Genomic DNA, 56,181 nt, shown 5'->3' with positions numbered 1-56,181 from the left:
CATCCGCACGGTCCCCCCAACGGTTCGAACACGATTGGTCCAGCTCGCGAACGATGCTTCGCCGGGGCATCGGGCCAAATCAATTCCGTTGGGAGTGACCGATCAGGCAGCCCGACCGTCGATCGCCGTCGGGGGTGCCCGTCCGGGGTGGTCGTTCACGCTGCCCGGCGGGGATTCCCGGCGTCCGGACCGCGGCGCGAGCATTCGGGGGAAAAGCGGGGAGGTGACTGATGAACGTACGACCGGATCGCCTGCTCGTCGTCGCCGGCAGCCATCTGGAGACGTGGCGGCCGTACACCAGCTGCTACGTGGGCCTGGTCGGACTGGCCGGCGCCGGGCTGGCCGGCGGCCGGCACGACGCCGGGCGGCTGCTGGCGGCCTGGGCCATCCCGACCCTCGGCTGGCTCGCCGGCCTCTACGGCGGCGACTACTTCGACCGCGAGCTGGATGCCGTGGCCAAGCCGCAGCGGCCGATTCCCTCCGGGCGGATGCGACCGGCCACCGCGCTGACCATGATGGTGCTCCTCGTCGCGGCGGGTGCCGGGTGGACGCTCGCGGTGCGCTGGCAGGCCGTCGCGATCGTCGGCGTCGCCACCGTGGTCGGTCTGTCGTACAACACCTTCTTCAAGAGCCGGGGCGTGCTGGGCAACCTGGTGCGCGGCACGCTCACCTCCTGTGCGTTCCTGTTCGGAGCGGTGCTCGGCGCCGGCCGGATCTCCCTGCCGCTGGTGGCCGCCGCTGCGGTGTTCTGCCTGCACGACGCCGCCTCGAACCTGGTCGGGGCGTTGCGGGACGTCGAGGGCGACGCCGCCGGCGGTTACCGGACCCTTCCGGTACGGCGCGGCCTGGTGCACAGCGAGCGCGTGGTCGCGGCGCTGTTCCTGGGCTGGGCCGCGCTGCTCGCCGCCGTGCCGGCGATCCTCGGGGTCGCGGTGCCCGCCGCGGCGGCGCTGCTCGGCTCCGTCGCCGTGCTGACCGTGGCGGTCGTCTGTGCCCGGCTGCTGATCTCGGGCGACGGCCTGACCCGGCGCGCGGCGCTGGGCGCGCACGAGTGGCTCTGCCTCGAGCGGATCGTCGCCGCCGGTTCGCTGGTGGCGCTCGGCGGGGGCGGCCGGCTCGGGCTCGCCGCAACCACCGCGGCGCTGCTGGTCACCTGGGTCGCGCAGCGCCGGCTGCGGCTGCGGCACGAGTTCGATCCGGGCGACGGCGCGCCCACCCCAGTGCTGGTACCTGCGAACGAGGAGCATCCGTGAGCGACCCCATGCCCCACGCCTTCATCGTGTCCACCGGACGCTGCGGCTCCACCCTGCTGTCCGACATGATCAATCGGAATCCGGACGTGCTGAGCCTGTCGGAGTTCTTCGGCCTGCTGTTCTCCGGCCCGTTCCCGGCCGGTGAGCTGACCGCCGAGCAGTACTGGAGCCTGCTGAGCACCCCGCACTCGTTCGTCACGCAGGCGTACCGGATCGGCGCCCCGATCGAGGAGTTCCGGTACCCGGCCGATCCGCGCCGCCGGTTCAACGCCGGCACCGGCATTCCGCCGATCATGGTGACCGCGCTTCCGCACCTGACCGACGAACCGGAGGAGCTCTACGACGACGTGGAGAAGTTCGTGTCCACGCTGCCCACCGCGGACGTCGCCACCCAGCATCGCCGGCTGTTCGAGTGGCTGGCGGTCCGGTTCGGCGCCCGGATGTGGGTGGAGCGCTCCGGGTTCTCGCTGCGCCACGTACCCGAGCTGGTCCGGCTGTTCCCGCAGGCGCGGTTCGTGCACCTGTACCGGGACGGGCGCGACTGCGCGTACTCGATGAGCCGCAGCGGCGCGTTCCGCCTGGGCATGGTGTCGATGCGCCTGCAGCAGGCACTGGGTGTCAACCCGTACGTGGAGGACGTGCCCGAATCCGTGACGGTCCCGGCGGATCTGGTGCCGCTGATGCCGGACACCTTCTCCCGGGCCGCGTTCGAGGAGATCCAGCTGCCGGTGGCGGACTTCGGCGCCGCCTGGTCGGAGCAGATCACCACGGGCTTGACGGCGCTGGCCGCCGTGCCCGCCGACCGGGTGCTGCAGTTCGGCTACGACCGGCTGGTCGGCGACACCGCGGGCGTGCTCACCGAGCTGGCCCGGTTCCTCGGCCCGGTCGACCCGTCGCCGCGGTGGCTGAGCGAGGCCGCCGGTCTGGTGGCGCACCGGCCCTCGGGCTGGCGCTCGCTGCCGGAGCAGGAGCAGCAGAAGCTCACCGAGATCTGCCGCGAGGCCATGGCGATGCTGCCGGGGTAGGCTGCAGCACATCATGATCATGGATCCGCTGATGCGTGCCCGCGCCGAAGCCGCGCCGGGCTTCATGCCGCCGGACGAGGGACTGGCCCTGTACCGGGCCGCACGATCCGCGGCCGGGTCGTCGCCGGTCCTGCTGGAGATCGGCAGCTACTGCGGCAAGTCCACGCTGTACCTTGCCGCGGCGGCCCGTGAGACGGGCGGGACCGTCGTCGCCGTCGACCACCACCGTGGGTCGGAGGAGCACCAGCCGGGATGGGAGTACCACGACCCGGGCCTGGTGGACCCGGCGACCGGCCGGCTCGACACGCTGCCGCGGTTCCGGCGCACGCTGGCCGAGGCCGGCGTCGAGGACATCGTCGTCGCCGTGGTCGCCACCTCGGCCGCGGCGGCGGCGCTGTGGACGACCCCGCTGGCGCTGCTGTTCATCGACGGCGGGCACACCGAGGAGGCGGCGCAGCGGGACTACCGCGGCTGGGCGCCGCACGTCGCGCCCGGCGGGCTGCTGGTCATCCACGACGTCTTCCCGGACCCGGCGGACGGTGGCCAGGCGCCGTACCACATCTACCGCGAGGCCATCGACCACGGCGGCTTCACCGAGATCTCGGCGACCGGGTCGCTCCGGGTGCTGCACCGCGCAGAGCGGCGCCCGCAGCGCCTGTGACGGCCGCTGCGCCCCGACGCAGCCGTGCCCGGAGACGTCGAGTCGCTCCGGGTGCTGCACCCCGCAGAGCGGCGCCCGCAGCGCTTGTGACGGCCGCTGCGCCCCGACGCAGCCGCGGCCGGAGACGTCGAGTCGCTACGGGTGCTGCACCCCGCAGAGCGGCCCGACGCAGCCTGGGTCGGCGGCGCCCGCGCCGCCGAAGAGCTCCTCGACGACCGGGTCGCCGTCGAGCATGGCGGCGGCCAGTAGCACCGCCCCGGCGGTCCACGTGGTCCTCTCCACCGGCCAGCGGGCGTCGTCCGGATAGACGTATCCGGTCCAGTACGACCCGTCGGCCGCGCGCAGGTGCCCGATCGCGTCGAAGAGGCCGGCGCCGCGTTCCCGGTCACCGATCGCGCACAGCGACAGCACCGCCTCGCAGGTCTCGGCGACGGTGACCCAGGGACGGTCGCTCACGCAGCGCACGCCGAGCCCGGGCACGACGAACGTGTCCCAGCCGCCGTCCATCAGGGCGGCCGCCGCCGGCCCGCGCACCGCGCCGCCGAGGACCGGGTAGTACCAGTCCATCGCGAAGCGGTCGCGAGGATCGAAGCGGTCGGGGTGGCGCAGCAGCGCGTGGCCGAGGGTGGTGGCGGCCAGATCCCAGTCCGGCTGCTCCTCGCCGAGCGCTTCGGCGATGCGTTGTGCGCAGCCGAGGCTGTGGTAGATGCTGGCGCACCCGGTGAGCAGCGCCTCGCCCGCCGCCTTTCCGTCGCGGCCCCGGGCCCACCGGACCTCGCCGCCGGGCGCCTGCAGGCCGAGCACGAAGCCGAGGGCCCGGCACAGCGCCGGCCACATGCCGCGCAGGAAGGTCTCGTCGCCGGTGCGGCGGTAGTGATACCACAGACCCACGGCGACGTACGCGGTGAAGTTGGCCTCCCGGGTGTCATCGGTGACCGCCGCGCCCTGGTATTCCCGGAACCAGGAGCCGTCGGCATTCTGGGTACGCCGCAGCCAGTCGTAGGCCGCGGCCGCCTCGGCGTGCCGTCCCTGGGTGTCCAGGCCCAGCGCGGCCTCCACGTGGTCCCACGGGTCGAGCTGTCCACCGGGGAACCAGGGAATCGCGCCGTCGGCTCGCTGCACGCCGGCGATCCAGTCCGCGGTGCGGGCGAGCCCGGCCCGGCCCGGCCGCGGGGCGCTCACCCGCCACTCGCGGCGGGCTTGGTGAAGTTTCGGGACGCGGCGGGCTTGGTGAAGTTTCGGGGCGCGGCGGACTTGGTGAAGTACAGCACCAGGCTCTTGCCCAGCACGGGATCGAGCATCCGCTCCACCGTCCTGGTCCACCGGGGGCGGCGCATGATGTCGTAGACCAGGAACCGGTGGTAGTGCCGGGGAATCGCGGCCCGCTCGTTGTCGACGCCGAAAAGGCATTTGAGCCACCAGTACGGCGAGTGCAGGGCGTGCGCGTGGTGCCGGGCCGACGGACGCAACCCAGCGGTACGGATCATCCCGGCCAGCGCACCGCGACGGTAGATCCGCACGTGACCGCCCTCGACGGTGTGGTAGCGCTCGGAGAGCGCCCAGCAGATGCGCTCCGGCCACCACCGGGGCACCGTCACCACCAGCGTGCCGTCGGGCCGCAGCACCCGGACCAGCTCGCGCACCACCGCGGCGTCGGCGACGATGTGCTCGAGCACCTCGGCGGCGATGACCACGTCGAAGGTTTCGTCGGGGAACGGGACGGCGAGGGCGTCGGCGAGCACCGCCGCGGCCGCGCCGCCCTCGGCGGCCTCGCCGGCCGCTCGCATCGCCGCGAACGTCGCCGACGCCTGTGTCAGATCGGCGAGGCCGAGATCCAGGGCGACGACCCGGGCGCCACGCCGGTAGCACTCGGCGGCATGCCGGCCGGGCCCGGCGCCGAGGTCGAGCACCCGGTCGCCCGGGCGGATGCCCAGCCGGCCGAAGTCGACGGTCAGCACGGCGCGACCGCGGGCTCGGCCGGCCGCGGCGAGGACCCGAGGTCGATCGCCTTCCGGTACGCCGCCTCGGTGCGGCGCGCCGCCACCGCCCAGGTGAAGTCGTCGAGAACCCGGCGCCGGCCGGCCGTGCCGAGCCGATCGCGCAGGCCCGGGTTGTCCAGCAGCGTCTCGATCGCGGTCGCCAGCGCCTCGGCGTCGTCCGGCGGGACCAGCAACGCGGCCTCGCCGTGCGGCCCGACCGTCTCGGGCAGGCCCCCGGCCGTGGTCGCCACCACCGGGAGGCCGCACGCCATCGCCTCCAGCGCCGGCAGCGAGAAACCCTCGAACAACGACGGTACGACGGCGACCTCCGCCGCGCGCAGTTCGTCGACCAGGTCGGCGTCGCTGATCCGGCCGGTGCTGCGGACGACGCCGCCGGGACCGCCCAGCCCGTGCCGGGCGATGAGTGCCGCCGCCAGCGAGGCGGGACGGATCTCACCGACCACCACGAGCTCCAGCGGCCGGCCCGGCCGCCGTCCCCGCAGGACGGCGACCGCTTCCAGGAGCCGGTGCAGCCCTTTGAGCGGAACATCGGCGCTCGCGGTGGTGATGAGGCGGCCCGGTCGGCGTGCATCGCGCGGACCGGGCGAGAAACGCTGGGCGTCGGTGCCGATCGGGACGGTCTCGATCCGGTGCGGCGCCACCCCGAGGTGCGCGACGATCTCCGCAGCCGACGAGTCGGAGACGGTGAGGATGCGCGGCAACCGCCGGGCGACGCGTCGCTGCATGCCGACGAAGCCGTACCAGCGGCGCAGCGACAGCCGCCGCCAGCCGGTCGCCGCGTCCAGCTCCAGCCGCCGATCGATCTGGATCGGGTGGTGCACGGTGGTGACCAGGGGCAGGCCAAGCCGGTCCAGGCCGAGCAGCCCGTAACCGAGGGTCTGGTTGTCGTGCACGACGTCGTAGCGGTCCCGCCGCCCGCGCAGCAGCCGCCGGACGCGCAGCGAGAAGGTGAACGGCTCGGGGAACCCGGCGGTGAGCATCCCGCCGACCTCCAGCACGTCGATCCAGTCCCGGTACTCGCGCAGGGCCGGCAGGCGGAACGGATCGGGCTCCCGGTAGAGGTCGAGGCTGGGCACCTCGGTCCCGGTCACGCCGTCGTCGAGCTGCGGATACGGCGGGCCGGACAGCACCTCGACCCGGTGCCCGAGTGCGGCCAGCTCGCGGCTCAGGTGCCGGACGTACACGCCCTGACCGCCGCAGAAAGGATTCCCGCGGTAGGTCAGCAGCGCAATTCTCAATGGACTTGAATGAGGCACCTCGGCACGCGGCATTCATCCCCCGGTCGGTCGCATGATTGCGCCTGAAAATACCCGGCGGCGATCATCCAAGCAAGAGGGATGGACTGACCGTGATGAATGCCCTTGATCGGTACTCGGTTCGAAACTCGTAGAAACAGGATCCGCTCCGTCGACAATGGGGGCCGGTGAGCCGCGGCCGATACGAGGGAAGCCGGCGCGACCGGTATTCTTTTTGATATTCGATCATGGCGTCCGGCGGACCGCATCAACCCCAGGGTTGACGACCGGCCGAGGCTGGGGGCCCGGCTTCGCCGGTCGTCAACCGCCCGCGGCACGCCGCGAGCCGTCAGGTCGTCGCACGTCGGCCCGCGAGCCGTGCCGCATGGATGTCGCCAGGCAGCGGCGCCGCGGACCGTCAGCCGAGCAAGCCTTCGTGCAAGGCGAGGGAAACGGCCTGGGTGCGGTTGGCGCAGTTGAGCTTGGCCAGGATGTTCGCCACGTTGCGCTTCACCCCGTGATGCGTGATGCCGACGCGGGGGGCGATCTGCTTGTTGCTGTACCCCTCCGCGAGCAGGGCCAGGATGCTGCTCTCGCGCGGCGTCAGCACCGGCTGCCGCCGGACCGGTTCCCGCCTGCGCTCGGCGCTCTCCTGGAGGATCCGCCCGGCCACGTCGCCGGGCAGCATGACCTCCCCGCGCCGGTCGAGCCAGTCGAGCGCGTGCCGTAGCCGCTCGATCGTGATGTCCTCCAGCATGACCACGCCGTGCGCGAACCGCTGCGAGAACTCCACGTACGCCAGGTCGTCGAGCGAGTGCAGGAGCATCAGCATCCGCATGCCGGCCTCGTCGACCTGCGTCCGCAGCTCGTCGAGCTCGGCCAGCCCGACACGCGACGAGACCGCGAGAATCTCCGAGCCGTCCGCGCCGACGAAACGGGATTCCTCTGCGTCGCCACAACAGACGACATTGTCGACGCTGTCGATTGCCAGCAGCATCGCGACCAATCCGAGGCGCACGACCTCTTCTGGCTCCACCAGCACAACAGTGTTGCCATTGCGTTTTTCGGAGGCGTGTTCCCTTGGTTGAAGACTCAACATGGATCTCCCCGCTGGTTGCACGCGCCGGCTCCCCCGCCAAGTTGCGATTCTTGCATCGAGCCCTATAGGGGTCAAGCGTTCATCGATGTGACAGAAATACGCCCCACCACCGTTTGCCGCCGCCCCAATAAGGTCCACAACAGCGACAATAAAGACCGCGACGCCGCGCAAAGTGTGACAATCAAGAAGGATCGCACCGCGGGTCACGGCTTGAACCCGAGCGCGCCGTACGTGCCGATCTTCACCTCCGGATTCACGTCCTCGGGCGTACGGCGTCAGGCCGGTCTTCGCCGCCGCGAGGATGCTCTGCTCGACGCCGGCCGGAGTCCGGCAGGAGGGTGACGCACCTCAGCAGATGAAATCGGCCTTAAGTTTCGATCCGCTCGTGGGAGCGCTCCCGTATGGGTTCCCGTAGGCAAACTCGGGAGAGGCGCGGGTTCCAATGTACAGATCCAAGTTCGGTCTCGGCCGGTTGAAGGAACGCCGGTGGCAAGCGTACGGGGTCGCCGGCGTCGCCGTTGTCGTCGTCGGCGCCGGATTGGGCATCGCCTCGGCGGGCGAGACGGTGCCCACGGTCAACTGTCCCCAGGTTGCGGTCAACGTCGCCGTCCCCGCCCAGCAGCGGGCCGATGTGCAGAAGAACCTCGAGCTGCTCAACACCCAGATCGACGAGGCCAACCAGCGGCTGCGCAGCACCGTCGGCCAGGGCGGGCCCGACTTCGTCAACAACGCGATCCTCGGTCCGCTGAAGGACAAGCGGTTCGCCACCATCAACCGGATCGAGACGGCCATCGGCCGCAACGCCCCGAAGCCCGACCTGAACGCCGAGGCCCGGTCGCCCTGCACGCTGAACAAGAACGGCGGCACCCCGCAGAAGCAGCGGACCACGGTGGCGACAACCGCCGCCACGGCCAAGGCGTCCACCCCGGCCGCACCGAAGAGCCCGGCCGCGACAACTTCCGCGGCGCCGGCGCCGACCACCCAGGCTCCCGCGCCGGCCCAGCCGGGCGCGAAGTCCCCCGCCGGCTCGCCGGTGGCGGTCAACGGCCGGCTGAGCGTCTGCGGCGTACACCTGTGCAACCAGTCCGGCACCGCGATCCAGCTGCGCGGCATGAGCAGCCACGGCCTGCAGTTCTTCCCGAACTGCGTGAACGCCAACTCCCTCGCGGCGCTGCGCAACGACTGGAAGGCCGACTTCGTCCGGCTGTCGATGTACGTGCAGGAGGGCGGTCTCGCGAGCGACCCGACCGGCTTCACCGCCAAGGTGAACGGCCTGGTCGACGACGCGACGGCGCTCGGCCTCTACGTCGTCGTCGACTTCCACATCCTCACGCCGGGTGACCCCAACTTCAACCTCGGTCTGGCCAAGACCTTCTTCGCGAACGTGACGGCCAAGCACGCCGGCAACACCAACGTGCTCTACGAGATCGCCAACGAGCCGAACGGCGTCCGCTGGACCGCGATCAAGTCGTACGCCGACCAGGTGATCCCGGTGATCCGGAAGAGCGCGCCGGAGAGCGTCGTGCTGGTGGGCACCCGCGGTTTCTCCTCGCTGGGCCTCACCGACGGCAGCGACGAGAAGGAGATCCTGGCCGACCCGATCGACTTCAAGAACGTCATGTACACGTTCCACTTCTACGCCGCCTCGCACGGTGCCGATCGCCGCGCCGTGGTGGCCCGGGCGGCCACCGAGCTCCCGCTCTTCGTCACCGAGTTCGGCAGCCAGACCTTCACCGGCGACGGCACCAACGACTTCGCCAGCACCACCGCCTGGCTGGACCTTCTCAAGGCCAACAAGATTTCGTACGGGATGTGGAGCTTCTCCGACGGCCACGAGAGCAACTCGGTCTTCAAGCAGGGCACCTGCGCCGGAACCACGTTCGCCGGCCCGGGCGTCCTGACCCCGGCGGGCCGCTACCTGCGCAGCCGCATCCTCACCGGAGTCGGCAACCCCAACTGATCCGGGTACGAGCCACGGCCGCAACCCAACCCCGGGGTTGCGGCCGTGCCGTCTCCGGCCCGGTCGATTGTTCTGCCGCCGAGGGTCAGATGACGAAGCGGCGGACCACCCGGTCGAGGTCGTCGGCCAGTTGAGCCAGCTCGGCGACGGTGGCGTCCGCCTCGTCGAGGGTCGCCGTGGTGGTGCGGGCGGCGCCGGCCACCGCGCCGATCGTCCCGGCGATGTGGGTGGTGCCGGTGGAGGCGTCGCCGACGCTGCGGCTCATCTCGACCGTGGTCGCGGTCTGCTGCTCGACGGCGCTGGCGATGGTGAGCTGGTAGTCGTTGATCCGGGCGATGATCTCGGCGATCCGGCTGATCGCCTCGACCGCGCTGGTCGTGTCGGCCTGGATCGTCTCGACCCGGCGGGAGATGTCCTCGGTGGCGCGGGCCGTCTCCTGGGCCAGGTCCTTGACCTCGCTGGCCACCACCGCGAAGCCCTTGCCCATCTCGCCGGCGCGGGCCGCCTCGATGGTGGCGTTCAGGGCCAGCAGGTTGGTCTGCTCGGCGATCGCGGTGATCGCCTTGACCACGTTGCCGATCTCGGCGGAGCTGTCGCCGAGCTTGGCGACGGTGTGGTTGGTGGTGGCGGCCACCTCGACCGCCTCGGCGGCCACCTGGGCGGCGTCGTTGGCGTTGCGCGAGATCTCCCGGATCGACGCGCCCATCTGCTCGGAACCGGCCGCGACCGTGGTGACGTTCGTGGAAACCTCGCTCGCCGTGGCGGCGACCGCGTCGGCCTGGGTCGCCGCCTCCCCGGCGCTGCGGCCGATGCGGGAGGTGACCTCGGTGAGGCGGTGGGCGTTCTCGCCGAGCGTGCGGGACCCGGCGCCCAGGTCCTCGACGGTCTCCCGCAGGCCGGCGCGGGCCCGGTTCACCGCCGCGGCCATCACGCCGATCTCGTCCCGGCTGCGGACCTCCGCCGGGCGGGTGAGATCCCCGGCCGCGACCGCGTCGAGCGCGTCCCCCGCCGTACGCAATTGGCGTCTGATGCTCCGGGAAAGGGGCAGGACCACGGCGAGGGCGGCCAGCACGCCCACGACAAGCGCGATGGCCGCATTCCTGAGGGACCTGTGGTACTGGTCGCGGGCCTGGGCGGCCAACTGCGCCGACTCCGCGCGCTCGATCGCCTGCAGGTTGGCGAGGGACTTGGCCATCTGACCCTCGTACTTCTGGAAGGTCGGCACGAGCTGCTCGGCCGACGGCATGGTGAAGCCCGCCGGTGGGTCCTCGCCGAACGTGACGACGTCGCGCAAGGCCCGGAAGTCCTTGGCGGCCGCCTCGAAGTCGTTCACGGCGGCCAAGCGGGCGGGAGAGCTCGCGGCGGCCGACCGGTAGGAGGCGATCGCGGCATCCACGGCGCCGTCGGCGGTCTTCTTGGCGTCCGGCGCCTCGGGGTCCTTGAGGTCCTTCAGCATCATCGACCGCCAGTTGAGCGCGATTCCGTCGCTGATCTTGCCGAGGTAGAGGGCGCTCTCCACGTGCGTCGCCCGCATCTCGTCGAGCGAGTCGCTCAGCTGGGTCATCCGGATTGCCGCGAGCACCGTGATGCTCAAGGCGACCACGCCCATGGTGGCCACCGAGGCGAACAGCTTCGTGGTGACCGATCGGTCGGTGCACCAGCCGACCAGCTTGTTGCGGTGGATCGTCACTTCAACGGTGCGTGCCGCCATCGCTGTGGCCCTTCGGTCCGGGGATGCTCCCCACCTCTGATCGGCCCGAAGCGCCGTGTGTTTAGGAACACATGTCAACGACCGTGCAGAGATCGTCATCCGGCGTGATCGGCGCCGGCCGGCGGCTTGCTCGACTCGCGCGTGATCACGACGGTGTGCAGAACCTGGTGCGGGTGCTGGTCCTCGCCGCGGATCGCGGAGATGAGGAAATCGCCGGCGATGCGGCCCTTGGCCGCGATGGGCTGGCGCACGGTGGTCAGCCGGGGTCGCGTCCACTGCGCCTCCGGCAGGTCGTCGAACCCGGTGACCGAGACGTCGCCGGGCACCTCCAGGCCGAGGTCGTGCAGGGCGTCGAGCGCGCCGAAGGCCATCAGGTCGGCCAGCACGACGAGTGCGGTCGGCCGCGGCTGGGCGGCCATGATGGCCTGGGTCGCGCGGTAGCCGTCCATCCGGGTGCAGGGGACCTCGGTGACCGTGATGTCGCGCCGGCTCAGGCCGACGGTGGCCAGCGCGTCCTCGACGCCGGCGATCCGGCGCACCAGCGGGTCGCGGTACGTCGGCGTCGGCCGGTCGGACCGGGGCTCGACGCTCAGCACGGCGATCCGGCGGTGGCCCAGGTCCAGCAGGTGCTGCGTCACGTCGCGGGCGCCGTCCCGGTCGTCGATGTCGACGCTGGGGGCGCCGGCGGGGGCGTCGCTGTCGACCAGCACGTAGGGGATCCCCCGGCGGGTCAGCTCGGCGATCTCGCCGCGGTCGGTGTCGAGCCCGCACACGACGAAGCCGTCGACGGCGGCGTGCCGGACGGCCTTGACCAGCGAGTCGCCCACGGGCGGGGTGAGCTGCAACGACATCCCCTCGCGGGTGCACACCTGCCCCAGGCCCATGAGGAACTGGGCGTAGTACGGGTTCTCCATCACCTTGGGAATGTCGTGCGGGAGCAGGACGCCGAGGCTCTGGGTGCGGCCGTCGCGCAGCGTCCGGCCGGACGGCGGCGGGGTGTAGGCCAGTTCCCGGGCGGCGGCGAGGATCCGCTCGCGGGTCGCCGCGGACACCCGGGTCGGGTCGTTGAACGCGAAGGAGACGGCCGAGCGGGACACGCCGGCGGCCGCCGCGACGTCCCTCGAGGTGGGGCGGCGCCGGGCGGCGGGTGCGTCATTCGCTGTCATCGCGTCCTCTTGGCGGAATTGCGGTCATGTTATCAGCTGGCGTTTAGTAAACGCTCAGCTCGATTTGCCCCGCTTTAGGCCACGTACGGGCCGATCGATCCGTTTGGGCGACCCCCAGGGAAGATCTTGTTTCTAAACGGTTACCTAACACGTTTTACTGTCGTGTTAGCGTGGCGCCGGCCACAGCCGCTAACCCCTTCCGGCGAACCGGAGTGCACTCCCTCGCCCGGCAGCACGGCGGCGATCCCACCCCTAGGTCATGGCACCGGCAGCGGCCCATGACGCGAGAACGACAGGAGATCCGATGCGCATTCGTAGCGTCGGTATGATCGCCACCGCCCTGGCCGTGGCACTCACTGCCGCGGCGTGCGGCGGCAACGACAGCAGCGGCAGCGGCGACAAGAAGACCGCGACCGACCCCGCGTCGCTCAGCGCGACGCTGACCTGGTGGGACACCTCGGACCCGAAGAACGAAGGCCCGGCGTTCCAGGAGCTGATCAAGAAGTTCAACGCGACCTACCCGAACGTCAAGATCGACTACCAGTCGGTGCCGTTCGGCGACGCGCAGAACAAGTTCAAGACCGCCGCGGCCGCCAAGTCGGGCGCCCCGGACATCCTGCGCGCCGAGGTCGCCTGGGTGCCCGAGCTCGCCTCCCTGGGCTACCTGTACAACCTCGACGGCTCGGACCTGCTCAAGGACGAGAGCGACTTCCTGCCGACCCCGATGTCGGCGGACAAGTACGAGGGCAAGACCTACGGCGTCCCGCAGGTCACCGACTCGCTCGCGCTGCTCTACAACAAGAAGATGTTCGAGGCCGCGGGCATCACCGCCGCCCCGAAGACCTGGGCCGAGGTCAAGACCGCGGCCGCCGCGATCAAGTCGAAGACCGGCAAGCAGGGCCTGTTCATCAACTCGGGCGGCTACTTCCTGCTGCCGTTCATCTACGGCGAGGGCGGCGACATGGTCGACGCGTCCGCCAAGAAGATCACCGTGAACAGCCCGCAGTCCGTCGCCGGCGTCAAGATCGCCCAGGACCTGGTCAAGGACGGCACCGCCGTCAAGCCCCCGGCGAACGACGCCTACGGCAACATGATGACCCTGTTCAAGGAGCAGAAGGTCGCCATGATCATCAACGGCCCGTGGGAGGTCAACAACATCAAGGACGCCCCGACCTTCGGCGGCCTCGACAACCTCGGCATCGCGCCGGTGCCCGCCGGCAGCGCCAAGTCCGGCGCCCCGGTCGGCGGCCACAACTACACGATCTGGTCCGGCATGTCGCAGGACAAGGTCGCGGCCGCGGTCGCGTTCGTCAAGTTCATGTCCTCGGCGGAGTCGCAGGCGTTCATCGCCTCGAAGCTCGGCCTGCTGCCCACCCGCAAGTCCGCCTACGACCTGCCGGGCGTGAAGGACAACGCCACCATCGCCGCGTTCAAGCCGGTGCTGGACAGCGCGGTCGCCCGTCCCTGGATCCCCGAGGGCGGCCAGTTCTTCGGCCCGATGGACAAGATGGCCGTCGAGGTGCTGGTGCAGAACAAGGACCCGAAGGCCTCGCTGGACACGGTCGCCAAGACCTACAAGTCCGAGGTCGTCAAGGACTACAGCAACTGATCGTTCTCTTCGTCCGGCCGCCGGCCCTCGGGTCGGCGGCCGGCCGCGTTGGAACCTTCCCCCGGAAGTGGAGCAGCGATGAGCACCGCAACGGTCGGACGCCCTACGTCGACCCCCGAGCCGGTCCGCGAACCGGCCCCGCCGGGCCGGCTGCGGCGCAGCTGGGAGAAGCATTGGTACGCCTGGGCGATGGTCGCGCCTGTGGTGATCTTGCTCGGCGCCCTGGTCTTCTACCCCCTCGGCCGGGGGATTTATCTGTCCTTCACCGACCTCACCGAGGCCAACCAGCAGCGTGAGCTGTGCACTCCGTCGATCACCGGCGAGCTGAGCTGCCAGCCGAACCCGCGCGCCTGGAAGTTCGTCGGCCTCGACAACTACATCCAGGTGCTCAACGGGCAGATCGGCCACTTCTGGCCGCAGTTCTGGACCACCATGATCTGGACCGTTTCCTGCGTCGTCTTCACCTACGGCATCGGTCTGGGGTTGGCGGTGCTGCTCAACCGCCCGATGCGCGGGCGCAGCATCTACCGGGTCCTGCTGATCCTGCCCTGGGCGGTGCCGGCCTTCGTCAGCGCGTTCTCCTGGCGGTTCCTGTTCAACCAGGACTTCGGGGTGATCAACGGCTTGCTCAAGGCCGTCGGCATGGCGCCGGTGGCCTGGTTCGACAACAAGTGGACCGCGTTGTTCACCGCGATCGTCACGAACGTCTGGCTGGGCGTCCCGTTCATGATCGTGTCGCTGCTCGGCGGTCTGACCGCCATCCCCACCGAGCTGTACGAGGCGGCCACCATCGACGGCGCCTCACCCTGGCAGCGCTTCAAGAACGTCACGCTGCCCGGGCTGCGGCCGGTCAGCATGACCGTGCTGCTGCTCGGCACGATCTGGACGTTCAACATGTTCCCGGTGATCTTCCTGGTCACCCGCGGCCAGCCGGCGGGCGAGACGGAGATCCTGGTGACCGGTGCTTACCGGGCCGCCTTCGAGGGCATCCGCAACTACTCGCTCGCCTCGACCTACGGCGTACTGATCCTGTCCATCCTGCTCGTGTTCTCGGTGTACTACCGGCGGGCGCTGCGCAAGCAAGGCGAGGTGTGGTGACATGACCGCGCAGGTAGACACGGGCCGGCGTCGGCCCACGAGCCGTCGCTCACCGGTCGCGTCGATCGCGTTGCACGCCACCCTGATCGTCGCCGCGCTGATCGCGATCTTCCCGATCGCGTGGGTGGTGCTCTCCTCGTTCAAGCCCGGGGTGTGGATCCAGGCCAGCGACCTCAGCCTGGTCAAGGAACCCACCCTGGCCAACTACAAGTACGTGCTCACCCAGACGATGTTCCCCCGCTGGGCGCTCAACTCGGTGGTCGTCGCGGTCGTCACCACCGCGATCGGCGTGCTGATGGCGGCCACCGCCGGGTACGCGCTGTCCCGGTTCAACTTCCCGGGCCGCCGCAAGCTGCTGCTGGTCTTCCTGGTGACCCAGATGTTCCCGGTCCCCATCCTGATCGTGCCGATCTACGTGATCATGGCGAACCTCCATCTGATCAACACCCCCGCCTCCCTGGTGATCGCGTACCTCACCATCGCCCTGCCGTTCTGCTCCTGGATGCTCAAGGGGTACTTCGACACGATCTCCACCGAGCTCGACGAGGCGGCGCACCTCGACGGGTGCGGGCCGTTCGCCACCTTCTGGCGGGTCATCCTGCCGCTGGCCCGGCCCGGCATCGCGGTCACCGCGTTCTTCACCTTCCTCACCGCCTGGGGCGAGGTGGCCTACGCGACGGCGTTCATTCAGGACGAGCGCAAGTTCACCCTCGGCTACGGCCTGCAGCAGTTCGTCCCGGCGTTCAACCCGCAGTGGGAGTACCTGACCGCTTCGGCGGTGCTCATCACGCTGCCGGCCGGAGTGGTGTTCTTCTTCGCCCAGCGGCACCTCGTCTCCGGCCTGACCGCCGGAGCGGTCAAGGGCTGACCGCCGACGTCGACAACGAAGTGGCGCGGCGGCCAGACTGGAGGGGTGCCGCGCCGCCTTCGCTATCTGGACGCCGTACGGCTGCTCGGCGGGTCGGGGCCGACCGTGGCGGCACTGGACAATGTGCTGGGTGCGGGCCTGGCGGTGGCGACGGCCGGCGGGAGCACGGTCGCGCTGAGCCTGTTCGACGTCAAGGCCGAGGTCATCCGGCTCGGCCGGCAACTCACGGATCGATTGCACGACCGGGTACGAGGACTGGCCCGGCACGACCGCAGCAGCCGGCTACAAGCCGCGCATGCGGTGTTGGTGGTGACCGCCTTCTTCGACGCCTTCGACGAACTGGCCCCGTCGAAGCTCAAGGTGACGCGCAACGAGCAGGTGGCCATCATGCTGGGCGCCTCGACCGGATCGACCTGGCTCGCCGACCTGATGGCCGGTGAGATCCCGGCGCCGTCGCCGGACCGGTCCTACGCCGACCTGATCAACGAGCTCCACCGGTTCTACGCGACCGCGGAACAATCTCTGCTGGGCTATCTGCACATCGAGCATCGGGACGCTCTGGTCGGCCGCGCGCTCGAGCGGTACGAGGATGCTCATCGACGCCTCGCGATCGACATGCCCGAGTTTGCCATGTGGGTGGGCCGGACCGAGGCTCGGGCCCTCGCCGGCGCGCTCGCCGAAGTGGAAGACATCCTGATGCGCACCACCTCGGGCCGGGACCCGCATCGGCATCGAGCCGCGCTGGCCCGGTCGTATCGGGCGGGGCTGCGGCGGCCGATCGTCGAGGGCGCGCCGGCAGAGATCGGCATTCCGCTGCTGGACGAGGCGTACGTGGACCCTCGATTCCGGGTCAAGGCGGTCGCGCCCGGCGCCGCGGTGGCCGACGAGTACTGGTGGGACGTCCCGCCACGAGGCGACCTGGCCGCCTTCCTGGCCGGCTATCTGACCACGCCCGAGGCCGTCGACGCGCCGATGCTGGTGCTCGGTCATCCCGGCGCGGGCAAATCCACGCTGACCCAGATGCTGGCCGCCCGCCTGCCACCGGCCGACTTCCTGGCCGTGCGGGTGCCGTTGCGCGAGGTGCCCGCCGAGGCGGACATCCAGGACCAGATCGAACACGCCCTGCGGCGCGAGATCGGCGAGACCGTGACCTGGGCCGACCTGGCGCGCAGCGTGGACGGCGCGCTCCCGGTGATCGTCCTGGACGGCTTCGACGAGCTGCTCCAGGCGACCGGGGTGCACCAGTCCGACTACCTGGCAAGGGTGTTCGCCTTCCAGCAGCGCGAGGCCCGGCAGGGCCGCCCGGTGGCGGTCCTGGTGACCACCCGCGTCGCGGTCGCCGACCGCGCGCGGATACCGGCACCGGGTCTCGCCGTCCGTCTCGAACCGTTCGACGAGGCGCAGGTGGACCGCTGGCTGGCCGGCTGGAACCGGGTCAATGCGGCCCGCGGGCGGCCCGAGCTGCCGACCGCCGTCGTGCACCGGTTCCCCGAGCTCACCGAGCAACCTCTGCTGCTGCTCATGCTCGCGCTGTACGACGCCACCGACGGCGCGCTGCGGCGCCGCGCGGCGGACCGGTCGTTCGGCACCGCGGAGCTCTACGAACGGCTGCTCAGCGACTTCGCCGACCGGGAGGTGCGACGCCGGCGCCCCGACCTGCCCGATGCCGACCTGGCGGCGGCCGTCGAGGAGGAACTGACCCGGCTGTCGATCGTGGCCTTCGCGATGTTCAACCGCTCCCGGCAGTGGGTGACCCGGGCCGAGCTCGACACCGACCTCGACACCCTCGGCATCGGCCCGGTCCGCTCGTCCGGCACCGCCTTCCGCGGCGCCCTCACCGCGGGCGAGGAGCTGGTCGGCCGGTTCTTCTTCATTCAGCGGACGCAGGCGGTGCAGGACGGCAACACCCTCATCACGTACGAGTTCCTGCACGCCACGTTCGGCGAATACCTCGTGGCCCGGCTGATCGTGCGCGAGCTCTCGGACGCCGCCCAGGACCGGTTCTGGGCCCGCGCGCTCGGTGCCGGCCGACCGACCGACGATCTCCTTCGGTCGCTGCTCAGGTCGCTGCCGATGTCCACCAGGACGACGGTGTTGCCGTTCGCGGACACCCTGCTTCGCGAGGTCGATCGGCCGGCCGTACGGGACTGGCTGATCGCCCGGCTGCGCCTGCTGTTCGGCGCCCTCCGGCGGACCGACCCGGCCGAAGGGGGCCCCGACTACGCCACCGCGGTCTACTCCCTCAACCTGGTGTTGCTGACCCTGCGCCTCGGCCCGGTCCGCGCCGGCGAGCTCCTGCCCGAGGACGACGACCCGGCGTCGACGCTCCGCCACACCGCGCATCTGTGGCGTGCCGCGGTGCCGAGCGAACCCTGGTTCGCCGTCGCCCGGACGTTCGACGTCCGGCGTACCTGGTCCGACGGCCGCCGCGACATCGAGCTCGGTCACGCTGCCCCGGCAGATCCGATCGAACGGGTCGAGCCGTTCTGGTCCCACGGCATCGCACCCGACGCCCCGGAACGCTCGTGGGAGGCCACCGGGGTGATCTCGAACTTCTTCGCTGTCGAGTCGGAACAACGCTCGATACACCTGAGCGGAAACATCGGCGAGGACGGCTTCCGGCATGCGCTTCAACCACTGATCGACGCCTTCCCGCACACGCTGTCGGCGTTCGTCGTCCAACGGCCGGGCGAGCTCGAATCCATCGCCCACAGCCTCATCCGGCTGTGGCTGGCGTCCGAGCTGCGCGACGGCGACGAGCTGCACATGGCGTACGAGCGCGCCGCCGTCGCCCTGACCGGGTACGGCGGCCCGGACGTGCCCGAGAGCGCCGCCCAGATGATCACCCTGTTCCTCCGCGCGTTGGTCCGGGACGCGCCGCGCCTGCCCGGCCGGGTGACCTTCGACGCCCTGGTCGCCCTGCACGCGCGCGGCCGCCTCGGCGGAAAACACCAACCGCTGGTGACCGCACTGCTGACCGGGCGACACCAACTGAGCGCCGACGAGATCGACCGGCTCCGGAAACTGTCGGCCATCTTCGTCGTCTGACGTCAGCCCGATGCGGCCCGGGTGGGGACGGCGCGGAGGCTACCCGCCAGGACGGGGATCATCACCGCGGCGGCGACGAGGTGGAGCCCGAGGAGGGCGGTGACGGTGGCGGTGTTCCCCGCGGACAGGAACGGTGCGACCAACGAGATCGCGGTCAGCGCCACCGCCGTCTGGACAAATCGCTCGGCGGGGTGCGCGCTCCACCGGAGAAGAGCGGCGGCGCTGACGATGCCGATGACCGAGAAGAAGCCGGTCATCACGGCGAACCCGGCCAACGGGATCGCCTCGCCGCCGTCGGGCACCTCGAAGTCGACGCCGGCCGCCCGGGCGAGCGCGGCGACGAGGGTGGTGGCCGCCATCGCCGCGAGCGTGGCGAGCAGGCCGGTGCCGGCGAGCCGGCGGGTCGGAAGCGTCGGCACCGGACTACTCCGTGCCGGCCGCGGGCAGGCGCTCCGGCAGCCCCAGCCGCGGGAACCGGTCGGGGTGGAACGTGACGATCTCGGTGATCGCCCCGCCGGAGACCCGCAGGACGTCGATCGCCAGCGGCAGGTACGCGCCCTCCGGCTTCTGCCAGTGGTAGAAGGCGACCGCGGGCTGCCGGTTCACCGCGGTGCGGACGGCGCGCAGGTGCTTCACGTCCTCGAAGCCGCCCTCGACCCAGCAGCTCACCACCGCGTCACGGCCGACCGACAGGCCCGGCGTCGGCGGCATCGAGAAGCGGACGTCCGCCCGCAGCAGCGCGGCCAGGCGGTCGACGTCCGTGGCGACGCTGGCTTCGGTGTAGCGGCGCACCAGCTCGCGCGTCCGGGCGTCCTCGCCGCCGGTCCAGTCCTGCCGCTCGGCGGGCAGGTGCTCCCGCATCCCGGCGCGGGCCCGTTGCAGCGCGCTGTTCACCGAGTTGACCGAGTCGCCGAGGAGCTCCGCGACGTCCCGCGCCGGCCAGCCGAGCACGTCCCGCAGGATCAGCACGGCCCGCGGCCGCGGCGCGAGGTGCTGCACCGCGACCAGGTACGCCAGCTCGATCGTCTCCCGCGCGACGGCGACCGCCTCCGGCTCGTCCGCGTCCCCCGCGGGCAGCTCGTCGAGCAGCCGGTCCGGGTAGGGCTGCAACCACGCCACCTCGCCGCCGGTCGCGGGCTCCGGGCGGCGCTTGGCGAGCAGATCCAGGCAGGCGTTGGTGGCGATCCGGTACAGCCAGGCCCGGAACGTCGACCGCCCGGCGAAGGTCTCCCGCCGCCGCCAGGCACGCAGCAGGGTCTCCTGCACGGTGTCCTCGGCGTCCTCGAACGACCCGAGCATCCGGTAGCAGTGCACGTGCAGCTCCCGGCGGTGCCGCTCGGCCAGCCCCGCGAACGCCGGCTCGTCGACGTCGCCCAGACCGTTCACACCCGCTTCCCCCAGCCATGTGTCCGCACTCATCACGTCATCCTTCCGGCTCATCGTGTTCCGTCGTAGATGTGACGGGTGCGGGCACGAGAACTCATCACCCGGCGCTCATGTCATCGCCGGGCCGTCGTCTCCTCGGGCGCTCATCTCATCACCGGGCGCTCATCGGAGGCCGGTGATGAGCCTGACGGTGATCGTCGTCCAGCGCCCGGCGGCAACGGTGACCGGCCGGATCGTCGGGCGCCGGGCGATGGTGCCGCCGATCTCGGCTGCCCGGATCACGTAACTACCCGCCGGCAGAGCGACCGTGAACCAGCCGTCGGCGCCGGTGTCGACGGTGGCGAGCGTGGTCCGGCCGGTCTGATCCAGGACGACGACGCGGGCCCGCACCGGAGTGCCGGGGCAGGGCGGGTCGGCGCGGTCCACCGGGCAGTTGACGACGACGGTCCGGCCGCGCAGTCCGGCGCCGGCGGGCGGCCGGGCGGTCGGCGGCGGCGACGTGCCGACCGGCGCGGAGCTGATCGGTTCCGGGAGGCCCGTCGGGGTGGTGGAGGCGGCCGGTTGCGGGCCCAGGGAGTCGGTGCGGATCGGGGGACTCATCGTCGGCGGGCGGGAACCGCAGGCGGCCGGCGTCAGGGCGAGGAGCACGGCGAGGACCGCGGTCGAGGTGCGAAGCGGTGCGCGTGGCATCCGGGTTGGACGCTGCGGCCGGACGGCGGGTTCCGGCCCGGGTCCGGGCCGCCCCGATGTTCGCGGGGCGGCCCGGGCACTCAGCGGTTCACGGTTGGATCAGGCTGATCCGGGTGGCCCAGTTGCCGAGGGCGGTGCGGGTGCCGCCGCAGCTGCCGAACGGGGTGGCCTCGTACTCGGCCAGGGTGCAGGTCTGCGCGATGTACTCGGCGGCGACCCAGATGTTCGTACCGTCCACCGCGGTGGCGCCGTAGTCGCCCCAGCGCGGCCGCGGCGGGTTGTTGAACGCCTTGTAGCCGGTGAAGCCGTCCTGCGGCCCGACGCCCGCCTTGGCCAGGTAGATCGCCCCGGCCCCGGTGCGCCCGTCGAACGCCGAGTACGCCGCGGACGGGAAGTACCCGTCGCCGGCCAGGGTGAACGACATGACGCCGTGGCCGGCCGCGTTGACGCCGATCGCGGGATAGGTCAGGTTGTTCCCGGCGAGGCCGAGCTGCCCCTGCGTGACCAGGCCGGCCCGGAGGACGCCGTGCTGGGTCTGCGGCCGGACGATGTACCAGCCGATGCCCGCCTTGGTCGCGCCGCCGACGGTGACCGCGGTGTCCAGCGCGCCGTACAGCTTGCCGTCGGTGTAGGTCACCTGCTGCATCCGGGTGTCGTTGCTGTCCAGCGGCGACTCGACCTCGGGCTTGAACGGGTCGGGCGCGCCGAGCAGGAACGTGGCGCACGGGTCGTCGTTGAGGCACGCGGCCAGCGGGACGGACCCGGGCTTCTGGTTGGACAGCGGCGGCAGCGAGTACCGGCGCACGCCGACCCGGGTGTCCTGCAGCCGGACGTCCGGCCGGGCCCGGTCCAGCGATCTCGTGTTGGTCAGCGACCAGGTCACGATGCTGGTGGAGACGTAGTCCTGGGTGCCGGTGGCCTCCTCGGCCGCGTTGGACGACAGGAAGTACGCCGTGCCGTTCTGGCCCGTCTCGTAGTCCCTGGTCGACGGGGACTGTGCCGGCCAGATGGTGAAGCCGTTCAGGCCCTGGTCGGCCGCGGTCGTGTCGAGCTGGGTGACCAGCACGTCGGCGTCGCCACGGGCGAGCGCCCGCTTGCTGAACGCGTACACCTGTGCACTGTTGTACTCGGTGCCGAAGAACGAGTACTCGTTGGTGGTCAGGTAGAACCCGTTCGCGTCCACGCCGATGTGCGGGTAGTCGCCGATGCACGGGCAGTGCGGGTGGACCGGGGTGCCGTTGCTGCCGTCGTCGGTCACGTCGAGCCGGTAGATGTCCCAGGTGCCGGTCGGGTCGGGGGCCACCGCGATGTCCAGGTGGTTGTCGCCGGTCAGCTCGCCGTCCTCGGTCGACTCGAGGGTGAGTACGACCAGGAAGAAGTGCCGCGTCGTGGGGTCGTACAGGCAACTCGGGTCGGTGAGCTCGGGACCGAAGACGCCGGTCGTGCGGTTGATCGTCGGCGGGTAGCCGAAGAACGTGTTGAGGTCGACGACGCCGGTCTGCGCGGTGCCGTCCGGGTTGAACACCCGGAAGGCGTCGTTGACGGCCTCGACGACGTGGCCGTTGCCGACGCACAGCCCCTGGTCCGGTGGCTCCAGGCTGAACTGGTTGCCGTTGTTGGCGGTACGTTGATCGCGGTGGTTGAGACCGTCGAAGCTGCGCAGCAGCCGGGGGTTGGTGTGCACCGTGCCGGCCGTGCTCGCCGCGCCCTTGCGTGCGCCGGGCGCGCGGCGCTCCGGGGCCAGGCTGCGGTGCGCGCCGGCCGGCGCCGCGGTGGAGGCGGCGAAGCCCTCGTCGGGTCCGGCGTCCCGGCGAATCTCGGTGGCGAGCGATGCGGGCAGGCCGCTGCCGGTGCCGGTCACCCGGTACGAGCCGGTGCCGACCTTGTGGACCAGGCGCTGGCTCGCCCCGGGGGACGCCGACGCGCTTGCGGGGACGCCGAGCGAAGCCAGAACGGTGGCGAGCGCGGCACCGGCGACCAAGGATCTTGTCCTGAACATGGGGGGTCTCCTTCATCGATGAAGGATCCACCGTCGTGCGTGGATGACCACGCAGGGTGATGGGTCGATGGCCAGTCTCGGCGCGTTGCGAGCGCTTGGGAAGGCCGGACGGAAAAGCCGTCACTTTGATCACCACAAATGCGCTACGCCGTTTTCCGCCTGGAACCTCAGCACCCCGATGCAGTTGCCCGGAGCGCCACAGGTTTCCGATTTCCGCCAATCGACCATGATGGACCGCATTCGCCCAGGACATCGGTCCGCGTCAACGCCGCCCGCGGCATCCGTACGTCGACCCGGCAACCGGCGAAGGGGTCTGAAAGACACGCCGAGGCGGCCTCGGCGCGCAAGGCTGCGCGCCGAGGTCGCCTGGGCGCCGGCTCGTCTACACCGTCACCGGCCGCTCCTTCTGCGCCGGATGGTCAGGATCCCGGCGACGATGAGCAGAATCGGAAGCAGCAATCCCCACATCAGCCAGCCCATTGGCGGCGACCTCCTGATTTCGATATTCCGGTACGGCGTCAGTCGCCGGGCTCGGTGATGGCGAGGGCAATTCCCAGCGCCTCGGTGATCGCGCCGGCCGCCCTGAGGACGTGCGGCGTGCCGATGATCGGAGCAATGGCGACGAGAACGTCCTGAATGTCGTCGAGCCGTAGGCCGGACTCGGCCGCGGGACCGACGTGCAGCAGGTACGAGGCGGCCGGCGCGTTGACCGCGGCCAGCGCGGCGAGCCGGACGAGCAGAAGCGTCGCGGGTTCGAGCTCGACCCGGGACAGCGAGACCGCGTTGATCTCGGTCAGCGCTTCCAGGACGGGTGCTTCACCGGTTGCCATGGAGGGTTCCCTTCCGGCCGGACAGCAGACCGTTCATCCGGTCTCGTCGGTACAGCCTCGCGTGGAACGGGCGCCGCCTTCCTCATCCGGCAGGAATGACATGTCGGCCGGCGTCCTAGGGCGATCCCACCTCACGGGGCGCGGTGGCCGCGGACGAGCGTGCCGTACGCCACCCAGACCGGCTGGCCGCTGGCGTTGATGCCGGCCGCGAGGCGCATGCCCAGCACCACGTAGATGCCGGCGGCATTGGCGCGGCGGCGCACGGCCTCCGCGTACGCCCGGCGCGCGCGAGCGAGCGCACGCGCCTCGAGGTCCTTGGTCGCCTCGGCGGCGGAGGCCGCCAGGGCCTGCACCTGACCGAGATACCGGTCCGGCACATACCCTTGCAGGTTCTCGACGGTTACCAGGGTGACGGTGGCTGGTTCGCCGGGCTCCATGGTCTCAGCGTAGGCTGCCGGTCGCGGTCCGTGTGACGGAGATCGATGGCGGGGGCGGCTCAGCAGGTCCGCACGAACCGGGCGTGGCCGCCCGTGGCGCGGTACAGGGCGACGCCGCGGTCCAGGCCGAGCCCGGACGCCATCGGCCCGAGGTCCCGGCAGACCTCGGCCTGGACCGCGGCGTCGCCGGTGTCGAGGTACACGCCGAGCGCCGCGTGGCCGGTGTTCGCGGCGACCAGGTGCTGATACCACGAGGCGCCGTCGAACTGCGCGGCCAGCTTTTCGTGCGTCCCCGGGTTCTCGTCGATGGGCTCGCCGGCGACCAGGAACCACGCTATGGCCAGGCCGGCGGCGGCCACGGCGAGCACCGCCGAGGGGATCCGGTACCACCAGCCGGCCGCCTTGCTGCCGCGGACGAGGCGGATCACCTTGTCGACGCCGGTGATCGGGCGCGGGGACACCCCGGGCGTACGGCCCCGCTGAACGCCGTAGTGCAGCGCCGTACCCACCGCGGCGATCCACACCGCGCCGGCGGCGAAGGCGCGTTCGGAGCCGGCGTCGGTCCGCGTGCCGGCCCACCAGGTCAGCGCCATGGTGGCCGGCAGCAGCAGCCCGAGCCCGGCCTGCGCCCAACGCGGCAGCATGACCAGCGCGCCCCCGAGCCGGTCCCACCTCAGCCGCCCGAGCCGGCCGCCGTTGATGACCAGGAGCGCGGAGCCGAACGTCAGGAACGCGGGGAGGAACGGCAGCCAGAAGACGGCGCCGGGGTAGGACGCGCCCGGAACGTACAGTGCCGCCAGCACGACAACGTTGAACACCAGACCGCAGACCGACAGCAGCAGCACCTTACGCACGGCAGCACCCTAGTGAACGGTGATCCACTGGCAAAGGCGCGGCCCGCAACGACGAGGGCCCCGGTGCCGCGCCGGCCGGAGACAGGGCCGGCGCGACACTTCGGCGATCGCGTCTCAGCGGTAGATGAAGCTCTGTTGGGAATCGCCGGGATCAGGCCGGGCAGGTTGCCCACTGGAAGTGGTAGATGGTGTTGATCGCGCCGTCGGTCGAGTCCATCGAGATGAAGCTCGTCGTGTGCGCGGTGTCGGAGGTGCCGGCCATCGCCCGCAGCTCCGTGTTGATGTTGAGGTTACGCAGGGCGCCGCACGGCGCCCAGATCAGCGCGGCAACAGGAATCTCGTCGGAGTTCTGCCAGTCGTCGCCGAACGGGCCGGCGAGCGTGTGGGAGACGTACGCCGTCTGAGACTGGCCCTGGAAGTAGTAGTTGGCCCGCTCGATCGCGCTCGCGCCGCCCTGGATCGAGGCGAAGCCACGGTAGTCGACCTTGCTGATCGCGTACGTGAAGCCCTGCGGCACGTGGACGACGATGTTGAGCTGACAGTTCTTCCGCCAGTCGGTGGACGTCGCGCCGACCCCGACCAGGGCGGTGTAGGCGGAGTACGTGACGGTGAACGCCGTGTTGTCGGGCGAGACGGCGACGGCGGCGGTGCCGGCCGGGCAGCCGGTGCCGTTGACCGTCACGACGTCGATCACGATCCGGTCGGTCGGCGGCGGAACGGGGAGGTCCATGAAGCCGGTCGCGGATGCCGGCGCAGCCAGCAACGTCGACGCCAGCACCCCCATCAGGGCGCAGCAAATGATCCAGGCTTTGCGCATTTGGACTCCTTCCAAAAAGGCCCGCGGTAGGCCCTACGATGCCGACAGGCTATTTATTCCATTGATGGACGTCAATGTATTCGCACATAGCTGTCAGTTGGACGGGTTGACAATCGATTGATCAAATTCGGCGGCAACACCTCAGCGTTGCAACATCATCGATGCACGTCAATACGTAGGAATATCTTCTTGCCGTTACGCGGAGGACGTCGCTAGCATTCTTGACGGACATTGACGTCGATCAATATGCCCGCACTCCCTCGATCAGGAAGGAACTCCGATGAGCTTCAGGCTCCGATGGGCCGCCGCGTCCGTCGTCGCGCTCTCCGCTCTCGCCGTGCCCGGCATCTCGCACGCCGACGAGACGTCCGCACCCCCGGCGGCCGGCCAGGTCACCCTCGACGTGCAGACGGTCAACGGCTCCGGCTGCCCGGCCGGCACGGCGAGCGTCGCGATGCAACCCGACAATACCGGCTTTCGTATCCGATACACCGACTTCCGGGCCGAGGACGGCGGCAACGCCGACCCCACCGCCATTCGCAAGAACTGCCAGGTGAACCTGCTCGTGCACATCCCGCAGGGCTTCACCTTCGCGATCGCCCGCGCGGACTACACCGGCCGTGCCCACCTCGAGGCCGGCGCCACCGCGCTCGAGCGGTCCAACTACTACTTCCAGGGCTCCTCGGACAACAGCTACGCGGACCACACGTTCGCCGGGCCGCTGGACGGCAGCTGGCGGGCGACCGACATCACCGCCACCACCGACCTGGTGTACGCGCCGTGCGGCGTGACCCGGAGCCTCAACATCAACACAGAGCTACGGGTGAACGCCGGCGCCTCCGCCGCGAAGAGCTACATCTCGATGCGCACGTCCGACGGGGACGTCTACACCCTCGTCCAGTTCCAGTGGAAGCAATGCTGAGTCTCGCGACCGCCCGGGCACGGGGGCCCGGCGCCGCGGCGGCCGGCACACGCCGGGAAGATCAGCCGGCGCGGGCGTCGAGGTTCGCGAAGGACACCTCGGCCGTGGCGGCCGCGCTGGTGTTGGTGACGCCGAGCTGAATCCGGCCGCCGGCCAGGCTGGGGTTCGTGACCGCGCCCTGCAGGGCGTCCTTCCCGTCGATCGTGACGTCAGCGTGCTGGTCGGCGATCACGATGGCGAGCTGGTGTGGGCCGCCCGGCTGCAGGGTGGTCGACGACGTCTTGCCGAGCGAGGTCAGCAGAACCCCGTCCAGCTCCTCCAGCTCCACCTGGCCGGCGCAGGCGGTCAGCTGGTAACCCCGGTCGCCCCGATAGCGGAACCAGACCATCGCGCAGGCAGCCGGATCGGTCAGCTCGACGCGTACGGAGATCGACTGGTTTCCGGCGAACGTGTCGTCGGGACCCGGGCACTGGAACGTCGACCTGCCCTTGACCTGAGCCTTCAGCTCGCCGTCCCGGAACGTGCAGCTGCCCGACGCCGCGACGCTCGCCCGGAACCGGCCCGGCGCGCTCAGCGGGTCGAAGAAGGACGGCCCGCGCTGGGCCGGGGTCAGCGCCGCCGAGGCGGCCTTGGTCTGCGGTTCGGTCTTCTGCGACGGCGGGTCACCGGTCGTCCGGGCGTAGGCCACGGTCGCCGCGGCCACCGAGGCCACCAGCACGGCGCCGATCGCGTACGTCAGGCGCCGCGTCGTACCCCGGGCCTTGGCCGCCGCCCGCCGCCGACCCGCCCGGCTGTTGCCCTGCGCCGCGGCGGCGGCCGAGGCGGCCTGGCCGTGAGCCGGCTTGGCGGCCGCACCGCGAGCGGGCTTGGCGGCCGCACCGCGAGCCGGTTTGGCGGCCGCACCGCGAGCCGGTTTGGCGGCCGCACCGCGAGCCGGTTTGGCGGCCGCACCGCGAGCCGGCGTGGCGGCCGCACGGGCCGCCGGAGGGGGCTTCGGGCCTTCGGCGATGACCTGCCCGAGCAGATCCCGCGCGTCGAATCGCCCGCCGGACCGCCGCGCCTTGCCCTCGGCCGACCAGCCGGCCAGCGAGCCGCCCGGCAGGCCGCCGTGCGCGACGTTCGTCGCGAGCAGTTGTTGCAGCACCTCGTTGGCGGACGGCCGGTCGCCGGGGTCCTTGGCGAACGCCCGGCGAACCAGATCGACCAGTGCGTCGGGCACGCCGCGCAGCTCCGGCGCCTTGGTGAGGATCTGGGCGGCGGTCGCCACCGGAGTGTCGCCGAGGAACGGGTTTCGCCCGGTGCCGGCATAGACGATCACGCCACCCCAGGCGAAGATGTCCGCGGCGGGGGTGACCGGGCCGAAGTCGGGGTCGAGCCGCTCGGGCGCCATGAAGTCGACGGTCCCGACCCACCGGCCGGTCCGGGTGTGCTTGGTCGTCGCCTCGAGCGCCCGGGCGATACCGAAGTCGATCACCTTGGGCAGGCCGAGCGCGAGCAGGACGTTGCTCGGCTTCAGGTCGCGGTGGATGACGCCGGCGCCGTGGATCGCGGTCAGCGCCGCCGCCACGCCGACGGCGACGCTGTGCAGGTCGCCCGGGGCCATCGGACCGCGCTCCTCGACCACATCCTGCAAACTGGGACCTTCCACGTACTCCACGACCAGGTACGGGGTGTCGCCGTCGGGGTCGGCGTCCAGGACCGCGGCGGTGCAGAACGACGGGACCTGCTGGGCTCGATGCACCTCGCTGCGGAAGCGCGCGCGGAACTCCCGGTCGGCGGCGTACTCCGGCCGGATCGCCTTCACCGCGACGGGGCGGCCCGCCGGGTCGCGGCCGAGGAAGACCGTACCCATCCCGCCCTCGCCGAGCAGCGAGAGCAGCCGGTAGTCGCCGAGTCGTCGCGGGTCGCCGGGCCGTAACGGCCTAGTTGCCATGGGAGCTGCTCCCGGGCCACGGTCGGCGGCGGATCGCGCTCGCAAAGTGTCGGAGCATACCCATCTCGTACGCGAAGGAAGGTCACTCAAAGTGACAGGGTTCCGATCAGGACGGTCCTCGATCTTACGGCCGAGAGCCGCGCGTACGACCATGTGACGGCCACTATTTTGGAAACTCTTCGGGTTACTCGCGAGTTTTGGCACGTTCTGGAGCGGTGACACAGAGCGTGATGCGCGTAGGTGCCGCACGGTATGCGGCATTTGATCGGAACGCAGTGGCGGCCTCACCCGGGGTGACGACAACGGCGCGCGGCGGACGACTGACGGACCAGAACACCCCCGTGATCCTGGTCCGGCCAGCCCCCGCCTACTGCGAAACTCCCATGCGGCAGTACGGCAAAATTCGCGAAAGGCACAATAGAGCCGTCCCAGAAACGTCCCACCGGCATTCCGGGATGCACAGTGGTCGGTTTGGCGGCGTTTGCGTAATTGGCGGCCTGGCGTCCGATCGGCTGTCGGATTGACGCTTCGGCATCGCCTTCCGAGCGCATCGAAGCGATAGCAGAATGTCGATGTCATCGGAAGACCGGCGAGGGGAAGGTCGGCTGTGGCGGGAGCGGCGGATACGGACGAGGCGTTCAGCGCGCAGCTGCGCGAGGTACGGGCGGCCACCGGCAAGAGCCTCAAGGAGCTGGAGCGGCTGACCGCGACGAGTGACTCGTCGCTCTCCCGCTACCTCTCCGGGTCGACCTGTCCCCCATGGTCGGTCGTCGAGATGCTCTGCGCCGCGGCCGGGCGGGATCCGGCGACCCTGCGGGAGGCATGGGAGCACGCGAACCGCCAGCGGTCCGCGGCACGCGTCCCGGCCCCGGCCGAGCCGGCCGCGACCGCTCCGGCGCCACGGCGGCGCGGGGTCGCCCGGCGCATCCCACTCGCGATCGCGGCGGCCGTGGTCCTGGCGACGACCGCGGGACTGGTCCTCTGGCATCCGTGGGCGGCCGCCTCCGCCAACCGCGCCTGCCCATGGCAATACATCGTGACCGACGGCGACCCCGCCCCGGTCATCGTCTACGACCAGCCCGGCCCGGACGGGCACCGGACCGGGCAGTACCAGCCGAGCCAGATCTTCTACGCGCCCGAGCCGGTCCAGGCGTCCGGCCGCCGGATGCGGACCGCGGACGGCTGGATAAACCAGGGCGACTGGATCCGCCGGTACCCGGGCACCTGCCGGGGCTGAGCCGAAGGTCGCCGCGACGCCGGGTTGCGGATCCACGCCGGGCCTGACAATCGACGGTCCCCCGTCAGGGGATGCAACGCCGCCGTCCAGCATGGCCGGCGTCCTGAGCCGACCCGTCCTCGGCGCCTTCACGTCCTGCTCGGCGACCAGATCGCCCAGTGGCTGAACATCCCCGCCGAACCGGTCTGGGACACGCTGCTGAGGGTGGCGTGGGGACCCTTCATCGCCGTACGGGAAGGGCTGTTGCCGTTCCCGCTGGCGCCGGCCGCCTATTGGACCTTCGACGAGTTCCTGCGGCAGGCGGCGCTGCTCTTCCTGTCCGAAGCCCGGCCGATCAGCATCGAGATCCCGCTCACCAACCGCCCGTCCTGACCGGCGGCCGGGCTCGGTCAGTCGTCGGCTCTATTGGTCCGGCGTTCCGTGCTTCTTGCCAAGCGCCTCGGCGATCCGCCCGAACTGCGGATCCGAGATGATTTCGGCAACGCTCGCCGTCAGCGGCATCCGCCAGTTCGGGTACTGGTCGCTGGTGCCCGGAAGATTCGGTTGGCTCAGTTCCCCTAGAACGTCATAAACGGACGCGAGGACGAAGCGGCACGGCGTCTGGGCGAGGAACTGGTGCATCGCGACCACGATGTCCTGGTTCGTGCTGCTCGCATCGATCAGACCCTCGGCGGTCAACCGGGCGAGCAGCTGGGCGCGGTCCTTGTCCGCGTCCTTCTGCTCGTCCTCGAGGCTGTCGGCCAGTTGGCCCAGCTCGGCGCGCACCCTGACCTGCTCGCCGACCAGGAAGCCGGCGGCCGTCGGCAGGTCATGCGTGGAGATGCTGGCCATCGCGTTGCGGGGATAATCGGCGGCCCGCCGGTAACCCTTGTCGGGATCGGCGTCGTCGCGGGTGAACCAGAGCACCGCCGAGCCGAGCATGTTCATCTGTTCCATCCGCTCGGTGACCACCGGCTCCACCGTACCCAGGTCCTCGCCGACCACCACCGCGCCGGCCCGCTGCGCCTCCAGCGCCAGGATGCCGACCATTGCCTCCGGGTCGTAGTGCACGTACGTGCCGCCGGCGGCGCCCATGCCCGGTGGCACCCACCAGAGTCGCCACAGCCCGGGCGCGTGGTCGACCCGGAGGCCTCCGGCGCGCCGGAAGATTCGGACCAGCATGTCCCGGTACGCCGCGTAGCCCGTCTCGATCAGCCGGTCGGGCCGCCACGCGGCGAGCCCCCAATCCTGACCGAGCTGGTTGAACGCGTCCGGTGGTGCCCCGGTGTGCACACCCTCGGCGAGAACGTCCTGCAGGAGCCAGCTGTCCGCCCCGCTCGGGTCGATGCCGACGGCGAGGTCGTGCACCACTCCGACCGGCATGCCTCGCTCACGGGCCACGGTGTTGGCGGTCGCCAACTGTTCCTCGAGCAAGTGCTGGAGCCAGACGTGAAAGGCGATCCGATCACTTTCGTACGCGCGCACCGCCGGCGAATCAGGCCGCCGCAGCTCTGCGGGCCACTCGTGCCAGTTCGCCCCGTGCTCCTCGGCCAACGCGCAGAAGACCGCGAAATCGGTCAGCCCTGGATCGGCGGCCAGATCGACCTCATCGGCGAGCGGCCAGAGCAGCTCCAACGCGGCTCGCTTGGCCCGCCACACCGCACCGTAGTCGATCAGCCCGTCGGCGGTCGGCGCCGGCCTCAACGCGTCCACCTGCTCGCGTAGGGCCGGGTCGGCCCGTCGGTAGGCCGCGGTGTCGGACACCCGCAGGTACAACGGGTTGACGAAGCGCCGGCTGGACGGCGAATACGGCGAGGAAGGGATCGGCGGCGTCGGGGTGACCGCGTGCAGCGGGTTGAGCAGGATCATCCCCGCCCCCTGGCTGTGCTCGACGAACGTCCGCAGGTCGCCGAGGTCGCCCATGCCCCAGGAGCCTGCCGAATGCAGAGAGTAGAGCTGAAGCATCCACCCCCAGATCTTCGGCGGCTCGGGCAGCTCGGTCGGCACCACGACGAGGGTGACCTCCTGTCCGGCGGTGTTCAGCCGATGCCAGCCCAACGGCAGATCGTCCGGGACTGAATCAACCTCGAGCCTCGAACCCTGCTCAAGGGTGATCGTCCCCGGCGCGGCCAATTCCCGGCCCGTTCCCTGCCGGACGATCAGCGTCCCCGGAAGGCGCCGCTCGGCCCGAGTCCTCTCGATGACCGCGAGCTCCCGGTCAACCGCCTCCGGAGTTGTCGCATCCACGCCGAGCAGACCCAGCACGCCGATCACGGACTCGGCGGACACCTCTACCCGGTCGCGGCGCCAGTCCTCGTACCAGGTAGCTACGCCGTGCGCTTCAGCTAGCCTTTCGAGATTGCTGTTCATGAAACCCCTCCACCGCTAGGGTTCGTCCTCCAGCCATACGCTTTCTCGTCAGTGGATGAGTGGCAATCAGGCGTACGGAATTGACGCGGACTTCGGACTCCTGTCCGTCTACTTCGGGTAGTTGAGGTCCGTACTTCAAGCCGAGCGGATCCCCGCCGATGCGTCGAGCCTGTCCGCCGTTACCCCCAACGTGATCAGGTGCGATCATCTCGGCTGACTCGAAGCGAACGGGTATCGACACCGAAGCCGGCCCCCCCACCCGGGACGGCCGACTTCGGTCTGCGGGTGGCAGGTGTCGCGTCCGGCGGAGGGTTGCGGATGATCAAGGCGATGATCAGCGGCTCGCACGGTAGGCCCGGACGATGTCAGGCTGAAGTGTCGGGACCTACCTTGCGCTTTCCCGGCACCGAGGAGGTTGCCGTGGTTGCTACCACCGCTCCACGAGATGTTCTCGCCCCGGAGGTGGGTCGTACGGCTCAGGCCAGTAGTCGGTGATCCGGTTTATCAGGCCGTGCTCATCTATCTCAACCCAGACGCAAGCGTCTTGCCCGTCGGCGCCAACGCGAACGTCAAGCCACAACGCGGCAAGGCTGCCATCGGCCACTACGTGCCGGACCCGCAGATGCCAGTCACCCGGATACTCCATGTTGAACTGGAGGAACGCGGACCTGCCACTGATGCGCTCGCGGGTCTGCGGCATCTCGTAGACGACGTCCTCGGCGAGCAGGGCATCGAGCCGGGACCAGGCACGTTGTTCAAGGCTCTCGACGTACGCAATCGCGATCTGCCGGGTCTGAGTTGTGCCGTCCACGCAGCGGACACTACCTCCCAGCACCGACAACAAGCGGACCGCTGGGATCCCACCACCTCGACCGAGAGCGACGTGTGGGTGAACTCGCAGGGTATTCCGGACGGCTCGCAAGATCACTCGCAGGGTTGCCGGGACACTCGCGAGGTTCGCGCGGACGCGGCAGCAAGCTGTTCCGCCAGCGTGCCGGCCTTGCCCACCGAGCTCGACTGGCAGGAGTGCGTATTCATTTTGTGCGAGTGCTCGTCTGTCCGGCCGAGCCGGTCACTCTGTGTCCTCGCTCTGGCGGGTGTCGGGCCCCTATTGCCAGTCGGCGACGCGATCGAACAGCGCTCGTAGCCGACGATGACAGCGGTCCTCTGCACCCATGAGGCGGTGAACTGCGGTCGCCGCCGGGTCGTCAGTGCGGCTCAAAGAATCCGGCTTCCTGGACCGGTTTGAGCAGGCCGATGTGGCGGGCGTAGGTGACCACCTGGAGGCGGTCATGCACACCGAGTTTGCGGTAGATGTTGTCGAGCTGTTTGCGGACCGTCTTCGGGCTCACTCGCCGGAGTCTGGCGATCGCCTGGGCCGTCAGACCGGTCGCGAGCTGGGTGAGGATCTCGGTCTCCGCGGTGGTCAGGCCGGCTCGCACAGCCGCGTCCGGCGCGACTAGGTCCTCGGCGGGCAGCAACTGGTGGAGCGCGGTCAGCAAGGGCTGCACGGCATATGCAAGATCGATCGCGGAATCAGGGAACTCGGTGCCGGAGCGAGTGACGGCGTAGCCATCGAGTTCTGAGTTGCTCAGCAAGGTTGGGAAGGCAAGCTGGCGCCGGGCGCCGATAAGTCCGAGAATGTCGGTGAATGCGCGCGTACCGGCTAGTTGCCGATCTGAGACGAGGTCGCCCAGCCGGATCGGCGTGACAGCACGCCGCCTGAGGTAATGCCTCACGAGCGGATGGTCACCGCCGTCGCGTTCGTTCAAGTGCCTGGTCAGCGCAGGCCCGAGCGAGGAGGCAAGGGTGTCGGTGGGGGCCGGGTAGAGCCGAATCACGGCGGTTGGTCGGCCGGCGACGTGCACCGCGTTGTACCCGCTGTAATCGCCGCCGATCTTCGCGAGTAGCCATGGCCCCACTATTGCCTCTGCCTGACGTTGGCGGCGGCACCCGGTGAGAAGCCAGCTGAGTTCTAACGCGGACATCGAGGCGGAGCGAGACATCGTGCCCTCCGGCTGACCCCAAACCCGGCCGGGCGGCTCGACGTCGGAGGTCTCGTACGCAATTGAGCTTATGGTCCCGCCCGGCGTGCGTTGAAGACACTTCCAGACAGGCCGAAGCCTTGAATGCTCGGCGTACAGCAAGGGGGACCCGCGCCTGAGCCCCTCCGAAGGAAGGAGCGACCATGACCACGACGACCCTCCACCTCTCATCCGGTCAAATGCACATCGACAATCTCGATCAGCAAGGTAGGGCAGTGCTCGAGAGGCGTCATGCCGCTCTGCGACGGCGCGGACAGCGTGGCCTTCTGCTAAAAGAGATCACCGGGCCATACAGCCAAAGATGGCACGACCAGCTTGCCGATGCGACCACGTCCTTGGGCGACAGGCGCGCGGCGGTCAAGCAGATCTCGGACCACTACCAGCAGGACTACGCCGCAATGGTCAAAGAGGTCGAGGACAAGCTCATCAAGGTCGCCGCGCCCGGCGGCGTACCTGCCGCACCGCCTCCTGTCCCACAACTGGACGCGAGCCGCGTCGCGAAGCTGAACGCCTACTATCGCGACTCGGTCTGGATCGGTCCGGGCACCGTGCTGGAGGACGACTTCAACCTGCAGGGGGTTGCGGCCTGGCAACACCAGTTGGGGGTAACCGGCGTCGGCGACGACGACGCCCGGGCCGAGACGATCGCCGTCAACTGGCTCATGAAGTTCACCGCCCAGGAGAGCCGCACCTACCACTTCTATCCGACGACGGCGGAGTTCGGCACCATCTGGGTGTGGTCGGACACCGGGATCAACCCGGACGCCGAGGCGCGCCTGAGGATCACCGTCCGGGCCAACGTGTCCCCGGGCGGAACACCGGGATCGAGCGTCTCAGCCCAAAGGTTCAACAACGATAACCACAACGAGTTCGATGACTTCGGCACACCGGGCGGGAACCCGAACGACCAGCTGCATGTAGCCGAGTACCTATGGGCGGGCCAGACCGCAATCGTCATGTTCACGCACGAGTTCTACCTCTATGCGAGCGGGACCGGCGCGGGTACACACGTGTACTTCGATGCCCCAGATCAAGGTCTCGGGCCAGTGTGGTGCTACGTCTTCTGAACGCGCAATTATAGATGCTGGTGCAAAGCGGCTACGCATCTAGGGGACCCGACTCGCACGGAGCCAAGGGCGCCGTGCGGCCGGGCGCGTATTGGCTCCAGCGGCCCGCCGGCGTTGGCGACTCGTTGATTTTCAGCCAGGACTTCAGGTGCCCCACGATCTCGGTGCCGGCCACCAGGTCGGCGCCGAGATCCCGTCGTATCCAGCCGCGGTTAGTTTCAGAGATTCCCCGTGGTGCCGCATCCGATGCGGGAATCCCGCACCAGATGCGACAAACGCCAGGAAGGCCCAGCTCACCGGCCATCAACCCAAGATCGCGAGATGCTCTTCTTCGGCGAGGGTCCTGCGCAACCAGGCGACCAGGCGACCATTACCAGCTCAGAAGACACCTGGTCGAAGCGCGTGCCAACCAGTGCGTAATCATCTGATGACTGGCAGGCTCGCGTATTCATCTGGTGCGAGTGCTCGGTTTGCCCGACGAATCCCATCACGGTGAGTCATTGCGAAGAGGGCAGGCCCCGGATCAAGCAGGGCGCTGCTCCTCCGTTGCGGCGAGCCGCTGGGTTCGGCGATGCCGGTCGCGCGAGGCACCCGTTACCTGGGCTACGGCTGAGAGCTTGTCCTTGAACCTCAAGATCGGCATCGGGCCATCGTGACGTCATGTGGTCGCCGACAGGTTGATGTCAGTGGGCTGACGCGGACGTTTGCGCCGCGAGGTGTTCTTGGACCGCCTGTTTGAGCGCGGCGATCGTCTCTTCGCAGCCGACGATCTGCTTGTCGTCCGCGTCGAGCAGGCCTCCGTGCGCAAAGTTGGTCGCACCATGGACGTACGCGCGTAGGTAGTCGAAATCCGCCAGGTAAGCCGCCCAGGCGGTTTGGACGGACTTTGGGCTGAGCATCAGGATTCGACCGCCGATGGCTGCACGGTCGGGACCTGTACCGTGCATTTTCATCATGGGCTCGGTCAGGTGGAGAATCTCCTGCTCGGACTTGGCGATGTCGGCGTACACGTCGGCGTAGAGCATGACGAGGGTGTCGTGCATCTGGGCGGCGCGCAGGTGAAGTGCCGCGTACCGGGCGCTCCACCGAGCGCCCAAAAGTCCTGCCAGGATCGCAACGGCGCCACCGAGAAGCGCGCCGATGATCGAGCCCCAGAAATCTGCCATGCCGTCATGGTGGCAGGCCAGCACGAATCATCCGGGCTTCCATGATCGAGCCGCCGTAGCTCGCGGCATGACCGATGACGGGCGTCGTGCTCGGGTTTGGCCGGCGCTGATGCTGCAGTCAACCCGCGGCGGGATTTCGGGTCGACCTCGGCCAGGCCACCAACCAAAGGTTTCGCGTATTCACTCACGGTAGCGAGCCACTCGCCATCCGTACCCTAATTGGCATGACGTCCACCTCCCACCCGATCCGCTTGGGGCACCCGTCTCCTGGGCGCCCGGAGACGACCATGCTCTGGGAGGAAGGGCCAGATGTGGTGGACGGCGAACCGAAGGACTGCCGGTCGGCCGGAAAACGGCTGAGTTGGCAGGCTGCGGGTGAAGCCGCGTTCCAATTACTGCGGATCGCGGCTGGCGTGGCGGCGCTCTACGGTGCGCTTAAGGGCGGCGGGCCAGGATGCGGCCGATGCGGCCGGCGCCGAGGATCACGGCCTGCCGGGCGGCCAGCACGATGATTGCGCCGCCTTCCTGGGCGGGCAGCGCCCGCACCGCTGCCGACCGCGGTGGACAGGCGGGCCGGGAGCGGGGCGATCGGCGGTTGGTCGACTTAGCCGAACGCCAGGTGGCGGCCGGCCTGAACGAAGGAGAGCTCGTCCTGTCGGAAGCCGGAGCCGGCACTGAGCGCGACTTCGACGACGACGAACACCGCAGCGATCACCCAGACCGGCAGCGGGAGACGGTCGTCGGTGGGCTTGGTCATCTGTCCTCGCACGCGGGGGCCGCGTGGTGGCGGCGGTACAGCTGATGCTGTGATCGGATGATCTGCTCGCCGATCCGCCGGCCGCCGGCCCTCCCCCGCTGCTCGTCGCGGGCGATGCACTCCTCGACGTCGACGTCGGTCATGTCCCAGATCACCAGGTCGGCGCCGCACCGCTCGGCCAGCTCGCGTATCTCGTCGAGGTAGCGGGCCTGCAGGAAGAGGTCGTCGCACACCACGTCGATCCCGGACCGCAACAGCGCCTCGATCGCGGCGTTCACCACCAACTGCTCCCGCTTGGCATAGGGCAACGGGTACGCGGCGCCGCCGGTCAGCACGTGCGGGTGCAGCATGGCGGCGATCTGGTCGGTGCCCACCCGGGCGCGGTGCTCCGGGTCCTCGGCGACCCAGCGGAGGGCCCGGGTGGTCTTCCCGGCCCCGGGCAGGCCCCGGGTGACGATCAGCGTCCGGCGCCGAGGCGACCCCAGCATCCCGGCTTCTCCTCTCGCCGCCTGCATGGTCAAGGTGGTGGTGACGTGGCCGGGTTCTGGCCCGTCCCACGTCTACCAGCCACCGGCCCGGCGGTGGAGTGGTTCTGGACAACTCCGCCGGGCTCGCGACTACAGCTGGTCCCAGGCGATGTACGAGCAGTGGCGGTTGCTCTTGGCGTGGTACATCGCCAGGTCGGCGCGGCGGATCAGCTCGGTCATCGTCGCCGGCTCGCGGGTGCCCGTGGTGACGCCGATCGACGCGGTGACGGCGAGCCGGTTGCCGCCGATGTTCATGGGCTGGGCCACCGCCTGCCAGATCGCGCCGACCAGGGCCGAGAAGTCGTGGTGGGCGCCGCCGAGCGACGACTCGGTGAGCACCGCCGCGAACTCGTCGCCGCTGAGACGGACCGCGAGGTCGCCGACCAGGCAGCCGGACAGCCGGCGGCCGACCGTGCACAGCACCTCGTCGCCGACGGCGTGCCCGAAGTGGTCGTTGACCGGCTTGAATCCGTTGAGGTCGAGCACCACCACGGCGTACCGGGTGGCCTCCCGGAGCAGAGCCGGTCCGACCGTGTTGAGCAGCCGGCGGTTGGCCAGGCCGGTGAGCTCGTCGTGATGGATGGCCCACCAGAGGGCGGCGCGCTCCGACTCCAGCACCGCAACCTGCGCCCGCAGCCGCTCCAGCTCGGCACCGGCAGAATCCTCGCCGTCGGGCGCCGCCGCCGCCAGGCGGTCGGCGCGACGGAGGATGTCCATGGATGCCCCCTCTGACCACAGCGGACGGTCACCGGCCGACACGGTGGTCATCATCCCCTGTCAAACTTCCACGGTGCAAGATTTCATCGTGCAGAAGTTCGGTCTGACCTCTCGCTGCGACGCCGTGCCATCGCCTACGCTCGGTACACAAGATTTCATGACGAAAGAAGAACGGGGATTTTAAGCCGGTATTTGCGCGGTATGTCCCAATGTCGGGGGACTAAGTGGCGCCGCCCCATTACCAAGAGTGATCACCGGCGATAGCTGCTGCTCAGCCCGCAGGGGCCATCGGTACACATCATTTGAAGAAGGAGCAGTGCCATGCACGGGGACAGCGAATGGATCATGTCGAGCCGGTCCACCGGCAACGGCGGTAGTTGCGTGGAGGTACGGCGGCACGCCGGTGTGATCGAGGTGCGCAACAGCAAGCGGCCCGAGGCGAGCACGGTGCACTTCACCGTCGAGGAGTGGGACTCGTTCCTGGACGGTGCAAAGAAGGGCGAATTCGACCGGCTGCTGTCCGGCTGACGACGTCAGGGCTTGCGGCCCACGCCGGCCCACACACCGCCGGCCCCCGGGCTCTCGACCCGTTCGCCGACGGCGCCGGACCGCCACTCCTGCGCCCATACCACCCCGGGATCGAGCACCTCGAGCCCGGTGAACAGCCGCTCGACCTCCGCGTGGGTCCGTATCGTGCCCGGCGTCGAGGTCCGTCGCTGGTAGACGTCCTCGGTGGCGGTGAACAGCTCGAAGCTCTCGGTGGCGGTGTGCGACATGACGAAGTAGCTGCCCGCGACCACGGATGCGATCAGCGTGGCCACCGCCTCGTCCGCGACCCGATGCTCCGGGACGAAGTGCAGCACGGCCGCCAGGATCACGCCGATCGGCCGGTCGAAATCGAGCAGCCGGCGGACCTCGGGGTGGTCGACGATGGACTGTGGCCGCTGCACGTCGCCGAGCACCGCCACGGCCAGTCCGTCGCCGTCCAGGATGTCGAGGCTCTCGGCGACCGCCACCGGGTCGAGGTCGACGTAGGCGACCCGGGTGTCCGGGTGGATCCGGCGGGCGACCGAGTGCACGTTGTCCACGGTGGGAAGTCCCGAGCCGATGTCGAGGAACTGCCGGATCCCGGACTCGGACAGGCGGCGCACCGCGTTCACGACGAACGCGCGGTTGGCCCGGGCGGCCCCGGGAACGAACGGGAAGCGCTCGATGACCGCGTCCGCGGCCTCCCGGTCGGCCGGGAAGTTGTGCATGCCGCCGAGGTAGTAGTCGTACATCCGCGCGGCAGTGGCCGCCTTACGAGTCGATCGGGCCGCGAATTCCGTCATGCCGGTCCATGCCCCCGTTCAGTGAAAATCCGCGATCGGCACGGAGGCCGCGCAGATCAGGTCGAAGATGCGCCGGTACTCCCGCACCTCCGCCGGTTCCTCCAGGTACAGCGCACCGACGTGCGACTCCAGATAGACCACGTCGGGATCCTCGGCGTCCTCGAAGTCCATGATCCGGAATGCGCCGGCCATCGCGGCGTGCGCGCCGGCCGACCACGGCAGCACCCGGATCTCGACGTTCTTGAGCCGCGCGGCCCGGCGCAGGTGCTCGATCTGCGCGGCGAGCACCTCGGGACCGCCGACCTGCCGGGTCAGCACGCCCTCGCCGAGCACGGTGACCAGACGCGGCTTGGGCTGCCGGGCCGCCATCGCGGCCTGGCGTTGCATCCGCAGGTTCACGTGCCGCTCGGTCTCCGCCTCCAGGGACTGCTCGGCACTGTAGATGGCCCGGGTGTACTGCTCGGTCTGCAGTTCGCCGGGGACGACCTCACCCTCGTACGTGCTGATCGCGCACGCGCTCGCCTCGAGCCCGACGTAGAGCTTGAACCAGTCCGGGATCGCCGGGTTCACGTCCCACCACTCCTCCTGGGACGTGCCCAGTGCGAGGTCGGACAGGGCGTTGGCGACACTCTCGTCCACCCCGTACAGCCAGCAGAGGGCGCGGACGTTCGCGACCGTGACCGGGACCTTGCCGGTCTCGATCCGGTGCAGGGTCGGTTCGGAGACGCCGAGCTTGGCCTCCGCGACCTCGCGTCTGCTCATGCCCGCCGCCGTCCGCAGCCGAGTGAGCCTGCGCCCCAGGGCCCGGCGCACCACACGCTGACCGGTGACCGGCACGTTCTCTCCTCCGTACGCGGCCGCGAGACCAGGCGGGCAAAATTGACCACACCATACCGCCGAGATCCGCGAGACCGAAAGTGCACGCGCAAACACGGTCCGAGTTGGTTTGCCGGCGCACCCCCGCCGACCGGTCGAGTCCAGCCGACCGCGTGATGGTCACCATGTTGGACGGTCGATAACCTGCGGGGATGAAGCTCTGGCGGTGGATTGTCGGCCTGTTTCACCACGCCGCACCCAGCCCCGTGCCGTTACCCGGGCAGAGCGCGCTGCGGCCCGCCGCCCCGGCCGGCACGACGCTGGCACAGACCCTGCTGCTGGGCGCGGCCGGCCGCGGCGGGTACCGCCCGATCGAGCCCGGTGCCGGCGAGCCCTACCTCCGGCGGCTCGACCTCGCGCCCGGCGCCGCGCAGCCGGCCGGGCCGCGGACGCCGATCGTGGCGTTCGTGCACCTCACCGACATTCACATCGTCGACGCGCAGTCACCCGCGCGAGTGGAGTATCTCGACCGGTACGCCGATCCGGGCTCGCTCTTCGGCGGGTTCAACCGGATCAGCGGCGCCTACCGGCCGCAGGAGATGCTGAGCGTGCAGGTCGCCGACGCGGCCGTGCGGGCGGTCAACGAGCTGGCCGGGCCGGCCCTCGGCGGGCGACCGGCGTTCGCGGTGGTGACCGGCGACAGCTGCGACAACTGCCAGCACAACGAGCTGCGCTGGTACATCGACGTCCTGGACGGCGGCCCGGTCCGGCCCGACTCGGGCGACGTGACCAGGTGGGAGGGCGTCGCCGACCTGGTGCACTACGACACGCACTACTGGCACCCGGACGGCACGCCCGCCGGCCAGACCGACGACCAGCCCCGGGCCCGCTGGGGCTTTCCCACGGCGCCCGGCCTGCTCGACGCCGCCCGCGCGGAGCTGACCGCGGCCGGGCTCACCATGCCGTGGTACGCCTGCTACGGAAACCACGACGCGCTGATCCAGGGCAACATCCCCCGGGTGCCGGACGCGAGCGCGCTGGCCACCGGCGACGACAAGATCGTCGAGCTGCCCGGCGGGGTCGACATCGCCCGGCTCGCGGACGACTTCCTGCGCGGCAACGCGACGGCCCTCCGGCACGTCGAGGGCGCGGTGGTCCGCGACGTCACCCCCGATCCGGCGCGCCGCTTCGTCTCCCGCACCGACGTCGTGCGGGAGCACTTCACCACGCACGGCGCCCCGGCCGGGCACGGCTTCACCGAGGCGAACCTCTCGGCCGGGACCGCCTACTACGCCTTCGACGCCGGCGTGGTGCGCTGCCTGGTGCTGGACACCGTCAACGGCTACGGCGGCCCCAACGGCTCGCTCGACCGCAAGCAGTTCGCCTGGCTCGAGACGGAGCTGACCGCGGGTAGCCGGCAATACCTCGACACCGCCGGCAAGGTCGTCCGGCAGACCGGCGCCGACCGGCTCTTCGTGCTGTTCAGCCATCACACGGCGGCCACCATGGACAACTGGCTCGCCCCGCCCGACGCCGGCCGGGTGCTCGGTCACACCGTACGGGATCTGCTGTTGCGCTTTCCCAACGCGATCCTCTGGGTGAACGGGCACACCCACGTCAACGGCATCACCGCGCACACCCGGCCGCCCGGCTCCGCGGTGCCGGGCGGATTCTTCGAGATCACCACGGCCTCGCTGATCGACTGGCCCCAGCAGGCCCGGCTGGTCGAGGTGGCGGACAACGGCGACGGCACCCTGTCGGTCTTCGGCACGGTCGTCGACACCGCCGCTCCCCCGGCGTACGCCTGGCCGACCACCGAGCCGCTCGGGCTCGCCTCGTTCTCCCGCGAGCTGGCCGGTAACGACTGGCAGTCCCGATCCCGCCCGGTCCCGGGCGTCGACGGCCGCCGCGGTGCCCTCACCGACCGCAACGTGGAACTGGTGATCCCGGCCCCCTTCGCCGTCCCGCACTGAACCGCGGCACGAATCCGGGAGCACAACCCGACCAGGAGTTCCTAACCTGTTCTCACCTTGCGGATTCGACGGAGGCAACGGCCATGAAGGGAATCAGCGCACTCATCGTCCTCGCCACACTCACCGTCGCCGGCGGTTGCGCCGGCGGCCCGGCTCGGACCGCCACCCCGGCTCCGACCGGCACGCCACCGGCCTCCGCCGCCGCCACGCCGCCCGTGACCGAAGCCCGGCAGATCACCGCCACGACCACCGCGCCGACCGGGTGGGCGACGACCCCCGTCACGGTGCGGCACGAGCCACCGGTTCCGCCGGTTCCGGTGCTCAGCGGGATCCGGTACGCCGCGCACCCGGGCTTCGACCGGGTCGTGCTGGACATCCCCGGTCCCCTTCCCGGCTACTCGGCCAAGTACGTGCCGGAGGTCCGCAGCGACGGCTCCGGCGAGCCGGTGTCGTTGCCGGGCAAGGCCTTTCTGCTGATCGTGCTGAACCCGGCGCAGGCGCATCGGGACGACGGCACCGCGACGGTCAGCGGGACGCACCGCACCGGCCTGGCCGGCGTCGAGGCCTACGCCGTCGCCGGCGACTACGAGGGTTACGTCTCGATCGCGCTGGGCGTGAACGGCGTCCACAACTACCACATCGGCGAGCTGAGCAACCGCATCTACATCGACGTCGCGCGCTGACCCGCACGGGGCAAGATGCCTACATGGTGCCTCTGTTGGACAGCGTGCTGGCAGACCTGGGGTTGACGGACGTCGCGGGACCCCGGCTGGCCGGAGACCCGCAGCCGGCCGTGCTGGCGTCGCCGCTCGCCGTCGCTGACTGTGCGATCGTGTCCGTGGCCGCCTGCCTCGCTGCCGCCGCCGATCTGGCTTCGGCGCGCGCCGGTCGGCGGCCCGACATCGCGCTCGACACGGCACACGTGGCGGCGGCGATGCGCAGCGAGGTCTGGCTTCGCGACGCGGACGGGCGGGGCATCGACGGCTTCGCACCGCTGTCCCGGCTGTGGCGGGCTGCGGATGGCTGGGTGCGTACCCATGCGAACTATCCGTGGCATCGGAAGGCTCTGCTGGCGTCCCTCGGTGTACCCGACGGCAGCGACACCACGGTTCGGGCGGCGCTGGCAAACGTCATTGCCGCGCGGCCGGCGTTGGAGGTCGAGCGGGTCGTGTACGCCGGGGGCGGGCTGGCCGTGGCGGCCCGTACGCAGGCCGAGTGGCAGGCAGCCGGCGGGAAGCCGCCGCTGGTGAGCGTGGCGCCGCTCAGTCGTGGCTCGCTGCCACTGGCCGAACCGGGCCGGCTTCCCGCGTCCGGGTTGAAGGTACTTGATCTGACCCGGGTCATCGCCGGCCCCGTCGGCACCCGCATGTTGGGCGCGCTCGGCGCCGACGTGCTCCGGGTCGATGCTCCGCGTCGTCCGGAGTTGCCGCTGCATGCCGTCGACGGAGTAATCGGCAAGGCAAGCTGCGGCCTGGATGCCGGCACGGCGCACGGCCGGGAAGCCCTGCATCGCCTCCTGGATCAAGCCGACGTTCTCGTCACCGGCTACCGGCCCGGAGCGCTGCGTCGTCTCGGCCTGGATCCCGACCAGGTAGCGGACCGGCACCCCGGCACCGTCGTCGTGACCCTCTCGGCCTGGGGAACGGCCGGGATCTGGGGGACACGACGGGGGTTCGACAGCCTGGTGCAGGTCGCCACCGGCATCGGCTGGGCCACCAGCACCGACGGCATCCAGCCCGGCACCCTTCCCTGTCAGTTGCTCGACCACGCCACCGGCTACCTCATCGCCGCCGGCGCCTTGGCCGGGCTGGCTCGGCGGGCGCGCACCGGCGAGGCCGCGCACGTCTCGCTATCCCTCGCCAGGACGGCACGGTGGCTGCTCGACCAAGGCAGCAAGCCGGCCGGGCGGAGCACGGGCGAGGACGCGGCGCGCCAGGCCGACGCCTACCGGACAGCGCTGGGGAACGGGTGGAGCGGGATCAGCCCACCGGGTCAACTCGACGGCCGCCCGCTGAGCTGGCCGCACCTGCCACCCGCCTACCTGCGAGCGCGGCCCGGTTGGAGCTGAGGACCCGGGAAAACGGACGGTAGACCTGATCGCCTTTCTCGAACAAGGCTAAGCGCAGGGTGACCGTCTCCTACCATGAGCCGGTGAGACGGACCACCCACTGGATCTTGACCGGCGCGCTGATGGCGGCCTTCGTCCCGGCCGGCGCCGAAGCGAAAGCGGCGAGCAGCTCGGTGATCCAGGGCCTGGACCTGACCCCGACAGCGGTCGGCCGCGTCCGGGTCGGCGGCTCGGCCACCGCCGCGGAGAAGATGCTGCGCCAGGTCCTGGGCCCACCGGACAAGGCCCAGAACAGCAAGGGGTGCGAGCTCGCCGGCCCGTCAGCGGAACCGCGCCGCTTCCTTGTCTGGGGAGCGTTGACGGTGACCTTGGCACCCACCGGGGGCGCCGGCCGCCTCGTCGGCTGGACCGTCAGCAGCGGAAACGTTCCACCAGGCCTGCGCCTGCCATATCGGATAACAACCTCGACGACCGTACGCGACGCGATGCGCACCATCCCCGGCGCCACCGCACACTGGGACGACGTCTTCCAGATGTACTGGATCACGACCCCGCGCGCGGCTCGAATGATGTGGGCCGGCGACCGCCAGGACGGCACGGGCCGAATCACCTACATCACCGACGCCTTCGAACCCTGCGAATAATCGGGGGCATGGAGTCGCGGACGATCCAGGTAGGCGCTACGGCGTTGCACGTTGGAGTGACGGGCCATGGTCCTGACGTAGTCGTCCTGAGCGGTGGTCCCGGCTGTGTGCAGTATCTGGAGCGGGACGCCATTGCGCCGCGCAACCATCGCGCCTGGTATCCGGAGCCGCGTGGCGTCGGCCGGTCCGGCGGCGGCCCGCACACCATGGCAGAGGCGATCGCCGACCTCGAAGGCATTCGCGCGGCGGTCGGTGTCGGTACGTGGATCGTGGTGGGCCATTCGTGGGGGTGTGACCTGGGTGTGCGCTATGCGGTCGAACATCCGGAGGCGGTGACAGCGGTGGTCGGCGTCGCCGGCAGAGGTCCGCAGCGTGACCGGACGTGGTCCGAGGCGTACGAGAAAGGTAAGGCCGCAGAGCCCGCTGTCGAGATCGAATGGGTGCCTGCGGTGCATGCGGCTCTCAGCGACTCGTTCACCGAGTGGATTCATCGACCGAATCTGTGGCGCGAGCTGGCCGCCTGCGGCGTACCGATGCATTTCCTGGCCGCCGGTGACGACATTCGCCCGTCGTGGCCACTGGCCCAGGTCGCCGCGCTGCTTCCACGCGGGCGGTTCTCGACCGTGCCGGACGTTCCGCACGACTTCTGGTTCACCCACCCGCAGGTGTGGACCAGCACCGTCACGAACGCCTGCACAGCTTCGTAGGCATCGGCCGACTTGGCGGGCCGGTGCCGGGCGGTCCGACAATGGGACGATGTCCAGGGTGTCGACCCTCCTGCGCGTCGCGCTCGCCGTGGTCCTGCTGTGGGCGCTGGTCGTCGCGGCAGCCTGGCTGCTGCAGCGGCGGCTCATCTACTTCCCGGACCGGTCGACGCCGCCGGCTGCGGCCCGGGTCATTCCCGGGGCGCGCGACGTCACCCTCCGCACCACCGACGGGTTACGCCTGACCGCCTGGCTGGTCGAGCCGCCACCGGGGACCGCCGGACGCCGGTTGGCGGTGCTGCTCGCGCCGGGCAACGCCGGCAACCGGCTGGCCCGGGTTCCGCTCGCCACCGCCCTGGCCGGGCGCGGCCTCACCGTGCTGCTGGTCGACTACCGCGGCTACGGCGGCAACCCCGGCAGCCCGAGCGAGGAAGGACTGGCCCGCGACATCGAAGCGGCGCGGACGTACCTCGTCGAGCAGGCCGGCATACCGGTCGAACGGCTGCTGTACTACGGCGAGAGCCTCGGCGCGGCGGTGGTGACCGCGCTGGCCGCGAAACACCCGCCGGCCGGCCTGATCCTGCGCTCACCGTTCACCGACCTGCCCGCGGCGGGCCGCCGGCACTATCCGTTCCTGCCGGTGCGCCTCCTGGCACGCGACCGCTTCCCGGTGGCCGAGGAGATCGCGCGGGTCGCGGCGCCGACGCTCATCGTTTACGGCACGGCCGACTCGATCGTGCCCCCGCAGCAGAGCCTGGAGGTCGCCGGCCGGGCCGCGGGACCGGTGCGGGTCGTAGCGGTCCACGGCGCCGACCACAACGACGCGTCCCTGCTCAACGGCGCCCAGCTCATCGACGCGATCGCCGAGCTGGCCGGTCCATTGTCCGGATAGGCAAGAGCCGCACCAGGAGGAGCCGGACGTGCTCGACCCCACCGAGGTGGAACGGCTGGTCCGCAGCGATCGCCCGGAGGACCGGCACCGGGCCGGCGTCGCCGAGAACGTCGGCGCGCGACGCCGGCCCAGGAGCCGTCTCAGCAGAAGCGGGGCAGGTGGTGGGCCAGCTGGGCGCGCCAGGACGGCCAGTCGTGCGGCACGTCGTAACCCCAGAGATCCAGTTCGTGCCGTACGCCCTTGGCGGCCAGCAGTCCTGCCATCCGCCGGGTCGAGTCCAGCGAGCCGGTGGTGTCCTCCCACTGGCCCTGGCCGCAGACGAGCAGGATCGAGAGCCGGGAGCGCAGCCAGTCCAGGTGGTCGCCGTGCAGGTTGGCCACGTACGCCATCGGGTTGTTGAAGTAGACCGCGTCGCCGGGCTCGCCCCAGCCGCGCCAGGTGGTCGGGTCGTAGTTGCCGGAGAAGCAGAGCGCCAGCGGGAACAGGTCGGCCCGCTTGAAGGCGAAGTTGAGGGCGTGGAACGCGCCCAGCGAGCACCCGGCCGTGACGATCTCGGCGGCGTCGCCGGTGTCGGCCCGGATGTGCGGCACCACGGCGTCGAGGACCCATGACTCGTACGCGCCGTGCCGCCGGGCGCGCTCCTCGAGCGGGAGGTCGGCGGCCGACCAGGTGCCGCCGTCGAACGAGCCGGCGCAGTAGAGCTTGACCCGGCCCGCGTCGATCAGGTCCTCGACCGCCGACACCATGCCGCGGTCGGCGAACTCGCCCGCGTACCCGCCCTCGGAGGGGAACACCAGCACCGGCCGGCCGTAGTGCCCGTAGGCGGCCAGTTTGCCCCAGGCCCCGGCCGGCGACTCGAGGTCAGCCATGTAGTGCCGCATGCCGTCATCGTGCCCCAGAGTCTGTCTTGCCGCTCACGAGGGAGCGGCAGGACAGACCCTAATTCCCGGCGCTCTCGTAGCGGCGCAGGCCGCGCTTGAAGATGAACGCCGCGACCACGGCGCACCACGCGGCCGCCAGCGGCGTCAGCAGGCCGACCCACGGCGACGACCCGGTGTCCAGCAGGTACGCGATCGGGAAGAAGCTGACGAAGGCGAACGGCAGCACCAGGCCGAGCACCGCCTTGAGCGCGAACGGGTAGATCGACAGCGGGAACCGGGCCAGGTCGCCCACCTGGTGCAGGGCGAAGGCGAACATCGGGCTGGGGCTGGACAGCCAGAAGCACGCCGAGTTGGTGGCCAGGTTGATCGCGACCTTGATGACCACCGAGCTGATCAGCAGCAGCACGCCGAGCACCGCGAGCCAGGGCGTCCACTCGATGTCCGAGTGGGCGAGACCCGCGCCGATCATCAGGCCGCCGGTGACGATGTTGCTGAGCCCGTTGATGCCGATCTGGGCACTGCTCGACTGCAACACCACGGGGTAGGGCCGGACCAGGCAGTAGTCCAGCTCGCCGCGGTTGATCTGCCAGGCCAGGCTCCACATGCCGTCGAAGAACAGCGAGCCGACGCCCTCGGCCAGCGCCACCGCGCCGAACATGGTCAGCACCGACCAGAACGTCCAGCCGTTGATCACCGGGACCTTCGCGAACAGCGCCGACAGGAAGACGATGTTGACCACCTGGATCAGCACCGTGGCCGCGGCCAGGATCAGGAAATCGGCCTCGTACTCCAGAAGCGACCGGAAGTGGGCGCCGAGCAGCCGCCGGTAGAGACGTACCGTACGCATCTCAGCCTCCGTTCACGGTGAGCCGGCGCAGCGCTTTCCGCCACACCAGGCGGGCGCCGAACCACAGCACGAGCACCCACGCGAGCTGGACTCCGACCAGAACCAACCCATCCCGTACGCCGACGCGACCCAGGAAGATCAGCGCGGGGGTCGAGGTGAGCCCGGCGAACGGCGACCACTGCGCGAGGGTGGCGAGCCAGTGCGGCAGGTACACCAGCGGGATGAGCGCGCCGGAGAGCAGGTTCACCACGGCCAGCCGCGCCCACTGCACGCCCATGTAGTTCTGGGTCCAGAAGCAGGCCAGGGTGCTCACGTACACGATCAGGAACTTCAGCGGTACGAGCAGCAGCATGCTGACCGCGAACAGGGCCAGCGCCGGCCCGGCCGGGGTGTCCACGCCGCCGCCGGTGAGCGCCAGCGCGACACCGACCACGGCGCCGATCAGCAGCAGCTCGATCCAGAGCCCGCCGATCGACTCGGCGAGCCGCGCCTTCTGGTAGTCGATCGGCTTGACCAGGTCGAGCGCGACGTCGCCGTCGAGGATGCGGAAGGCCATCCGGAAGTCGCCGAGGATCGACACCAGGGTGCCGGCCGCGAACGCCACGAGCAGGTAGGCGCGCATCTGCGGCCAGGTGAAGCCGTTGACCGGCGCCTCGGCGAGGATCACGTGCCACACCGCCAGGAGCGCGACGAGCTGGACGAGGACCGCGCCCATGCCGAGCAGCAGGCTGAACCGGTACGTGAGGGCCGCCCGCGCGGTGGCCCGGGCCAGCGCCCGGTAACCGTTCACCGGTGCGCGCCCGTCTCGTCGAGCACCAGGTCGCCCGAGTACACCCGGCGGATCACGTCCTCGATGCTGGGCTCGTCGACCCGGAAGTCGACCAGCTCGGTCAGGGCCGCGAGCGCGGTCACCGCCTGGCCGGCCGTCATCGCGAACCGGTCGAAGCGCACGGCGTACCGCAACGGGGTTTCCTCGGCCGTGACCTCCGCGCCCGGCAGCGAGTCCCGCAGGGTTTCCAGCGGCACCGGCTGCGCCGTCTCGACGTGCAGGATGCGCTCGCGGGCGAACCGGTCCTTGACCGCCTCGAGGTCGCCGTCGAAGATGATCCGTCCCTTGTCGATGATCACCAGCCGGCGGCAGAAGCCCTCGATGTCGGCGAGGTCGTGGCTGGTCAGCATGACCGTGGTGCCCTCGTCGCGGATGCCGCGGAAGAACTCGCGGACCCGGTCCTTGACGGCCAGGTCGAGGCCGATGGTCGGCTCGTCGAGGTAGACCACCCGCGGGCCGTGCACCAGCGCCGCGGCCAGGTCGGCGCGCATCCGCTGGCCCAGCGACAGCTTCCGGCCCATGATCGGCAGGATCTCGCCGAGCTCGAGGACCTCATCGAAACGGGCCAGCCGCTTGCGGTAGGTGGCGTGGTCGATCCCGTAGATGTCGCGCAGCACCGCGAGGGACTCGGACACCGGCAGGTCCCACCAGAGCTGGGTGCGCTGACCGAAAAGCACACCGATCCGGTACGCCACGGTGGTCCGGTCGTGCTGCGGGTGCAACCCGTCGATGCGCACCTCGCCCGCGGTCGGCACCAGGATGCCGCTGAGCAGCTTGACGGTGGTCGATTTGCCGGCGCCGTTGGGCCCGACGTACGCCACCGCCTCACCCGCCTCGATGGACAGGTCGACGTGGTCCACCGCGACCTTGTCGGTGTACCGGCGGGCGAACAGGTGCTTGACCGAGCCCTTCAGGCCCGAGCCCTTGTCCGGGCGGCGGAACACCTTGGTGAGGCCACGAGCCTCGACGATCGGCATGCGAAAGCAACCCCCGTATGGATGCCGGCATTGAGAAGCATCACCCTACGGAACCGGTTCCGGGTTGCAATCCATTTACCGGCCTGGCCCGCATCGCGCGGCAGCCACCGGGTGGACGCCGGCTGCAGGCCGCGGCCTACCGCTGACCGGCGCCGAAGGCCGGCAGCCCGTCGATGCTGTGCCCGTTGCGGGTGCTCCGGTATTCCGCCAGGTCCTCGTCGCTCTTCCGGTCGGCCCAGCGGACCAGCAGGTCCCGGTCGCCGTCGTAGGTCATCAGCGGCACCTGGTAGCCGCAGGAGTCGCTGACCCGCTCGACGGCCACCTCGATGACCGAGCGCAGCCCTCTGGCCGGCTCGCCGGGAAAGGCCGCCACCAGCTCGGCGAACCCGTCCTCGCCGGGCAGCACGGCCCGGCCGTGCCCGTGCAGCCGGACGATCTTCGGCGGCCCGTGGAAGGCGCAGGCCATCAGCGTGATCCGGCCGTTCTCCCGCAGGTGCGCGATGGTCTCGGCGCCGCTGCCGGTGTAGTCCAGGTAGGCGACCCGGTGCTCGTCGAGGACGGCCAGGCAGCCGCTGCCGCCCTTGGGCGACACGTTGACGTGCCCGCCGGGGCCGCTCGGCGCGGTGGCCACGAAGAAGACCGGCTGCTCGAGGAGGAACGCGCGCAGCCGGTCGTCGATCGATTCGTAAAGCTTGCTCATGTCTTCAGGGTGTCATGCCCGGGACAGCACGACCTTGAGGGCGCCGGTGTGGGTGGGGTCGGCGAAGACGTCGTACGCCTGCATGAAGTCGTCGAGGCCGAACCGGTGCGTGACCATGTGGCCGAGGTCGAGCTGGCCGGCGACGAGCATGTCGAGCAGCTTCGGCGTCGAGTACGTGTCGACCAGCCCCGTGGTGATGGTGACGTTGCGGATCCACAGGTCTTCCAGGTGCAGCGTGGCCGGCTTGCCGTGCACGCCGACGTTGGCCAGATGGCCGCCGGCCCGTACCAGCGTGGCGCACAGCTCGAACGTCTGCGGGGTGCCGACCGCCTCGATCACCACGTCGGCGCCGAGGCCGCCGGTCAGCGCGCGGACGGTCCCGAGCGGGTCCTCCACGCCGGCCACGACGGTGGTGTCGGCGCCGAACAGCTTGGCGGCCTGCAGGCGGCTCTCCGCCTTGTCGATGACCACGATGTGCGCCGGGGAGTAGAGCCGCGCGGTCGCCACGGCCGCGAGCCCGATCGGGCCGGCGCCGACGACGGCCACCGTGTCGCCCGGCCGCACCCGGCCGTTGAGCACGCCGACCTCGTACGAGGTGGGCAGGATGTCGGCGAGCAGCACGGCGGACTCGTCGCTGATCCGCTCGGGCAGGTGGTAGGTGGACAGGTCGGCGAACGGGATCCGGGCGAGCTCGGACTGCACCCCGTCGACCAGGTGGCCGAGGATCCAGCCCCCGCCGCCGAGGCACTGCCCGTACGCGCCCTCCCGGCAGAAGCGGCAGATGCCGCACGCCGAGATGCACGACGCCAGCACCCGGTCGCCCGGGGCGAGCCCACCGACGCCGCTGCCGACCTCGACGACCGTGCCGACCGCCTCGTGGCCGAGCACCCGGCCGGCCTCGACCTCGGGCACGTCGCCGCCGAGGATGTGCAGGTCGGTGCCGCAGATGGTGACGGCGTCGACCCGGATGATCGCGTCCCGCGGGTCGCGGATGGTGGGGTCGGGGATCTCGGTCCAGGCACGAGCGCCGGGCCCACCGTAGACAAGAGCCTTCATGGTGGCCTCCTTTCCTCCACCGTCGTCCCCGCGTGGCCCGCCCACTAGGGACCTGCGGCCCTACTGGGCGGGACCCATGCGGGCCTACTAACAAAGGGAGGAGGCAGTGATGGCCACGTACGTGTACGACTTCATCGAGGGGAACAAGGATCTCAAGGACCTGCTCGGCGGCAAGGGCGCGAACCTCGCCGAGATGACCCGGATGGGCCTGCCGGTCCCGCCGGGGTTCACGATCACGACCGAGGCGTGCCGGGAGTACCTGCGCACGAAGTCGATGCCGGCGGGGCTGTTCGCCGAGGTGGAGCACCACCTGCGGCAGATGCAGGCCCGGATCGGCCGCACGTTCGGCGACCCGCACGACCCGTTGCTGCTGTCGGTGCGCTCGGGCGCGAAGTTCTCCATGCCCGGGATGATGGAGACGATCCTCGACATCGGGCTCAACGATGCCACGGTGGACGGCCTGGCGCGGCAGAGCGGCAACGAGCGGTTCGCCTGGGACTCCTACCGGCGGCTGATCCAGATGTTCGGCCGGACGGTGTTCGACATCCCGGCCGGCGAGTTCGAGGGCGGCGACGACCCGCGGGAGCTGGTCGACGCGTACAAGAAAGTCTTCCAGGCGCACACCGGGCGGGAGTTCCCGCAGGCCGTGCACGAGCAGCTGTTCCTCGCGATCAGCGCGGTGTTCCGGTCGTGGAACTCCGAGCGGGCGGTGCTGTACCGCCGGCAGGAGCGCATCCCGCAGGACCTGGGCACCGCGGTGAACGTGATGGCCATGGTCTTCGGCAACCGGGGCGAGGACTCCGGCACCGGGGTCGCGTTCACCCGCGACCCGGCCACCGGCAGGCGCGGCAGCTACGGCGACTACCTGCGCAACGCGCAGGGCGAGGACGTCGTGGCCGGCATCCGCAACACGGTGAGCCTGGCCGAGCTGGCCACCTTCGACCGGGGCAGCTACACGCAGCTGCTGTCCATCATGCAGCGGCTCGAGCAGCGCTACCGCGACCTGTGCGACATCGAGTTCACCATCGAGAACGGCAAGCTGTGGATGCTGCAGACCCGGGTCGGCAAGCGCACCCCGGCCGCCGCCTTCGTGATCGCCGCGCAGCTGGTCGACGAGGGCACCATCACCCTCGACGAGGCCCTGCACCGGGTCACCGGCGAGCAGCTCGCCCAACTGATGTTCCCCAGCTTCGACGACGCCACCGCGCCCCCGCCGCTGACCACCGGCGTGCCCGCCTCGCCGGGCGCCGCGGTCGGCGCGATCGTCTTCGACTCCGCCGCGGCGGCCGCCGCGAAGGGCCCGGTCATCCTGGTCCGTAACGAAACCAACCCGGACGACCTGCCCGGCATGATCGCCGCTCAGGGCATCCTCACCGCGCGCGGCGGCAAGACCTCGCACGCGGCCGTGGTGGCCCGCGGCATGGGCAAGACCTGTGTCTGCGGCGCCGAGGAGCTGCGGATCGACGGCGAGACGCTGACCGTCGGCGGCCGGACGCTGTACGCCGGCGACGTCATCTCGATCGACGGCACCAACGGGCGCGTCTACCCCGGGACGGTCCCGGTGCACCCGTCAAAGGTGGTCCGCTACTTCGAGGGCGAGCTGACCGCGCACGGCGACCCGCTGCTCTCCGCGATCGAGCGCCTGATGATCCACGCCGATCACGCCGCCCGTCTCGGCGTGCACACCAACGCGGACACCGCCGCCGACGCGGCCCGCGCCCGGCGGTTCGGTGCCACCGGGGTCGGGCTGTGCCGCACCGAGCACATGTTTCTCGGCGGCCGGCGGGTGCTGGTCGAGCGACTGATCCTCGCCGACAGCGACGCCGAGCGCCAGGACGCGCTGGACAAGCTGCTGCCGTTGCAGCGCGCCGACTTCGAGGAACTGTTCGCGGCGATGGACGGGATGCCGGTCACGGTGCGGCTGATCGACCCGCCGCTGCACGAGTTCCTGCCGTCGCTGGAGGAGCTGACCGCGCGGGTGGCCCGGGCCACGGCGCTGGGCGAGGACCCCGGCCGCGACGGGGTGCTGCTGGCCGCGGTGCGCCGGATGCACGAGCAGAACCCGATGCTCGGGCTGCGCGGCGTGCGGCTGGGCCTGGTCGTTCCCGGTTTGTTCGCGATGCAGGTGCGTGCGGTCGCGGAGGCCGCGGCGGCCCGGGTCGCCGCGGGCGGCGACCCACGGCCGGAGATCATGGTGCCGCTGGTCGGCGCCGTTCAGGAGCTGGAGATCGTACGGTCGGAAGCCGAGGCGGTCCTGGCATCGGTGCCCGGCGCGCCGCCCATCCGGATCGGCACCATGATCGAGGTGCCGCGCGCGGCGCTGACCGCCGGGCAGATCGCCGGCGCGGCCGAGTTCTTCTCCTTCGGCACCAACGACCTGACCCAGATGACCTGGGGCTTCTCCCGCGACGACGTCGAGGGTGCGTTCTTCGGCCGCTACCTCGGGCTGGGCATCTTCTCGATATCGCCGTTCGAGTCGATCGACAACGACGGTGTCGGCGAACTGGTCCGGATCGCCGTCGAGCGCGGCCGCGCCACCCGAGCGGACCTGACCGTCGGGGTCTGCGGCGAGCACGGCGGGGACCCCGCCTCGGTGCACTTCTTCCACGACGCCGGGCTGGACTACGTGTCCTGCTCCCCGTTCCGGGTGCCGATCGCCCGGCTCGAGGCCGGCCGCGCGGCCCTGACCGGGGCCACCGGCTCGGACAGCCGCTAGGAGCGCAGCGATGAACCCGCAAGTCACCGTCATACCGGCTCGGAGCGACGCGATGAGCCCCGGAATCACCGTGATGCCGGTGATGGACGGTGACCGCCAGGTCGGTGCCTGGCTGGTCGGGCCGGACTCGGCGACCTACCGCCCGGTCGTCGACGTCACCCGGCTGGCCGGCGCCGCCCTGGCCACGGCGGCCGCGGTCGCGATCGCGGCCTCCGCGGTGGTCGCCACGGCCCGCCGCCGGCCGGCGATCGGCGCCGTCACGATGGGGCCCGGCGGGTGGGTGAGCGTCAAGCGCTCGGCCTGCCCGCCGCTGCGCGACGGCTCGCCCCGGCCGTGGTGGGCGCGCCTGCTCGGCGCCCACCGCCTGGTCGTGCGCCGCTGAGGCGGCTCGGCAGCTCGGCGAGGCGGCGAGGTCAGCCGACCGCGGTGCCGACCAGCCCGCCGATGCCGTAGGTCACCGCCATGGCGACGGCGCCGCCCAGCACCAGCCGCAGCACCGCGCGGCCGGGCCGGGCACCGCCGAGCCGGGCGCTTAGATACCCGGTCGCGGCGAGCGCGGCGACGACCACGACGAACGTGACCGGGACCCGGGCGCCCGGCGGCGGCAGCAGGATCGCGACCAGCGGCAGCACCGATCCGGTGGTGAACGCGACGGCCGAGGCCAGCGCGGCGTGCCACGGGTTGGTCAGCTCGTCCGGGTCGAGGTGCAGCTCCACGTCGGCGTGCGCCGCGAAGGCATCGGAGTCGGTCAGCTCCCGGGCCACCTGCCGGGCGGTCGCCTCGCTGAGCCCCTTCGCCCGGTACAGCTCGGTGAGCTCCGCCAGCTCCTGCTCGGGGAAGTCGGCCAGCTCGCCGCGCTCCTTCTCCAGCAGTGCCCGCTCGGTGTCGCGCTGGCTGCTGACCGAGACGTACTCGCCCAGCGCCATCGACACCGCGCCGGCGACCAGCCCCGCGACACCGGCGGTGAGGATCGGCCCGGTCGAGGTGGTCGCGCCGGCCACGCCGACGACCAGGCCGGCGGTCGACACGATGCCGTCGTTGGCGCCCAGCACCCCGGCCCGCAGCCAGTTCAGCCGCCCGGACAGGGCGTCGTCGTGCGGTTCACCGGGATGCGTGCTCACGGCGGCTCCTCGCCTCAGTGCTGCCCGCACCGATTCTGGCCCATGCCCGGCCGTGCGGCACGAAGGATGTCAGCCGTGCGGATGCTCGCCGAGCAGGCGGGTGGCCAGCACCGCCGCCTGGGTGCGGCGCTCCAGGCCCAGCTTGGCCAGCAGGCTCGAG

Annotated in this window: 53 protein-coding genes and 1 pseudogene (1 of these 54 only partly in view); 21 read left to right on the top strand and 33 right to left on the bottom strand. The window is 70.6% G+C overall.

Annotated features, from left to right (window positions below; genetic code table 11):
• Window positions 1-3, bottom strand: the start of a protein-coding gene (locus ODJ79_RS32565) for a polyprenyl synthetase family protein (protein WP_263027460.1). The gene continues 1,035 nt to the left of window position 1, outside the view; 3 of the gene's 1,038 nt are visible here — the first part of the coding sequence; its start codon is at window positions 1-3; the stop codon falls past the left edge of the window.
• Between the two features lie 227 nt (window positions 4-230).
• On the opposite strand from ODJ79_RS32565, the gene ODJ79_RS32560 reads away from it, so the two are divergent.
• Genes ODJ79_RS32560 through ODJ79_RS32550 form a run of 3 tightly spaced genes read left to right on the top strand, consistent with a single transcriptional unit; the run spans window position 231 to window position 2,939 of the window.
• Window positions 231-1,253, top strand: coding sequence for a UbiA family prenyltransferase (locus ODJ79_RS32560; RefSeq protein ID WP_263027459.1), 1,023 nt, complete (start codon window positions 231-233; stop codon window positions 1,251-1,253).
• Window positions 1,250-2,278 carry a sulfotransferase family protein gene (locus tag ODJ79_RS32555; protein WP_263027458.1) on the top strand — a complete coding sequence of 343 codons (1,029 nt, stop codon included), beginning with the start codon at window positions 1,250-1,252 and terminating at the stop codon, window positions 2,276-2,278. The genes ODJ79_RS32560 and ODJ79_RS32555 overlap by 4 nt, the downstream gene beginning before the upstream one ends.
• Before the next feature lie 13 nt (window positions 2,279-2,291).
• Window positions 2,292-2,939: a class I SAM-dependent methyltransferase gene (locus tag ODJ79_RS32550; RefSeq protein WP_263027457.1), complete on the top strand. Its 648-nt coding sequence runs from the start codon at window positions 2,292-2,294 to the stop codon at window positions 2,937-2,939.
• A gap of 135 nt (window positions 2,940-3,074) precedes the next feature.
• Here ODJ79_RS32550 and ODJ79_RS32545 read toward each other — a convergent pair whose 3' ends face one another.
• The 4 genes from ODJ79_RS32545 to ODJ79_RS32530 all read right to left on the bottom strand — a co-directional run bounded on the left by ODJ79_RS32545 (window position 3,075) and on the right by ODJ79_RS32530 (window position 7,192).
• Entirely contained in the window at window positions 3,075-4,121 is a 1,047-nt protein-coding gene (locus ODJ79_RS32545; RefSeq protein ID WP_263027456.1) for a prenyltransferase, read from the bottom strand.
• A complete protein-coding gene (locus ODJ79_RS32540; protein ID WP_263027455.1) occupies window positions 4,118-4,897 on the bottom strand; it encodes a class I SAM-dependent methyltransferase in 780 nt (259 codons plus the stop codon). Before ODJ79_RS32540 ends, ODJ79_RS32545 begins: the two co-directional genes overlap by 4 nt.
• Window positions 4,891-6,177: a glycosyltransferase family 4 protein gene (locus tag ODJ79_RS32535; RefSeq protein WP_263027454.1), complete on the bottom strand. Its 1,287-nt coding sequence runs from the start codon at window positions 6,175-6,177 to the stop codon at window positions 4,891-4,893. The genes ODJ79_RS32540 and ODJ79_RS32535 overlap by 7 nt, the downstream gene beginning before the upstream one ends.
• Before the next feature lie 415 nt (window positions 6,178-6,592).
• The gene (locus ODJ79_RS32530) at window positions 6,593-7,192 is read right to left on the bottom strand and encodes a helix-turn-helix transcriptional regulator (protein WP_263027453.1); all 600 of its coding nucleotides are present in this window, start codon (window positions 7,190-7,192) and stop codon (window positions 6,593-6,595) included.
• 523 nt (window positions 7,193-7,715) lie between these two features.
• Between ODJ79_RS32530 and ODJ79_RS32525 the strand changes: the two genes are divergently transcribed.
• Window positions 7,716-9,233, top strand: coding sequence for a glycoside hydrolase family 5 protein (locus ODJ79_RS32525; protein WP_263027452.1), 1,518 nt, complete (start codon window positions 7,716-7,718; stop codon window positions 9,231-9,233).
• Between the two features lie 85 nt (window positions 9,234-9,318).
• Here the strand turns inward: ODJ79_RS32525 and ODJ79_RS32520 are convergent, their stop codons facing one another.
• Both ODJ79_RS32520 and ODJ79_RS32515 read right to left on the bottom strand, forming a co-directional pair.
• Window positions 9,319-10,944, bottom strand: a complete 1,626-nt coding sequence (locus ODJ79_RS32520; protein WP_263027451.1) for a methyl-accepting chemotaxis protein — start codon at window positions 10,942-10,944, stop codon at window positions 9,319-9,321.
• Window positions 10,945-11,039: 95 nt separating this feature from the next.
• Complete coding sequence (locus tag ODJ79_RS32515) at window positions 11,040-12,110, bottom strand: LacI family DNA-binding transcriptional regulator (protein WP_263027450.1); 1,071 nt, start codon at window positions 12,108-12,110, stop codon at window positions 11,040-11,042.
• Window positions 12,111-12,414: 304 nt separating this feature from the next.
• Between ODJ79_RS32515 and ODJ79_RS32510 the strand changes: the two genes are divergently transcribed.
• From ODJ79_RS32510 to ODJ79_RS32495, 4 genes are all read left to right on the top strand, one after another.
• Window positions 12,415-13,719: an extracellular solute-binding protein gene (locus ODJ79_RS32510; protein ID WP_263027449.1), complete on the top strand. Its 1,305-nt coding sequence runs from the start codon at window positions 12,415-12,417 to the stop codon at window positions 13,717-13,719.
• Between the two features lie 78 nt (window positions 13,720-13,797).
• Window positions 13,798-14,817, top strand: a complete 1,020-nt coding sequence (locus ODJ79_RS32505) for a carbohydrate ABC transporter permease (RefSeq protein WP_411267392.1) — start codon at window positions 13,798-13,800, stop codon at window positions 14,815-14,817.
• A gap of 1 nt (window position 14,818) precedes the next feature.
• Window positions 14,819-15,685 (top strand): sugar ABC transporter permease, encoded by an 867-nt coding sequence (locus tag ODJ79_RS32500; protein ID WP_263027448.1) that lies wholly within the window; start codon window positions 14,819-14,821, stop codon window positions 15,683-15,685.
• A gap of 45 nt (window positions 15,686-15,730) precedes the next feature.
• A complete protein-coding gene (locus ODJ79_RS32495) occupies window positions 15,731-18,733 on the top strand; it encodes an NACHT domain-containing protein (RefSeq protein ID WP_263027447.1) in 3,003 nt (1,000 codons plus the stop codon).
• A 2-nt stretch (window positions 18,734-18,735) separates the two neighbouring features.
• Here ODJ79_RS32495 and ODJ79_RS32490 read toward each other — a convergent pair whose 3' ends face one another.
• The 8 genes from ODJ79_RS32490 to ODJ79_RS32455 form a co-directional block, all read right to left on the bottom strand.
• Window positions 18,736-19,152 (bottom strand): DUF6069 family protein, encoded by a 417-nt coding sequence (locus ODJ79_RS32490; protein WP_263027446.1) that lies wholly within the window; start codon window positions 19,150-19,152, stop codon window positions 18,736-18,738.
• A 4-nt stretch (window positions 19,153-19,156) separates the two neighbouring features.
• Window positions 19,157-20,152, bottom strand: a complete 996-nt coding sequence (locus tag ODJ79_RS32485; protein WP_263027445.1) for an RNA polymerase subunit sigma-70 — start codon at window positions 20,150-20,152, stop codon at window positions 19,157-19,159.
• 129 nt (window positions 20,153-20,281) lie between these two features.
• Complete coding sequence (locus tag ODJ79_RS32480) at window positions 20,282-20,809, bottom strand: carboxypeptidase-like regulatory domain-containing protein (RefSeq protein ID WP_263027444.1); 528 nt, start codon at window positions 20,807-20,809, stop codon at window positions 20,282-20,284.
• Window positions 20,810-20,897: 88 nt separating this feature from the next.
• On the bottom strand, window positions 20,898-22,808 hold the full coding sequence (locus ODJ79_RS32475; RefSeq protein WP_263027443.1) for a hypothetical protein: 1,911 nt from the start codon (window positions 22,806-22,808) through the stop codon (window positions 20,898-20,900).
• A 518-nt stretch (window positions 22,809-23,326) separates the two neighbouring features.
• Window positions 23,327-23,638: a carboxymuconolactone decarboxylase family protein gene (locus tag ODJ79_RS32470; RefSeq protein WP_263027442.1), complete on the bottom strand. Its 312-nt coding sequence runs from the start codon at window positions 23,636-23,638 to the stop codon at window positions 23,327-23,329.
• A 131-nt stretch (window positions 23,639-23,769) separates the two neighbouring features.
• On the bottom strand, window positions 23,770-24,075 hold the full coding sequence (locus ODJ79_RS32465) for a hypothetical protein (protein WP_263027441.1): 306 nt from the start codon (window positions 24,073-24,075) through the stop codon (window positions 23,770-23,772).
• Window positions 24,076-24,134: 59 nt separating this feature from the next.
• Entirely contained in the window at window positions 24,135-24,929 is a 795-nt protein-coding gene (locus tag ODJ79_RS32460; RefSeq protein WP_263027440.1) for a hypothetical protein, read from the bottom strand.
• A 151-nt stretch (window positions 24,930-25,080) separates the two neighbouring features.
• Complete coding sequence (locus ODJ79_RS32455) at window positions 25,081-25,746, bottom strand: DUF4360 domain-containing protein (RefSeq protein ID WP_411267391.1); 666 nt, start codon at window positions 25,744-25,746, stop codon at window positions 25,081-25,083.
• 280 nt (window positions 25,747-26,026) lie between these two features.
• Here ODJ79_RS32455 and ODJ79_RS32450 point away from each other — a divergent pair, with 280 nt between their 5' ends.
• Complete coding sequence (locus ODJ79_RS32450; protein ID WP_263027439.1) at window positions 26,027-26,668, top strand: DUF4360 domain-containing protein; 642 nt, start codon at window positions 26,027-26,029, stop codon at window positions 26,666-26,668.
• A gap of 61 nt (window positions 26,669-26,729) precedes the next feature.
• Here ODJ79_RS32450 and ODJ79_RS32445 read toward each other — a convergent pair whose 3' ends face one another.
• Window positions 26,730-28,601 carry a serine/threonine-protein kinase gene (locus tag ODJ79_RS32445; RefSeq protein WP_263027438.1) on the bottom strand — a complete coding sequence of 624 codons (1,872 nt, stop codon included), beginning with the start codon at window positions 28,599-28,601 and terminating at the stop codon, window positions 26,730-26,732.
• 607 nt (window positions 28,602-29,208) lie between these two features.
• On the opposite strand from ODJ79_RS32445, the gene ODJ79_RS32440 reads away from it, so the two are divergent.
• Both ODJ79_RS32440 and ODJ79_RS32435 read left to right on the top strand, forming a co-directional pair.
• Entirely contained in the window at window positions 29,209-29,838 is a 630-nt protein-coding gene (locus ODJ79_RS32440) for a helix-turn-helix domain-containing protein (RefSeq protein WP_263027437.1), read from the top strand.
• A 204-nt stretch (window positions 29,839-30,042) separates the two neighbouring features.
• A complete protein-coding gene (locus tag ODJ79_RS32435) occupies window positions 30,043-30,210 on the top strand; it encodes a hypothetical protein (RefSeq protein WP_263027436.1) in 168 nt (55 codons plus the stop codon).
• Between the two features lie 30 nt (window positions 30,211-30,240).
• On the opposite strand, the gene malQ is transcribed toward ODJ79_RS32435, so the two are convergent.
• The 3 genes from malQ to ODJ79_RS32420 form a co-directional block, all read right to left on the bottom strand.
• The gene (malQ, locus tag ODJ79_RS32430) at window positions 30,241-32,187 is read right to left on the bottom strand and encodes a 4-alpha-glucanotransferase (protein ID WP_263027435.1); all 1,947 of its coding nucleotides are present in this window, start codon (window positions 32,185-32,187) and stop codon (window positions 30,241-30,243) included.
• Window positions 32,188-32,614: 427 nt separating this feature from the next.
• Window positions 32,615-32,998: a nuclear transport factor 2 family protein gene (locus tag ODJ79_RS32425; protein ID WP_263027434.1), complete on the bottom strand. Its 384-nt coding sequence runs from the start codon at window positions 32,996-32,998 to the stop codon at window positions 32,615-32,617.
• Between the two features lie 397 nt (window positions 32,999-33,395).
• Entirely contained in the window at window positions 33,396-34,193 is a 798-nt protein-coding gene (locus tag ODJ79_RS32420; RefSeq protein WP_263027433.1) for a response regulator transcription factor, read from the bottom strand.
• A gap of 182 nt (window positions 34,194-34,375) precedes the next feature.
• On the opposite strand from ODJ79_RS32420, the gene ODJ79_RS32415 reads away from it, so the two are divergent.
• Window positions 34,376-35,299, top strand: coding sequence for a hypothetical protein (locus ODJ79_RS32415; protein WP_263027432.1), 924 nt, complete (start codon window positions 34,376-34,378; stop codon window positions 35,297-35,299).
• A gap of 683 nt (window positions 35,300-35,982) precedes the next feature.
• On the opposite strand, the gene ODJ79_RS32410 is transcribed toward ODJ79_RS32415, so the two are convergent.
• The 4 genes from ODJ79_RS32410 to ODJ79_RS32395 all read right to left on the bottom strand — a co-directional run bounded on the left by ODJ79_RS32410 (window position 35,983) and on the right by ODJ79_RS32395 (window position 38,466).
• Window positions 35,983-36,465 (bottom strand): hypothetical protein, encoded by a 483-nt coding sequence (locus ODJ79_RS32410; RefSeq protein ID WP_263027431.1) that lies wholly within the window; start codon window positions 36,463-36,465, stop codon window positions 35,983-35,985.
• A 604-nt stretch (window positions 36,466-37,069) separates the two neighbouring features.
• The gene (locus ODJ79_RS32405) at window positions 37,070-37,222 is read right to left on the bottom strand and encodes a hypothetical protein (RefSeq protein WP_263027430.1); all 153 of its coding nucleotides are present in this window, start codon (window positions 37,220-37,222) and stop codon (window positions 37,070-37,072) included.
• A complete protein-coding gene (locus tag ODJ79_RS32400; RefSeq protein ID WP_263027429.1) occupies window positions 37,219-37,710 on the bottom strand; it encodes an AAA family ATPase in 492 nt (163 codons plus the stop codon). The genes ODJ79_RS32405 and ODJ79_RS32400 overlap by 4 nt, the downstream gene beginning before the upstream one ends.
• 129 nt (window positions 37,711-37,839) lie before the next feature.
• Window positions 37,840-38,466: a GGDEF domain-containing protein gene (locus ODJ79_RS32395; protein WP_263027428.1), complete on the bottom strand. Its 627-nt coding sequence runs from the start codon at window positions 38,464-38,466 to the stop codon at window positions 37,840-37,842.
• 321 nt (window positions 38,467-38,787) lie between these two features.
• Between ODJ79_RS32395 and ODJ79_RS32390 the strand changes: the two genes are divergently transcribed.
• Window positions 38,788-38,994: a DUF397 domain-containing protein gene (locus ODJ79_RS32390; protein WP_263027427.1), complete on the top strand. Its 207-nt coding sequence runs from the start codon at window positions 38,788-38,790 to the stop codon at window positions 38,992-38,994.
• Window positions 38,995-38,999: 5 nt separating this feature from the next.
• Here ODJ79_RS32390 and ODJ79_RS32385 read toward each other — a convergent pair whose 3' ends face one another.
• Together ODJ79_RS32385 and ODJ79_RS32380 are read right to left on the bottom strand one after the other, a co-directional pair.
• The gene (locus ODJ79_RS32385; RefSeq protein WP_263027426.1) at window positions 39,000-39,797 is read right to left on the bottom strand and encodes an SAM-dependent methyltransferase; all 798 of its coding nucleotides are present in this window, start codon (window positions 39,795-39,797) and stop codon (window positions 39,000-39,002) included.
• A gap of 18 nt (window positions 39,798-39,815) precedes the next feature.
• The gene (locus ODJ79_RS32380; RefSeq protein ID WP_263027512.1) at window positions 39,816-40,610 is read right to left on the bottom strand and encodes a helix-turn-helix domain-containing protein; all 795 of its coding nucleotides are present in this window, start codon (window positions 40,608-40,610) and stop codon (window positions 39,816-39,818) included.
• Window positions 40,611-40,825: 215 nt separating this feature from the next.
• Between ODJ79_RS32380 and ODJ79_RS32375 the strand changes: the two genes are divergently transcribed.
• The 6 genes from ODJ79_RS32375 (at window position 40,826) to ODJ79_RS32350 (ending at window position 46,894) form a co-directional block, all read left to right on the top strand.
• Window positions 40,826-42,586, top strand: a complete 1,761-nt coding sequence (locus tag ODJ79_RS32375) for a TIGR03767 family metallophosphoesterase (protein ID WP_263027425.1) — start codon at window positions 40,826-40,828, stop codon at window positions 42,584-42,586.
• A gap of 83 nt (window positions 42,587-42,669) precedes the next feature.
• Window positions 42,670-43,269 (top strand): hypothetical protein, encoded by a 600-nt coding sequence (locus ODJ79_RS32370; protein ID WP_263027424.1) that lies wholly within the window; start codon window positions 42,670-42,672, stop codon window positions 43,267-43,269.
• A gap of 23 nt (window positions 43,270-43,292) precedes the next feature.
• A complete protein-coding gene (locus tag ODJ79_RS32365) occupies window positions 43,293-44,654 on the top strand; it encodes a CoA transferase (protein WP_263027423.1) in 1,362 nt (453 codons plus the stop codon).
• 83 nt (window positions 44,655-44,737) lie between these two features.
• Entirely contained in the window at window positions 44,738-45,298 is a 561-nt protein-coding gene (locus ODJ79_RS32360) for a hypothetical protein (RefSeq protein WP_263027422.1), read from the top strand.
• Between the two features lie 8 nt (window positions 45,299-45,306).
• Complete coding sequence (locus ODJ79_RS32355) at window positions 45,307-46,005, top strand: alpha/beta fold hydrolase (RefSeq protein ID WP_263027421.1); 699 nt, start codon at window positions 45,307-45,309, stop codon at window positions 46,003-46,005.
• A gap of 49 nt (window positions 46,006-46,054) precedes the next feature.
• The gene (locus ODJ79_RS32350; RefSeq protein WP_263027420.1) at window positions 46,055-46,894 is read left to right on the top strand and encodes an alpha/beta hydrolase; all 840 of its coding nucleotides are present in this window, start codon (window positions 46,055-46,057) and stop codon (window positions 46,892-46,894) included.
• A 140-nt stretch (window positions 46,895-47,034) separates the two neighbouring features.
• On the opposite strand, the gene ODJ79_RS32345 is transcribed toward ODJ79_RS32350, so the two are convergent.
• From ODJ79_RS32345 to ODJ79_RS32320, 6 genes are all read right to left on the bottom strand, one after another.
• Window positions 47,035-47,775 carry an esterase family protein gene (locus ODJ79_RS32345; RefSeq protein ID WP_263027419.1) on the bottom strand — a complete coding sequence of 247 codons (741 nt, stop codon included), beginning with the start codon at window positions 47,773-47,775 and terminating at the stop codon, window positions 47,035-47,037.
• 58 nt (window positions 47,776-47,833) lie between these two features.
• On the bottom strand, window positions 47,834-48,622 hold the full coding sequence (locus ODJ79_RS32340; protein WP_263027418.1) for an ABC transporter permease: 789 nt from the start codon (window positions 48,620-48,622) through the stop codon (window positions 47,834-47,836).
• Between the two features lies 1 nt (window position 48,623).
• Entirely contained in the window at window positions 48,624-49,412 is a 789-nt protein-coding gene (locus tag ODJ79_RS32335; protein ID WP_263027417.1) for an ABC transporter permease, read from the bottom strand.
• Window positions 49,409-50,428, bottom strand: coding sequence for an ATP-binding cassette domain-containing protein (locus ODJ79_RS32330; protein ID WP_263027416.1), 1,020 nt, complete (start codon window positions 50,426-50,428; stop codon window positions 49,409-49,411). The genes ODJ79_RS32335 and ODJ79_RS32330 overlap by 4 nt, the downstream gene beginning before the upstream one ends.
• A gap of 136 nt (window positions 50,429-50,564) precedes the next feature.
• Complete coding sequence (locus ODJ79_RS32325; protein WP_263027415.1) at window positions 50,565-51,128, bottom strand: pyridoxamine 5'-phosphate oxidase family protein; 564 nt, start codon at window positions 51,126-51,128, stop codon at window positions 50,565-50,567.
• 12 nt (window positions 51,129-51,140) lie between these two features.
• On the bottom strand, window positions 51,141-52,184 hold the full coding sequence (locus ODJ79_RS32320; protein ID WP_263027414.1) for an alcohol dehydrogenase catalytic domain-containing protein: 1,044 nt from the start codon (window positions 52,182-52,184) through the stop codon (window positions 51,141-51,143).
• Between the two features lie 109 nt (window positions 52,185-52,293).
• On the opposite strand from ODJ79_RS32320, the gene ppdK reads away from it, so the two are divergent.
• Together ppdK and ODJ79_RS32310 are read left to right on the top strand one after the other, a co-directional pair.
• Window positions 52,294-54,900 carry a pyruvate, phosphate dikinase gene (gene ppdK, locus ODJ79_RS32315; RefSeq protein ID WP_263027413.1) on the top strand — a complete coding sequence of 869 codons (2,607 nt, stop codon included), beginning with the start codon at window positions 52,294-52,296 and terminating at the stop codon, window positions 54,898-54,900.
• A gap of 52 nt (window positions 54,901-54,952) precedes the next feature.
• Window positions 54,953-55,282 (top strand): hypothetical protein, encoded by a 330-nt coding sequence (locus tag ODJ79_RS32310; protein WP_263027412.1) that lies wholly within the window; start codon window positions 54,953-54,955, stop codon window positions 55,280-55,282.
• Between the two features lie 31 nt (window positions 55,283-55,313).
• On the opposite strand, the gene ODJ79_RS32305 is transcribed toward ODJ79_RS32310, so the two are convergent.
• On the bottom strand, window positions 55,314-56,021 hold the full coding sequence (locus ODJ79_RS32305) for a VIT family protein (protein ID WP_263027411.1): 708 nt from the start codon (window positions 56,019-56,021) through the stop codon (window positions 55,314-55,316).
• A gap of 69 nt (window positions 56,022-56,090) precedes the next feature.
• Window positions 56,091-56,181 (bottom strand): annotated as a pseudogene (locus tag ODJ79_RS32300) (DNA-binding response regulator); the annotation flags it as partial.

This window comes from Actinoplanes sp. KI2 (assembly GCF_025630775.1).
Classification (GTDB): domain Bacteria; phylum Actinomycetota; class Actinomycetes; order Mycobacteriales; family Micromonosporaceae; genus Actinoplanes.
The sequence above is the reverse complement of the archived record's forward strand: the minus strand, read 5'-3'. Positions and strand labels throughout refer to the sequence as shown.

Excerpts from the sequence above, each read along its gene's own strand:
- ODJ79_RS32420 (WP_263027433.1), bottom strand. The coding sequence starts at position 34,193 with ATGTCTCGCTCCGCCTCGATGTCCGCGTTAGAACTCAGCTGGCTTCTC.
- malQ (WP_263027435.1), bottom strand. The coding sequence starts at position 32,187 with ATGAACAGCAATCTCGAAAGGCTAGCTGAAGCGCACGGCGTAGCTACC.
- ODJ79_RS32550 (WP_263027457.1), top strand. The coding sequence starts at position 2,292 with ATGATCATGGATCCGCTGATGCGTGCCCGCGCCGAAGCCGCGCCGGGC.
- ODJ79_RS32485 (WP_263027445.1), bottom strand. The coding sequence starts at position 20,152 with ATGAGTGCGGACACATGGCTGGGGGAAGCGGGTGTGAACGGTCTGGGC.
- ODJ79_RS32410 (WP_263027431.1), bottom strand. The coding sequence starts at position 36,465 with ATGGCAGATTTCTGGGGCTCGATCATCGGCGCGCTTCTCGGTGGCGCC.
- ODJ79_RS32465 (WP_263027441.1), bottom strand. The coding sequence starts at position 24,075 with ATGGAGCCCGGCGAACCAGCCACCGTCACCCTGGTAACCGTCGAGAAC.
- ODJ79_RS32350 (WP_263027420.1), top strand. The coding sequence starts at position 46,055 with ATGTCCAGGGTGTCGACCCTCCTGCGCGTCGCGCTCGCCGTGGTCCTG.
- ODJ79_RS32560 (WP_263027459.1), top strand. The coding sequence starts at position 231 with ATGAACGTACGACCGGATCGCCTGCTCGTCGTCGCCGGCAGCCATCTG.
- ODJ79_RS32415 (WP_263027432.1), top strand. The coding sequence starts at position 34,376 with ATGACCACGACGACCCTCCACCTCTCATCCGGTCAAATGCACATCGAC.
- ODJ79_RS32355 (WP_263027421.1), top strand. The coding sequence starts at position 45,307 with ATGGAGTCGCGGACGATCCAGGTAGGCGCTACGGCGTTGCACGTTGGA.
- ODJ79_RS32510 (WP_263027449.1), top strand. The coding sequence starts at position 12,415 with ATGCGCATTCGTAGCGTCGGTATGATCGCCACCGCCCTGGCCGTGGCA.
- ODJ79_RS32515 (WP_263027450.1), bottom strand. The coding sequence starts at position 12,110 with ATGACAGCGAATGACGCACCCGCCGCCCGGCGCCGCCCCACCTCGAGG.
- ODJ79_RS32480 (WP_263027444.1), bottom strand. The coding sequence starts at position 20,809 with ATGCCACGCGCACCGCTTCGCACCTCGACCGCGGTCCTCGCCGTGCTC.
- ODJ79_RS32450 (WP_263027439.1), top strand. The coding sequence starts at position 26,027 with ATGAGCTTCAGGCTCCGATGGGCCGCCGCGTCCGTCGTCGCGCTCTCC.
- ODJ79_RS32340 (WP_263027418.1), bottom strand. The coding sequence starts at position 48,622 with ATGCGTACGGTACGTCTCTACCGGCGGCTGCTCGGCGCCCACTTCCGG.
- ODJ79_RS32475 (WP_263027443.1), bottom strand. The coding sequence starts at position 22,808 with ATGTTCAGGACAAGATCCTTGGTCGCCGGTGCCGCGCTCGCCACCGTT.
- ODJ79_RS32505 (WP_411267392.1), top strand. The coding sequence starts at position 13,798 with ATGAGCACCGCAACGGTCGGACGCCCTACGTCGACCCCCGAGCCGGTC.
- ODJ79_RS32325 (WP_263027415.1), bottom strand. The coding sequence starts at position 51,128 with ATGAGCAAGCTTTACGAATCGATCGACGACCGGCTGCGCGCGTTCCTC.
- ppdK (WP_263027413.1), top strand. The coding sequence starts at position 52,294 with ATGGCCACGTACGTGTACGACTTCATCGAGGGGAACAAGGATCTCAAG.
- ODJ79_RS32470 (WP_263027442.1), bottom strand. The coding sequence starts at position 23,638 with ATGGCAACCGGTGAAGCACCCGTCCTGGAAGCGCTGACCGAGATCAAC.
- ODJ79_RS32310 (WP_263027412.1), top strand. The coding sequence starts at position 54,953 with ATGAGCCCCGGAATCACCGTGATGCCGGTGATGGACGGTGACCGCCAG.
- ODJ79_RS32500 (WP_263027448.1), top strand. The coding sequence starts at position 14,819 with ATGACCGCGCAGGTAGACACGGGCCGGCGTCGGCCCACGAGCCGTCGC.
- ODJ79_RS32520 (WP_263027451.1), bottom strand. The coding sequence starts at position 10,944 with ATGGCGGCACGCACCGTTGAAGTGACGATCCACCGCAACAAGCTGGTC.
- ODJ79_RS32455 (WP_411267391.1), bottom strand. The coding sequence starts at position 25,746 with ATGCGCAAAGCCTGGATCATTTGCTGCGCCCTGATGGGGGTGCTGGCG.
- ODJ79_RS32405 (WP_263027430.1), bottom strand. The coding sequence starts at position 37,222 with ATGACCAAGCCCACCGACGACCGTCTCCCGCTGCCGGTCTGGGTGATC.
- ODJ79_RS32445 (WP_263027438.1), bottom strand. The coding sequence starts at position 28,601 with ATGGCAACTAGGCCGTTACGGCCCGGCGACCCGCGACGACTCGGCGAC.
- ODJ79_RS32375 (WP_263027425.1), top strand. The coding sequence starts at position 40,826 with ATGAAGCTCTGGCGGTGGATTGTCGGCCTGTTTCACCACGCCGCACCC.
- ODJ79_RS32365 (WP_263027423.1), top strand. The coding sequence starts at position 43,293 with ATGGTGCCTCTGTTGGACAGCGTGCTGGCAGACCTGGGGTTGACGGAC.
- ODJ79_RS32330 (WP_263027416.1), bottom strand. The coding sequence starts at position 50,428 with ATGCCGATCGTCGAGGCTCGTGGCCTCACCAAGGTGTTCCGCCGCCCG.
- ODJ79_RS32525 (WP_263027452.1), top strand. The coding sequence starts at position 7,716 with ATGTACAGATCCAAGTTCGGTCTCGGCCGGTTGAAGGAACGCCGGTGG.
- ODJ79_RS32390 (WP_263027427.1), top strand. The coding sequence starts at position 38,788 with ATGCACGGGGACAGCGAATGGATCATGTCGAGCCGGTCCACCGGCAAC.
- ODJ79_RS32320 (WP_263027414.1), bottom strand. The coding sequence starts at position 52,184 with ATGAAGGCTCTTGTCTACGGTGGGCCCGGCGCTCGTGCCTGGACCGAG.
- ODJ79_RS32370 (WP_263027424.1), top strand. The coding sequence starts at position 42,670 with ATGAAGGGAATCAGCGCACTCATCGTCCTCGCCACACTCACCGTCGCC.
- ODJ79_RS32395 (WP_263027428.1), bottom strand. The coding sequence starts at position 38,466 with ATGGACATCCTCCGTCGCGCCGACCGCCTGGCGGCGGCGGCGCCCGAC.
- ODJ79_RS32385 (WP_263027426.1), bottom strand. The coding sequence starts at position 39,797 with ATGACGGAATTCGCGGCCCGATCGACTCGTAAGGCGGCCACTGCCGCG.
- ODJ79_RS32400 (WP_263027429.1), bottom strand. The coding sequence starts at position 37,710 with ATGCTGGGGTCGCCTCGGCGCCGGACGCTGATCGTCACCCGGGGCCTG.
- ODJ79_RS32345 (WP_263027419.1), bottom strand. The coding sequence starts at position 47,775 with ATGCGGCACTACATGGCTGACCTCGAGTCGCCGGCCGGGGCCTGGGGC.